This window comes from Streptomyces sp. XY431, from assembly GCF_001279805.1.
GTDB lineage: Bacteria > Actinomycetota > Actinomycetes > Streptomycetales > Streptomycetaceae > Kitasatospora > Kitasatospora purpeofusca.
This window is the reverse complement of record NZ_LGDO01000478.1, coordinates 1-47,627: the sequence shown is the minus strand read 5'-3', so window position 1 is coordinate 47,627 and position 47,627 is coordinate 1. Positions and strand designations below refer to the sequence as shown.

Below are 47,627 nucleotides of genomic sequence, written 5' to 3'. Positions count from 1 at the left end.
GGTGGTGTGTTCGACCTGTGGGAGGAGACCAACGGCGTCCCCGGTCTGCAGGCTTCCGGCGTGAACCCGGACACCCAGGTGGGTGCGGCGTGCACCACCGGTGCGGACGGCCTCTGCCGTCGGACGGTGGAGGTGGGTACCTACTACTGGCGGGAGACCACCGCGCCGACCGGCTACGACCTGCCGGCCGAGCCGGTGTTCGGCCCGCTGGTGCTGACCCCGGCCAACGCCGCGGCCGGCGTCCAGGTGACCGCCAAGGACTGCCCGTCGCCGAAGCCCCCGGCCACCGGCTCGATCCACCTGACCAAGAAGGACGCCTGGTCGGGCAAGCCGCTCAACGGCGCGGTGTTCGAGCTGTGGCGGGAGGCCAACGGCATCCCCGGCCTGCAGACCCTGGGCATCAACCCGGACATCCGGGCGGGTGACTGCACCACCGCGGCCGGCGGCGGCTGCGACTTCACCCACCTGTCGGCCGGTCAGTACTACCTGCGGGAGACCGCCGCGCCCGCCGGCTACCAGCTCCCGCCGGACCCGGTCAGCGGGCCCTACCGGGTGAACGCCGACGACTGCGTCACCGTCGCCCTCACCAACAAGCAGGACGACGACTGCTGATGACGGCTGTTCCCCCGACCGGGTGAACCGGTGGCCGGGACCGTCCGGAGCGGCACCCCCGCTCGGGACGGTCCCGGCCCCGCTGCCGTCCGGCCCGCCGTCCGGTCCGCCGATCCGTCGCGGAGCGATTCGTCCGCGCACGGCTTTGCCGAGCCATGGTCGAACATTGGCGTTCGACTGACCGGTGCGCCCGGGTGCGTTCACCGCCCGTCCGCGTCCGGTCAACACGTGACTGGGAGAGTCCCTGTCCATGGAAACTCCGAACATGGGTGTGCCGGCGAAGCTGGCCGAACGCATGAGCATGGCCGAGCAGCACGAGTACCTGCGGGCCCGTTTCTCCCGCCGCCGGATGCTGCGCGCCGGTGCCGTCTCGGTGGGCGCGCTGGCCGTGGGCGGCGCCCTCGGCGGCACCGCCTCGGCCGCCCCCGTCGCGCCGCAGCTGCTGGCCGGCGGCGCCACCGCGGGCATCGACGGCTCGCTGGTCGCCCCGATCGGGCGTCACCTCGCCTTCGGGCCCGAGCCGGACACCCAGTTCCGGGTCTCCTGGCAGGTACCGGCCCCGGTGAAGCGGCCGTTCCTGCGCTACGGCAAGAACCCGTGGGACCTCAGCCACAAGATCGAGGCGGAGGTGCGCACCCTGCACACCCCGGCGCTCACCCCCACCGGCAAGGCCGTGGACCAGTACTACCTGCACGTGGCGCTGGAGGACCTGCGCCCCGACACCACCTACTACTACGGTGTCGGCCACCAGGGCTTCGACCCGGCCTCGCAGCAGGCGATCTCCACCCTCGGCACCTTCCGCACCGCGCCCTCGCGCGACCACCGCTGGGGCAAGGTGTACGAGCCGTTCACCTTCACCGCCTTCGGCGACCAGGGCGTCAGCGACCACGCCAAGGGCAACGACCACATCATCCTGGCCCAGAACCCGGCCTTCCACCTGCACGCCGGCGACATCTGCTACGCCGACCCGGCGGGCTCCGGCCAGGACTCCGACAAGTCGGTGTTCGACGCCACCACCTGGGACGCCTTCCTGGTGCAGACCGAGACGGTCGCCTCGAAGGTGCCGTGGATGGTCTCCTACGGCAACCACGACATGGAGGCCTGGTACTCGCCGAACGGCTACGGCGGCGAGAACGCCCGCTTCTACCTGCCGGACAACGGCCCGGACAAGCGCAGCGTCCCCGGCGTCTACTCCTTCCGCTACAAGAACGTCGGCGTCGTCTCGCTGGACGCCAACGACATCTCCTACGAGATCCCGGCCAACCTGGGCGTCTCGGCGGGCAAGCAGACCCGCTGGCTGGAGCGCACCCTCAAGGACCTGCGCAACGACGAGACCGTCGACTTCGTCGTGGTCTTCTTCCACCACTGCGCCTTCTCGACCACCCACCAGCACGCCTCCGAGGGCGGCGTGCGCGAGGCCTGGGTGCCGCTGTTCGAGAAGTACCGGGTGGACCTGGTGATCAACGGTCACAACCACGTCTACGAGCGCACCGACGCGATCCTCGGAAACAAGGTCGCGAAGGCCGTGCCGAGCGGCGCCACCGTCGAGCCGGCCACGGACGGCGTGGTCTATGTGACGGCGGGCGCGGCCGGCCGCAGCCTGTACAGGTTCGACGCCCCGGACAGCTACGAGGGCCACGAGAAGCGCGTCGACTCGGTGGACACCTACTACTTCGCCAAGGGCGGCGGCAAGGTGACCGAGACGGTGGAGTGGTCGCGGGTGCGCTACACCGGCTACTCGTTCATCAAGGTGGACGTCAAGCCCGCCCACCTGGGCCAGAAGTCGGAGATGACGGTCACCGCCCTGGCGGAGGACGGCACCCGGGTCGACCACTACACCATCCTGCGCGAGGTCGGCGAGGGCTGGGACAGCGACCGCGACGACGACGGCGAGGGTGGCGGCTGGGGCTGGTAGGCCCGTCCTCGTGACGCACCTGCGGACCCCGGCGCTCGCTCAGCGCCGGGGTCCGTACATGATCACGGCGACTCCGGCCAGGCAGACCAGGGCGCCCAGCACGTCGTAGCGAGTCGGCCGGAAGCCGTCCACGACCACGCCCCACAGCAGCGAGCCGGCCACGAACACCCCGCCGTACGCGGCGAGCACCCGGCCGAAGGCGGCATCCGGCTGGAGCGCCGCCACGAAGCCGTACCCGCCGAGCACGACCACCCCCACCCCGGCGAGCCACCACGGCCGCGCCTCCCGCACGCTCTGCCAGATCAGCCAGCAGCCGCCGATCTCGGCGAGCGCGGCGAGCACGAACAGGGCGACAGAACGCAGAACGGTCATAGCGGCCCAGCCTAGGGTGCGCCCTCACTCGTCCTCCGGCCCGGGCACATGCGTGAAGCCCCCTGCCCATCGTTCGGGAATCCCGAACGGTCGGCAGGGGGCTTCGGACAGGAGCCGGGTCAGGACGCCCGGACGTCGCGCTCCCGGAGTTCGGCGATGACCCGCGCGACAGTGACGAAGTCGTTGTCCACGTGCAGCACCGGATAGTTGTAGTGCGCCGCGACCGAGCAGAGCAGCAGGTCCACCGTGCCGGCCGAGCGGTGCTGCCCCTTCTGCGTGAGCTTGTACTGGGCGTTGAGGGCCCAGTCCTCACCTCCCTTCGGGACGCCGAGCGCGGGACCGAAGAGGTCGTTGAGCTCCTCCTCCAGCTCGTCACGGTGCGCCGGACCGGTGGCCGAGTAGAGGATCTCCGACTTGGTCACCTTGGCGATCCTGATGAGCCCGGACTCCAGCGGCCCTCGCCAGCGGGCGAGCGCCGCCGGATCGCGCATCAGGTGGACGAACCCCGAGGTGTCGATCAGGTAGCCGAGGTCGTTCATGTGTCATTCCTCCCCGCCCGTCTTCCGGGCCTGATGGATCCGCTCCGTCGGGTCGAACTCCCCCCGGGCCGCACGTGCGGACAGCTTCTCCAGTGCCTCGATCCGCTTCAGTCGGTTGACGTAGTCGGCGAGGGCGCCGTTGATGGTGTCCTTCTTGGTGCTGGTCCCCATGAGGCGCATGGCCTCGGCGAGGATCGCGTCGTCGACGTCGACGTTGGTCATACTCATTTTCGCGCCTCCGTTGATGATGTGGCAAATCTATCCACGTCATCCACATTAATCGCCCGGGCGCGATATTGGCAAGTTGAAATGTCCATATTTGTGGCTACATGTCGATTGCTTAACGCAATGAGTTCGACGAAAGTGCGGCAGCCCCCGCGTGGTGACGCGGGGGCTGCCGGGGGGGAAGGCGGGCGGGTCGGGCCTGGCGGTGGGAGGCCGGGGTCAGACCTGGCGGTAGGTGGCGAGGAAGCGGCCGATGCGGTTGATGGCGGTCTCCAGGTCGTCGGCCCGGGGGAGGGTGACGAAGCGGAAGTGGTCGGGGCGGGGCCAGTTGAAGCCGGTGCCCTGGACGACGTGGATCTTCTCGCGGAGCAGCAGGTCCAGGACGAAGCGCTCGTCGTCGACGATCCGGTGGACGGCGGGGTCCAGTCGGGCGAAGGCGTACAGCGCGCCCTTGGGCTTGACGCAGCTGACGCCCGGGATCTCGTTCAGTGCCCGGTACGCGACGTCGCGCTGTTCGGCGAGGCGGCCGCCCGGCAGGACCAGGTCGTTGATCGACTGGTGGCCGCCGAGCGCGGCCTGGACCGCGTACTGGGCGGGCACGTTCGGGCACAGCCGCATGCCGGAGAGCATGGTGAGGCCCTCCAGGTAGTCGCTCGCGTGCTGCTTGGGGCCGGAGACGACCAGCCAGCCGCTGCGGAAGCCGGCCACCCGGTAGGACTTGGACAGTCCGTTGAAGGTGAGGGTGAGGACGTCGTCGGCGAGCGCGGCCAGGCAGTGGTGCTCGACGTCGTCGTAGAGGATCTTGTCGTAGATCTCGTCGGCCAGCACCATCAGCTGGTGCCGGCGGGCGAGGTCGAGGATCCCCTCCAGCAGTTCCTTCGGGTAGACGGCGCCGGTGGGGTTGTTGGGGTTGATGACCACGATCGCCTTGGTGCGGGCGGTGATCTTCGCGGCGATGTCGTCGAGGTCGGGGAACCAGTCGGCCTGCTCGTCGCAGGCGTAGTGCACCGCCTTGCCGCCGGCCAGCCGGACCACCGCCGTCCACAGCGGGTAGTCCGGCATCGGCACGAGCACCTCGTCGCCGTCGTCCACCAGCGCGGTGACGGCCATCTGGATCAGCTCCGAGACGCCGTTGCCGAGGTAGACGTCATTGACGGTCACGCCGTCGACACCGCGCTGCTGGTAGTACTGCACGACCGCGCGGCGGGCCGGCAGGATGCCGCGCGAGTCGCTGTAGCCGTGGGCACGCGGGAGGTTGCGGATGATGTCCTGGAGGATCTCCTCCGGCGCCTCGAAGCCGAACGTGGCCGGGTTCCCGGTGTTCAGCCGGAGCACGCTGTGCCCCGCCTCCTCCAGTGCGTTGGCCTGGTCGACCACCGGCCCCCGGATCTCGTAGCACACGTCATTCAGCTTGCTGGACTGCCGAAACTCCATCTGCGGCCTCCCGACCGTCACCCCACACCGACCCTGGTTGCTTTGTTCTACCAAGTAGGCACTTGGAAAGTCCAACCTTTTGGCTATGCTGATCCACATGTCACGCCGAAGCTACGACCAGTACTGCGCCGTCGCCCGCGCCCTGGACGCGGTGGGGGAGCGCTGGAGCCTCCTGATCGTCCGTGAACTCCTGGCCGGCCCGCGCCGCTACACCGACCTGCACGCCGACCTGCCCGGCGTCTCCACCGACATCCTCGCCGCGCGGCTCAAGCAGCTGGAGAGCGAGGGCGTGGTCGAGCGCCGCCGCCTGGAGCGGCCGGCCAACGCCACCGTCTACGAGCTGACCGGGCGTGGGGCCGCGCTGCGGCCGGTCGTCGAGGCGCTCGGCGGCTGGGGACTCGACGCGCTGGGGGAGCAGCGGCCGACCGACGCGGTGCGGACGCACTGGGTCACCGGCGGGGCGGTCACGGCGGGGGCGGGTCCGTCGGGTGACGCGGGCGCGGTGGGCGTAGTGGGTGCTGCGGACGCGGTGGCCGCGGTGGTCGCCGGCTGAGGTCCGCCGAGCCGCGGGGCGCGGTGGGATGGGGTGGCCGGTCGCGGGGGCGCCCGTGTGGGAGGCGCCGCGCCCGCGACCGGCGGTGGGGAGAGTGGCCGCGGCGTCCGGCACCCCCGAGGCCGGACGCCGCGGAGCCCACGGCCCGCGGTTCCTCCCCCCGGCCGTTCCTCCCGACGTTCCCCACTCTGCCCGCCGCCGATCAACGGGCGATCGGCGTCCGCTTGCCGCGGGCGTTGAGTCGTCACCGATCCGCGCGGGCGGACGGGGTACGCGGGTGGGCCCGGGACGGCGCGCGTACGATCGTCGGGCCATGGAGAACACGGAGAACACGCCCACCGCCTTTCGCAGTTACGTCGCCGTCGGGGACTCCTTCACCGAGGGCATGTGCGACGACCTGCTGCCCGACGGCCACTACCGGGGCTGGGCCGACCGCCTCGCCGCCCGGCTCGCGGCCGAACACGCGGCCGAACACGCGGCCGGACACCCGGCCGACGGCTTCCGGTACGCCAACCTCGCCGTCCGGGGCAAGCTCATCGGCCAGATCCACGACGAGCAGGTCGACCGGGCCGCCGGCCTGGGCGCCGAGCTGGTCACCCTGGCCGGCGGGCTCAATGACGTGCTGCGCCCGCGCTGCGACATCGCCCGGGTCGAGGAACTCCTCGGCTCCGCCGCCACCCGGCTGCGCGCCACCGGCGCCACCGTGGTCATGTTCAGCAGCACCGACCCCACCCGCCGGATGGCCGGCTCGGCCCGGCTGCTGCCCGCGATCCTGCGGATGAAGGACTTCGTCCACGAGCTCGCCCAGGACCCGGGCATCGCGGTGGTCGACCTGTTCTCCGCGCCCTGCTTCGACGACCGCCGGCTCTGGGCCGAGGACCGGCTCCACCTCTCGCCCGAGGGCCACCGCCGGGTCGCCGAGGCGGTGCTGGAGTCGCTCGGCCGACCCGCCGGCTTCGACTGGCGCGCCCCGCTCCCGGCCACCGCCCCGCCGACCCGCGCCGAGAAGCTGGCCGCCGACGCCCGCTGGGTCCGCACCCACCTCGGCCCCTGGATCGGCCGCCGGCTCACCGGCCGCTCCTCCGGCGACGGCCGCGCCCCGAAGCGCGCGGAGCTGGCGCCGTACGAGGGCTGAGCCCGCGCCGCAGAACTGTCGGGACCGGCAGCTTCCGGGCGCGGGCGGGTCAGCCGCGGAACAGGTTGTGGCCGACGTCCGACGGCACCGCGTCCTGGTACGGGACGGCGTCCGGGCCGGGCACCTGCTCGCCCGGGACCGGCTCGGTGCCCTCCCGGTGCAGCAGGTACACGCCGTCCTCCGACCAGACCGTCCGGTACCCGTGTGCGAGCAGCAGCTCGATCCGCTCCGCCTGCTCCCGGTCGGTCCGGAACGGGAAGGACCGCTTGTCCGCGCGGATCAGCACGTACTCGCGCCCGCGCGGCTTCTCGTCCACCAGCACCACGTCCGTCCGCGCGGTCAGCCGGGGCGCCGCCTGGTTGTCGGCCTCCACGGACGCGCCGTCCGGGACCAGGGCCGCGCCGCGCAGCAGTGCCGCCTCGCTCGGCTTCGGCTGCCAGTAGGCCGGGACGAACAGGTTCGCCATCCCCAGCGGCACCGCGGCCGCGACGGTCAGGGCCGCCGCCGCCACCCCGAGCCGCCGGGTGAGCGCCCGGCCGTGGCAGCGGCCCAGCACCTCCAGCGCGGCGACCAGCAGGATCGGCCACAGGAACGCGTCGTAGTGCCGGGCGATCGACCAGTGGTTCGGGTTGCTGGACAGCACCCGCTCGGCCAGCAGCGGGACAGCCAGCAGCACGGTCGCCGAGCGGAGCGGCAGGGCGAACAGGGCGCCGAAGATCCAGAGCAGCAGCAGCGGCTTCAGCGGGGCGTCGAAGGAGGCCGCGATCAGCCGGGTCGGGTCCGCCAGGACATTGGCGACCGCCGAGCCGCCGTCCGCGCCGAGCGCCTGGTAGTTCCAGTAGTAGCCGGGCACGCCGCCCATCGCGGGCACCAGCTTCGCGATGGCGACCGCCGAGGCGAGCGGACCGCCGAGCAGCAGCCCCGCGCCCCAGCGCACGGCCGGACGGCGCCGGGCCGGATCCGGGTCCCGCCGGGCCCGCAGCAGCAGCACCAGGCCGTAGGCGCCCACGGCCAGGCCCATGTCCTCCTTGGTGCAGCACAGCAGCAGGCCGGCCAGCGCCGAGGCCCAGTACTGCCGGGCCATCCCGCGCTCCAGCATCAGCAGTGTGAGCGGCACCGCGAAGGCCACCTCGTGGAACCCGCCGCGCGAGGCCACCAGCAGCGGCCACCCCAGCCCGTACGCGAGCGCGGCCAGGTCGGCGGCACGGCGGGCGGTGCGCGGGTCGGCGTCGGCGAAGCAGCGCCCGGCGATCCGGCGGATCAGCGGCACCCCGGCGGCGAAGCAGAGCGCCTGGCCGAGGAGCAGCGAGCGCGGGTCGTCCCAGAGCCAGTAGAGCGGTGCCATCAGCGCGATCACGGGGGAGAAGTGGTCGCCGAGCAGCGAGAAGCCGGGCGGGAACTCGTGGTGGAAGCTCTTCAGCGTCGAGACCGGCAGACCGAGGTGCGCGTAGCCGCGCACGCCCTGGTCGAAGATCCCGAGGTCGAAGCCGCCGAGCTGGGCGGTGGTCCACTGCTGGAGGCCGATCGCGAGGCAGACCGCGAAGCAGAGCAGGGTGAGGCCCAGCGTGCGGGCGCGCGGCGGGATCCGGAGAGCCGGTTCGGCGGCGGGGTCGGCCGGGTCGGCGTCGGTGCTGGCCGAGATGGCGGTGTTGGCTGAGATGGCGGTGCCGGCTGAGCTGATGGTGCTCGTGGCGTCCTCGGCGCCCTCGGTGTCCGGGTACGGCGTCACGTCGTGCCGGGACATGCCTTGGGTCCTCCGTTGGTGCTGTGGTGCGCTGAGCTGCGGTGCTGAGTTGCGGTGCTGCGGCGCCGGTGCGGTGCTGCCGGTGCTTCGGTGCTGGGGTTCGGCCGACCACACTAACCGACGGCCGTTCGAAGCGGTCGGTACGCTCTACAGCGCACCACTCGTCGTCCTGGAGGAACAACAGCACCGTGAGCGTCCCGAGCCTCAACCTTGTCTCCGACTGCGGTAGCTGCTTCGGGCTGTGCTGTGTGGCACTGCCGTTCGCCGCCGGCACGGACTTCGCCGTCGACAAGGCCGCCGGCACCCCCTGCCGCAACCTCCGGACCGACTTCACCTGCGGGATCCACGAGCGGCTGCGCGAGACCGGCTTCCCCGGCTGCACCGTCTACGACTGCTTCGGCGCCGGTCAGCAGGTCTCCCAGGTGGTCTTCGGCGGGCGCAGCTGGCGGGAGGCGCCGGAGACCGCCCGGACGATGTACGAGGTGTTCCCGGTGGTGCGGCAGCTGCACGAGCTGCTCCAGTACCTCACCGAGGCGCTCACCTTCGCCCCGGCCCGCCCCGTCCACGGGGAGCTGCGCCGGGCCCTGGAGGAGACGGAGCGGCTGGCCGGCGGCACGCCGCAGGAGATCCTGGCGGTCGACGTCCCCGCGCACCGGCAGACGGTGGCCGAGCTGCTGCTCCGGGCCAGCGAACTGGTCCGGGCCGCCGTGCCGCGTCGGCGCGAGCACCGGGGGGCGGACCTCTTCGGCGCCCGCCTGCGGGGAGCGGACCTGCGTGGGGCCAACCTCCGGGGCGCGATGCTGGTCGCGGCCGACCTGTCCGGGGCCGACCTGCGGCTCGCCGACCTCGTCGGCGCGGACCTGAGGGACGCGAACCTGGCCGGCGCCGATCTGACCGAGGCGCTCTTCCTCACCCAGGCCCAGCTGAACGCGGCCCGCGGCGATGCCACCACCCGCCTCCCGGCCGCCCTGAAGCGTCCCGCGCACTGGCCGGAGACGGTCGACGCCGCGGCCCCGGCCGGACGCGCGCCCCGCAGGCAGCAGGCCGGCTCGGGCTCGGGCACCGGTACCCGTTCCGGTTCGGGCTCCGGCTCGGGCACCCGTTCCGGTTCCGGTTCCGGCTCGGGTTCCGGCTCCGGCGGCCGGTCGAAGGGCGGCGGCGGCCGTCAGGGCAGGCCGCGTCGCGGCTGAGCGGGCCGGGGCGGTGGGGTCGGCCGCTCCGACGCGCGGGTCAGCCGGTGAGCAGGCGTGGACCGGTCGTGGGATGTCGGCGGAACAGCGCGCACCCGGACCCGGCGAGGAGCAGCAGGGCGACCGCGGCGAGGGCGTAGGGGGAGCCGGCCGGGTGGAGCGGCCAGGCCCAGGGGCGGGGGCTGCCGTCCGGGTGCCAGCCCGCCGCCGAGCAGACCAGGGGGACGGCGGCGAGCGCGGCCGCGGCCGGGCGGTGGCCGATCAGGGGGTGGAACAGCAGCGCGAGGCCGAGGTAGCCGGCGATGTTGCGGGCGACGACCAGTGCGAGCGCCCCCTGCCCGGCGGCGTACGCGAGGCTGCCGCAGGTGGCTCCGGCGGCGGCCAGGGTGAGCGCGAGGCCGACGTCCAGTCCGCGCAGGAATCGCCCGGCGACGGTCTCGGTCCGCAGATCGCCCCGGCCCAGCCCGTACAGCAGGAACACCGCCGGGAGCAGCGTGATCACGTGCGCGAGCAGGAAGTGCCCGGCCTGGCCGTGCAGCGCCGGCACCGGCAGTTCGCCGTCGCCGAGGAGCAGACCGGCGGCGACCGTCCCGGCGAGGACGGCGACGAGCAGCGGCACCGCGCGTGCCTTGCACCACCAGATCACCGCTCACCCCCGATCGTCGCGCCGCTGTGCGGGACCGGAGGGGGCAGGGTGCCGCAGTCGGCCAGGGCGTCCAGGGTGTTCCGGTACCAGGCGAGCTGGACGGCCTCGGGCAGCTGGAGCAGTTGGGCCGCGCGGGTGCTGTCGGCCGGGGTGAAGCGGCCGTCGGCGGTGCCCCCGGGGGTTCCGGTGGCCCCGGTCGCGGTGGCGGTCGCGGTGGCGGTGAGCCAGGCGGTGGCCGTGCCGGTGGCGGCCGCGGCGGGGTAGGGGTCGCCCCGGCGGGCGCAGTCCGGGGTGCGGGGGAGCAGTCCGCCGACCACGGCGGCGGTGACGTCCGGCGCCCGCGCGTCGGTCGGGACCCCGAGCCCGGCCTCGCCCGGACCGGGCCGGGCGGCCATGGTGAACACCGCCGGGACGGGGACGCCGCGTCCGGCCAGGACCTCGGTCGTCCGCCGGACCTCCTCGCGGACCAGCACCGAGCGGGCGGCGCCGAGCTCGGGCCAGAGGCAGACGCGCGGCTGTCCGGAGTCGCAGCGCAGCGCGGCGGAGGACCGGGGGCGCACCGGTTCGGGGCCGAGGTCGCGGGCGGTCCAGCCGCCCAGCGCGACCCCGCCCGCCGTGACCGCGAGCGCGGCGGCGAGGGCGAGCGGGCTCCCGCGCCGTCGGACCAGCAGGACCGCAGCCGCGCAGACCGCCCCGGAGAAGGCCAGCGAGGCCGCCACCGCCCGCCCGTCCAGCACCTGGTCCACCGCGCAGCAGTCGGACAGTCCGCCGCCGACCAGGTGTCGCGGCCAGTAGGTGTCGAAGGCGACCGGGTAGGCGTTCAGGACGAAGCTGCTGATCAGTGCGAGCGGGACGGCGACCACCGGCGCGAGCACCCGGCCGACGACCGAGCCGACCAGGGTGTTGGCGAGCAGCAGGCCGGCCCAGACGGCGAGGACGCCCGGCTGGGGCACGCCGTCCGCCGTGCCGCCGGCCAGCGCCGCGGTGGTGAGCGCGGCGAGCATGCCGAGCCCGCCCATCAGCGCGACCGGCAGCAGCACCGGGGTGGTGATGGCCAGCGCGGAGCGCACCGGCGAGCGGCTGAACACACCGCCCCGGTGCAGCCGGCCGCCCTCCCAGGCGCCGGCGGCGGCACAGGCCGCGCAGGCGAACGGCAGCGCGAGGCTGGCGTGCCCGGCGGCGGCGAGCCCGTAGGCCGGGGTGACCCAGGCGGTCAGCTCGTCGCCGAGCGCGACCAGGACGAAGCCGAGCAGGAACGGCAGCACCCGGGTGCCCGCCGAGACCCTCAGGACGGTGCGCAGCAGCATGTCAGGTCTCCCGCTCGATCAGGCGCGCGTACGCGGCCTCGGCGCTCGGCGCACCCGCGGCGGTTCCCGTTCCCGTTCCCCGGCCCGGGACGGCCGTCGTCGGACGGCCGGAGCCGTCGGTCCCGTACTCGGTCCCGTTCCCGGAGGACCCCCTCCCGTTCCCGGACCCGGCCGCTGTCCCGCCCTCGGCCGCCAGCGCGTGGAAGTCCTCGGTGGCCCCCTGGAATCTGACCTGCCCCCGGTCCAGCACCACCACCTGCCGGTACGTCCCGATGAGGTCCTCGGTCTGATGGGTGGAGACGATCACGTTCACCTCGCTCGTCAACTCCTCCACCAGGGTGCGGAACACCGCCCGCTGGGTGGGGTCGAGGCCGGCGGTCGGCTCGTCCATCAGGATCAGTTCGCTGTGGTGGGCGAGGCAGCCGGCGATGCCCATCCGGCGCAACTGGCCGCCGGACAGCCGGTGTCCGGCCCGGTCGGCCAGCTCGCCGAGGCCGACCCGGGCGAGCGCCATCGCCGAGGCCCGCCAGGCGGCGGCCCTGGACATGCCCTTCAACCAGCCGCAGTACGCGACCTGTTCGCGCACGCTGAGGCCCGGGACCGGGGTGATCTGCTGCGGCAGCCAGGCCACCGCGCGCCGGTAGGCCGCCCGGTCGCCCGCGCCGGCCGCCGGATTGACGCCGTGCCAGCTGACGGACCCCCGGTGCGGGCTCAACTGCGAGGCGGCGAGGGCCATGAGGGTGGATTTGCCCGCGCCGTTGGGGCCGAGCAGGACGGTGGCCGGATTGTCGATCCGCAGATCGAGGCCGGTGAAGAGACAGGCCTTCCGGCCGTACTGGAATTCGATGCGCTGGAATTCAAGGGCCATGGCAGGGTCGACGCATTTCGCTCGGGAAAGGGGCGCGGGGTGCCGGCGGGCGGGGGCGGCCGCCGGCTCCGCACGTCGAGGGGGTGAGTCGGTGAGGGCGGGCCGTGGAGGCGGGAGAAGAGCGCGGCCCGGGTGGCGGTGCTCAGTACCGGGTGGTCACGGTGTCCACCCAGAGCCTGGAGCCGCTGCGCACGCCCTCCAGCATGAAGTAGTAGTCGCCGGCGCTCTGGTCGCCCCAGCTGGAGGTGTCGCAGTGGTTGGAGCGGTGTCCGTAGGCCTTGTCGGGCCCGAAGACGTCCTTGTAGAGCTGGAGGTCGGCGTCCTTGAAGTCGTTGTTCCCGGTCTGGCAGCCCTGGAAGGTGACGGAGGTGGCGACGTCGTCGCGGTCGCTGTCCGCCCATCGGCGGGACTCCGAGCCGGGGCCCCAACTGCTGATGTAGGACGCCCAGGAGCCCTCGGCGAGGGCAGGGGTGGCGCCGGCGAAGCCGAGCAGCGCGGCGGTCACCAGCAGGCCGCGGAGCATGCGGCCGGAGCGGTTCTCTGCGTCCATGGTCCGTCCGATCAGTCCGGTGGCGCCGCCGGTCGGGCGGCGCCATGCAGGCAGAAGGAAACGAGCGGAGGTTCGACCGTAACGGTCGCGGTCACCCGGTCGGCCGAGCCCCTGCGGAAATGACCTTAGCGTGCACGAACAGGTGGCCAGCACTATTTTTTCCGGCCATTCGGGCAGGCGTGGCCGGAGAGCGGAACTCTGGCAAGCGGATGATCGAGGGTCGTCGAAATCTCCCGGACCGAACGCCTTTCCGGCGAAAATCGATCTGCAATGTTCGCTTTTCTTCTACTGCTCGACCGATTCCTTTTTCATGTGATTGTCGCTCCGGTATCGCCCTGGCTGGTTCCGGCTTACCGCTGGGCGCCCTCGGGCCGGTCCGGAAGCAGCCGCGCGCGCAGCCGGCCGATCAGCGCCTCGTCCACCCCGACCGTGCCGGTGGCATAGGCGTGGACCGAGCCGTGGGTGGCGGTCAGGTCCGCGAGTACGAGCCGGATCACGTCCTCCGGCGCGCGTCCGAAGCCCGGCCAGCGCAGCGTGCGCCCCGGGTTGGCGGCGTGCCAGTCGGCCACCAGCCGCGCGGTGGCGAGTTCGGTGAGCGCGAAGTCGGCAGCCACGTCGTCCTCGCCGACGCCGAGCAGGCTCAGTACCAGTGCGGCGATCAGCCCGGTGCGGTCCTTGCCCGAGGCGCAGTGGAACACGACCGGCCGGTCCGCGTCGGCGATCAGTTCCAGGACGGTGCGGATCTCCGCGACGCCGTCCTCGGCCACCTCGGCGAAACGATCCGCCAGGTAGCGCCACGGGTCGAGGTCCGGGTCGATCTCGGCCTGGTCGTACGGCCGGTGCTCGATCGAGAGGTTGTGGTACGCGACGCCCTCCAGCTCCGGCAGCCGGCCCTTGCGGGCGATCTCCCACGGGTAGCGCAGGTCGATCACGGTGCCGATGTCCAGCGCCCGGAACCGTTCCTGGTCGGCGGGCGAGGTGAGCATGCCGAGCGAGGCCGAGCGGTAGAGCCGCCCCCACCGGACCGTCCGCCCGTCGGCGGTCGGGTAGCCGCCCAGGTCACGGAAGTTGTGCGGTCCCTCGAAGGCGATGTGGCGTGTCATGTTCGCACCCTATCGGGCCGGTCCGCTGCGGCCGACGGTCGCTCAGGGGTGCTCGGGCGCCGCGACCAGCGCCTCCAGCAGGCCAGGGAAGCGCTCCGCGAACTCCTCGCCCCGCAGCGCGTTCATCCGCGAGGTGCCCACGTAGTGCTGGCGGATCAGTCCGGCCTCGCGCAGGACGTGGAAGTGGTGGGTGGCGGTCGACTTGCTGACCGGCAGCTCGATCACCCCGCACGGCAGGTCCTCGCCGGCCGCGTGCAGCGCACGGACGATCTGCCGCCGCACCGGGTCGACGAGGGCCTCCAGTACCTGCTGGAGCGTGATCGTCCGCAGGTCGGGGTGCGGGGGGACGCGGTCCCGGGCGGGGGTGGAGCCGGTGCGCGGTGCGGTTCGGGCCATCGGTGGTCGGCCTCCTGTCCTGTGGTCGGCCATCGTACGACATCGGTCGAAGTACGAGGAGGGTAGAAGTACGATCGGAATCAAAGTTTGACACTCACCGTACTTTGGGCTTGGCTGGGCAGCGCGAGAACGCGTTGATCACCTGCGGCGAAAGGAAGTTGAACCATGGTCAGGACCGTGCTGTTCCACGAGCTGGGCGGGCCCGAGGTGCTGCGGCTGGAGGAGGCGCCGATCGCCGATCCCGGCCCCGGTGACCTGCTGGTCCGCATCGACGCGATCGGCCTCAACCGCGCCGAGGTGCTGTACCGCACCGGCCAGTACATCGAGGACGTCCGGGAGTTCCCCGGCCGCCTCGGCAGCGAGGCCGCGGGTGTCGTCGAGGCGGTCGGCCCGGCCGTGACCGGGTTCGCCGTCGGCGACGCGATCAGCGTGGTGCCGGCCTTCTCCATGAACGACTACGCCGTCTACGCGGAGCGGGCGGTCGTCCCGGCGAACGCGGTGGTGCACCGGCCCGAAGGGCTCGACGCGGTCGGCGGCGCGGCGGTCTGGATGCCCTATGTCACCGCGTACGGCGCCATGGTGGAGGCCGGCGGCCTGCGGGCCGGCGACACCGTGGTCATCACGGCGGCCTCCAGCAGTGTGGGTCTGGCGGCGATCCGGACCGCCAGCCGGGTCGGCGCCGTCCCGATCGCCACCACCCGCACCCCGGCCAAGCGCGAGGCCCTGCTGAAGGCCGGTGCCGCCGAGGTCGTCGTCACCGAGGAGGAGGACCTCGCCGCCCGCGTCCTGGAGCTGACCGGCGGCCGGGGTGCGGACCTCGCCTTCGACGCCGTCGCCGGGCCCGGTGTCGTCGACCTCGCCCGCGCCCTCGCCCAGGGCGGCACCCTTCTCCTCTACGGAGCCCTCAGCGGCGAGGACACCCCGTTCCCACCGATGCCGGTGATGAAGGGCAAGTCCATGCGCAGCTACACCCTGCACGAGATCACCACCGACCCCGAGGGCCTGCGCCGCGCCGAGGCCTTCGTCGCCTCCGGTCTGCGCACCGGTTCCTTCGAGCCCACGGTGGACCGGGTCTTCCCCTTCGAGGAGATCGCCGACGCCCATCGGTACCTGGAGGGCGGCAGCCAGATCGGCAAGATCGTCGTGAGGGTCGACCACTGACGGTCTATGGGTGGCAGGGTCGTGATGCCGGTCGTCATCTACGACCGCGCCGACCGGGCGGCCTCGACGGAGACGATCGGCGACAAGGTCGGGCGGTCCCGAAGACCGTCGTCGAGTACGATCCGGCGCACGACAGAACGGGGGCGGACCATGCAGAAGAGGCGCACTCCGTGGGCGATCGCCTACTTGCTGGTCGGACTCGTCTGCTTGCTGACGGCCGTGGCCGTGGCCGCGTCGAGCACCAGGGTCGACGACCTCGTCCCCATCGCCGTATTCGGAGTTCCGGGCCTGGTGCTGACGCTCCGCGCCCCGATGTTCGGCGTGTCCTTCGGCGCCTCCGGTGTGAAGTACTCCGGACTGCTCAACTCGCGCTCCTACCCGTGGTCCGAGGTCCAGGAGGTGAAGTCCGCCGTTGTGACCGGGACGGTGTTCTCCTCCAACGTTCCGGAGCTGGTGCTGGCCTCCGGCAAGGTCGACCAGCTGTCGATCCTGGCGGGCTACGGGGCGGGGGGAAACACGCAGAACGAGCGGGTCGAGCAACTGGTGACCGAACTGGAGACGACCCGTACCGCCGCCCTCCCCGCGTGACGCCGATGTTCCCGGGCCGCGCAGCCGGCCGATTCTCGAGGAGCACGGAATGGCGTCGATGTACGGACCACTGCGGTACGGGCCGGACTGCGCCCGGCTGGGGCACCGGGAACGCCGGGCCGGGGAGCCGGTGTTCGACCGGGAGGCGCTGCACCGGATCCCGCACGTCCCGCCGTGGACGCGGGACCGTGCGGTCGACCGGATCGTCGACGCGCTGCCGGGCCCGAACGCGGCCCTGAACGCGGCCCCGAACGCGGACCTGAATGCGGCCCTGAATGCGGCCCCGAACGTGGCCCCGAACGCGGACCCCGATGCGACAACGGATCAGGCTCCCGCTCCGGATTGGGATCGGCGATGATGGGGAGGATGTGACGGGTCGTGGGGACGGTCGTCCGGGGCGGCCCGTGCCGGACGAGCGCGCGGAGGCCCGATGGAGCACGGTATCGACCGCAACCTCGCCACGTCCGCGGACCGGGCGGACTACCTGGTCGAGCTCTCCAACATCGTCCGCCGCACCGACTTCGGCGGGCCCGCGCCGAGGTCGCTGCACCGGCTGGGCCTGGTGGTGGACGCGCTGGTGCGGCTCACCGGGGACCGGCGGGTGGCCGTCTACTGCGTCGCCGACCGCAGCCTGCTGGGCGGGCGGCGGGAGTTCACCGAGCCCGGGGACGCGCCGACGCTGGCTCGCTGGGTCGCGGAGGGGCTGGTCGAGGAGGTGCCGGACGCCGACGAGCGGGTGCTGGAGATCGCCGGCATGACCGGGATCCAGGTGGTGACCGGCGACTACTACGACGACCACCGGATCGAGCACCCGTGGATCCAGGGCAACACCTGGCAGTTCCTGCGGCCGGAGGCGGCCGGGCGGGGCGCGGTCCGGCTGGCGCCGCTGGACATGGGGCACCGGACCGGCGCGGAGATCTCCAAGAAGATGGAGCTGTCCGCGCTCAAGAAGCAGGGGCTGCTGACCGCCGCCCGCAAACCGCTGGTCGAGGTGGTCGGGCGGGCCTGGCGCTGCCCGGACGCGCGGTGCAGCCTCTACAGCGTGCACCGCGGCGGGCGGGTGATGCTGCCGCGGATGCGCGGCGGCGTGCCGACCTGCGAGCTGCACGGCACCCCGCTGCTCGACGACGGGGCCCGGCCGGGTGCCGCCCAGGTGAAGCTGGTGCTGGACGGGGAGTGCGTGGGCCGGTTCACCCTCGACGAGGGCGCGCGCACCGAGGTCGGCCGCGCCCCCGGGACGGCGGACGGCATCGCGCTGGCCGGGCTGCTGCCCGCCGAGCGCGCCGCCCGGGTCAGCCGCCGGCACCTGCTGGTCGCGGTGCAGGGCGGCGCCGTGGTGGTGCGGGACACCAGCACGTACGGCAGCCGGATCCGGGTGGCCGGGCGGCGCGGGCACCTTGGCCCGTGGGAGCCGTTCGCGGCGGGGGCCGACCGGCCGTTCCGCCCGGGCGACGAGGTCGAACTCACCCCCGGCCTGGTGCTGACCCGCAGCGGGCGCCGCTTCCCGGCCGAACTGGCCGGGGCCTGGCGGGCGGAGGGGGCCCGTACCCCGCTGCCGCCGGGCGCGGCGGAGCCGACCCGCTTCGTCTGAGGCAGCCCCCCGGCCCCTTGGACGCTGCGGTCCGTCAGACGCTGTGGTCCGTCAGACGCTGCGGTCCGTCAGGACCTCGCGGACGACGTGGCGGGCGTTGGCGGCCAGCGGGGGGTTGGTGGTGCGGTAGTAGGGCAGTTGGACGAGGGCGATGGAGAGTGCCCAGGCGCGGCCGCGTTCCCAGGTGGCGTCGTCGACCGCCAGGGCGGAACGGAAGGCCGGGCGGGCGGACGCCGGGAGCACGTTCCAGGCGGCGATCAGGTCGACCGTCGGGTCGCCCGCCCCGAGCAGGCCGAAGTCCAGGACGGCGCCGAGGCGTTGGCCGGCGACCAGGAGGTTCCCGGCGGTGAGGTCGCCGTGCACCCAGGCGGCCGGTCCGGTGGGCTCGGGCAGCCGCAGCGCCTTGTCCCAGAGCGCGGTGGCCGCCCCGGTGTCGATCACGCCGCGCAGCCGTCCGACCGCCGCGCGGGTGGCGGCGTCGCGGCCGGACAGCGGTCCGCCGCGGGAGGCCGGCGGGGCGTCCGGCTCCGGCTCGACGGAGCGCAGCGCGCCGAGGAACCCGGCCAGGTCCCGGGCGAGTTGTCCGGGGTCGGCGAGCGCCCCGGGGGCCGGGTTGACGCCACCCAGCCAGCGCAGCACCGACCACTCCCACGGGTAGGCGGCGGTCGGCCGGCCGTGGGCGACCGGTATCGGCACCGGTACGGGCAGCCGCGGCGCGAGGCGGGGCAGCCAGTGCTGCTCGCGCGCGATGTTCCCGGCGGCCCAGGCGGCCCGGGGCAGCCGCACGGCGAGGTCGGCGCCGAGCCGGAACATCGCGTTGTCCGTGGCGGTGATGCCGACCGGGGTCAGCGGCAGGCCCGTCCACTGCGGGAACTGGGCCGCGATCAGCCGTCTCACCAAGCCGGTGTCGATGACGGGTTCTTCGTCGTGCAGACGGTCGTGCAGGAAGTCGTCGTCGTGCATGCGGTCGGGCGTCCGGGCGGCTGCGCACATGCCCGGCACTGTACGCCGGGACGGGCCCCGCGATCAGGCGGATTTCGAACACCAGGGTGAGAACATGAGGATTTCACAGGGGCGTTGGGTTTCGCGGGGGGCGCTCGGGGACTCGGTGGTGCTGCCGGGAGCCGCCGGTCCTGGCCCGGCCGGGGCCGCCGCCGCGCCACGCCCGGGGTGGTGGGGGCGGGGCGGGGCGTCGGTGGCGGCTGTCAGAATGCGGGGGTACGGACAGCAACTCTGAAGAAGGTGACCGGCTTCGTGACCACGCCAGTCGAACAGGCGGCCCAGCAGGCCCAGCAGGCGATCGGGCGGAAGATCGCCGAGGAACTGGGCGTCCGCGAGGGGCAGGTGAAGGCGGCGGTCGAGCTGCTGGACGGCGGCGCGACCGTGCCGTTCGTGGCCCGTTACCGCAAGGAGGCCACCGACTCGCTGGACGACGCGCAGCTGCGCACCCTGGAGGAGCGGCTGCGCTACCTGCGGGAGCTGGAGGAGCGCCGCGCCGCCGTCCTGGAGTCGGTCGAGGCGCAGGGCAAGCTGGACGACGAGCTGCGGGCGCGGATCCTCGCCGCCGACTCCAAGGCGCGGCTGGAGGACATCTACCTCCCGTTCAAGCCGAAGCGGCGCACCAAGGCCCAGATCGCCCGCGAGGCCGGTCTGGAGCCGCTGGCGGACACCCTGCTCGCCGACCCGACGCAGGACCCGGCGGCGCTGGCCGCGGGGTACCTCAACGAGTCGGTCGCGGACGGCGCCGCCGCACTGGAGGGCGCCCGGGCGATCCTGGTCGAGCGGTTCGGTGAGGACGCCGACCTGGTCGGCTCGCTGCGCGAGCGGATGTGGACCAGGGGCCGGCTGGTCGCCACCGTCCGCGAGGGCAAGGAGCAGGAGGGCGCGAAGTTCGCCGACTACTTCGACTTCGCGGAGCCGTACACCAAGCTCCCCTCGCACCGGATCCTGGCGATGCTGCGCGGCGAGAAGGAGGAGGTGCTGGACCTCGACCTGTCCCCGTACGACGGCGACGAGGGCGGTGACCTGCCCGGCGCGAGCGACTACGAGCAGCGGATCGCCGCCCGCTTCGGCATCGCCGACCACGGCCGCCCGGCCGACAAGTGGCTCGGCGACACCGTCCGCTGGGCCTGGCGCACCCGGGTCCTGGTCCGGCTCGGCATCGACCTGCGCGGCCGGCTGCGCGCCGAGGCCGAGGACGAGGCGGTCCGGGTGTTCGCGGCGAACCTGCGGGACCTGCTGCTGGCCGCCCCGGCCGGCACCCGCGCCACCATGGGCCTGGACCCGGGCTTCCGGACCGGCGTGAAGGTCGCCGTGGTGGACGCCACCGGCAAGGTGCTCGGCCACGACACGATCTACCCGCACCAGCCGGCCAACAAGTGGGACGCCGCGCTGGCGACCCTGGCCGCGCTGGCGAAGAAGCACGGCGTGGACCTGGTCGCCATCGGCAACGGCACCGCCTCGCGGGAGACCGACAAGCTCGCCGAGGACCTCCTCAAGCGGCACCCGGAGCTGGGTGTGACCAAGGCGATGGTCAGCGAGGCCGGCGCCTCGGTGTACTCGGCCTCCGCGTTCGCCTCGCAGGAGCTGCCGGACCTCGATGTGTCGATCCGCGGCGCGGTGTCGATCGCCCGCCGGCTCCAGGATCCGCTGGCCGAGCTGGTCAAGATCGACCCCAAGTCGATCGGCGTCGGCCAGTACCAGCACGACCTGAGCGAGGTGAAGCTCTCGCGCTCGCTGGACGCCGTGGTCGAGGACTGCGTCAACGCGGTGGGCGTGGACGTCAACACCGCCTCCGCGCCGCTGCTGACCAGGGTCTCCGGCATCACCGGCACGCTCGCGGACAACATCGTCGCGCACCGGGACGCCAACGGCCCGTTCCGCACCCGCAAGGAGCTCAAGAACGTCGCCCGGCTCGGCCCGAAGGCCTTCGAGCAGTGCGCGGGCTTCCTGCGGATCCCGGACGGCGACGACCCGCTGGACGCCTCCGGCGTGCACCCGGAGGCGTACCCGGTGGTGCGCCGGATCCTGGCCGCGACCGGCGGGGAGCTGCGCGAGCTGATCGGCAACGGCAGCCGGCTGCGCGCGCTGCGGCCGGGCGACTTCGCGGACGGCACCTTCGGCGTCCCGACCGTGACCGACATCCTGGGCGAGCTGGACAAGCCGGGCCGCGACCCGCGTCCGGCGTTCCGCACCGCCACCTTCAAGGAGGGTGTCGACAAGATCGGCGACCTGGAGGTCGGCATGGTGCTGGAGGGCGTGGTGACCAATGTGGCCGCGTTCGGCGCCTTCGTCGACGTGGGTGTGCACCAGGACGGCCTGGTGCACGTCTCGGCGCTGTCGAAGAACTTCGTCAAGGACCCGCGCGAGGTGGTCAAGCCGGGCGACATCGTGACCGTCCGGGTCACCACGGTGGACGTGCCGCGCAAGCGGATCGGGCTCACCCTGCGGCTGGACGACGAGGTCGGTCGCGGTGGCGGCGAGGGCGGGCGGGGCGAGGGCGGGCGCGGCGGCGACCGGCAGGCGCGCCCGCCGCGCCAGGAGCGGCGCGGCGGCCAGAGCGGTCAGGGTGGCGGTCAGAGCGGCCAGGGCGGTCGTGGTCAGGGCGGCGGCGGTCAGGAGCGCCGGGACCGGGGCGGTTCCGGCGGCTCGGGCGGCTCTGGGGCGCTGGGCAACAGCGCCATGGCGGACGCGCTGCGCCGGGCCGGTCTGGCCGGCGGGGGCGGTTCGGACGACCGCCGCTCCGGGCGGCGCTGACACACGGCGTGGTGGCCGGGGGACGCGCGTCCACCGGCCACCACGCGGGCCGTACCGGGCTCAGACCAGCAGCTTGTCCTTGGCCCGCTGGTACTCCTCCTCGGAGATGGACCCGTTGGCCTTGAGTTCGGCGAGCTTCGCCAGGTCGTCGACGTGGCTGCGGCCCGTGCCCGCGTCCCCGGTGCCGCCCTCGCCCGGGGTGCCAGCTGCGTCCCGGATGTACGCCTTGAACGCGGCGTCGGCCTTCTGGGCCTGGGCGACATCGCGTTCCCCCATGCTCTTGCCGCGCACGATCACGTACACCAGCACGCCGATCAGTGGCAGCAGGATCACCAGGATCATCCAGCCGGCCTTGGCCCAGCCGCCCATGTCGTGGCTGCGGAAGATGTCCGTGATGATCTTGAACAGCAGGAAGAACCAGAGGATCCAGAGGAACAGCTCCAGCATCGTCCAGAAGATGTTGAGCAGCGGGTAGTTGTCCATGACGGCTCCCGTCGGTGCGGGCCCGATAAGGACCCGAGTCCCTTCGAGTCATATCACCGCGAATCGGGCGCCGTGCTGCCGTACTGAGCCATTCCGGTGAGCTTCGGGACGCCGCCCGGCGAGCCTACGGGCTCGGCTCAGCGCGGTCGCGACCGCAGCTCCACCGCCAGCGCGATCAGCTCGCCCCACCAGGCGTCGTGGCCGTCCAGCAGCAGCCGCCGGGCCTCGTCCGGCTCCACCGCCCGCACCTCGACGACCTGCTCGCCGTCGTCCGGGTTGGTCGGCACCGAGTCCACCGCCACGTCGGCCCAGCCCCAGAGCCACGCCTTCTCCGGGTGCGGCTGCCACGGCCGGTAGGGCACCGGGTCGTCGGTCACGCAGCGGTGCGCCCCCAGCCAGACCGGGTCGCCGAGCAGCCGGGCGCCGGCCTCCTCGCGCAGCTCGCGGACCAGGCAGGAGTCCACGGACTCGTTGTGCTCGCGGGTGCCGCCGGGCAGGAACCAGTGGTTCCGGTCGTCGCGGCAGAGCACCACCCGGTCGCCCTCGGTGAAGCCCACCAGGTGGATGTTGGTGACCAGCTCGTCCGGCGGCAGGACGGTCGAGAACTGCGCGTCGTAGCGACCCCAGGCCCAGTACTGCGGGGCGTGCAGGGCGGGGAAGAGCGCGGCCAGCTCGGTGGCCCGGGACGCGTCACCGGGCCGGGGCGGTCTGGGGATCAACGGCGCCCCGGCCGCCCCGCCCGCCCCGGGCGTATCGGTGGCAGCGGTGACATCGGTGGCAGCGGCGACATCAGTGGCGTCGGTGGCATCGGCCGCCCCGGCCGCATCGGTGGCATGGCTGGCATCGGTGGTATCGGTCATTCGGTGATCGTAGTCCCGGCCGGACGCAGCAGGGGGGTGGTCTGGTGAGCCAGGGTCAGCTCCGCGGCGTCGATCGCCCGGGGCCGGCGCGGGACCTTCGCCTCCAGTGGCTGCCGCACCCAACTGCCCAGCGAGATCTCGGCGGTGATGCCCGGACCGAAGCCCGCGATCAACCCCTGGGTGCCGTCCTCGACCCCGCCCTCCTCGAACATCCGGGCCAGCGCGTCGAAGACCACGGCGCTGGCGATGTTGCCGCGTTCGGTGAGCGTGGCCCGGGAGAACCGGAACGCGGCCGGCTCCAGGTTGAGGAAGCGGCAGAGGTCGTCGAGGATCCGTGGACCGCCCGCGTGCACGATGTAGAAGCCGAGGCCGGAGACGTCCCAGGCGTGGTCGGTGGCCAGGGCGCGCAGGGCGGGCGCGAGCATCTCCATGGTGCCGGGCACGCGCTTGTCGAGCTGGAAGTGGAAGCCGGTGTCCTTGACCCCGTAGGAGATCCAGTGCTCGGTGTCGGGGACGAGGTGCGAGCCGTTCCGCTCCAGGTGGACGCCGGTGCCGCCGTGGCCGCGCAGCACGACGGCGGCGATCGCGTCGCCGAACAGCCCGTTGGAGAGCAGCGAGCCGACGCCGAGGTCGGTGGGCTGGTAGCAGAGCGAGCAGAACTCGCAGGCGACGATGAGCACATTGGCGCCGGGGTAGGCGCGGCAGAAGTCGTGCGCCCGGTTGACGGCGGCGCCGCCGGCCGCGCAGCCGAGCTGGGCGATCGGCAGTTGGCGGGTGTCGGAGCGGAACCCCATGCTGTTGATCAGCCAGGCGGTCAGCGAGGGCATCATGAAGCCGGTGCAGGACACGTAGAGGATGAGGTCGATGTCCTGGGCGGTGAGGTCGGCGTGGCCGAGGGCGCGCTCGACCACCTCGGGGACGCGGCGTTTGGCCTCCCGCTCGTAGACGGCGTTGCGCGTGGTGAAACCGGGGTGCCGGAGGGTCTCCTCGATGGGCTGGACCAGGTGCCTGGTTTGCACTCCGGTGTTCTCGATCAGCCGTAGGGCGAGCCCGAGTTGCGGGTGGTCGGCGTGCAGGGTGCGCGCCAGGTCGAGGGTCTCGTCGAGCGTGATGACGTGCTCGGGGACGGCGACGGCGGGGCGGCAGAGAGTTGGCATGGCGGGGTTCTCCGATGGGCAGGTGGCCTGTGGGCAGGGCTCCTGCGGGCAGGTGGCCTGCGGCTGGGGGCGGTCGTCACCAGGCGACGGGCAGGGTCCGCGGGTAGCGCCAGATCGAGCCGGTCCGCCAGTCCAGCGCCTCCGGCGGCACGGCGAGCCGGAGCCCCGGGAAACGGTTCAGCAGGGTGCCGATGGCCACCTGGAGCTCCATCCGGGCCAGATGGGAGCCGAGGCAGTGGTGGGTGCCGTAGCCGAAGGTCATATGGGTGGGGGCGCCCCGGTCGAGGTCGAGCTCGTCGGGCCGCTCGTACACCGCGGGGTCGCGGTTGGCGGCCAGGTAGGAGACGTGCACCGGCTCGCCGGCCCGGATCAGCACGCCGCCGAGCTCGACGTCCTCGGTGGCGACCCGGGCGATTCCCACGCCCTGGCGGAACGGGATGAAGCGGAGCAGCTCCTCCAGGGCGCGCGGCAGCATCTCGGGCTGGGCGCGGAGCTTGGCGAGCTGCTCGGGGTGGGTGAGCAGGGTGTAGGTGATGTTGGACAGCTCGTAGGTACTGGTGTCGTGGCCGGTGACCAGCAGGACCATGGCCATCACGGCGAGTTCGTCGTCGTCCAGCAGCTCCTCGCCGTCGCGGGCGGTGGCGAGGGCGCTGATGAGGTCCTCGCCGGGATCGTGGCGGCGGGCGGCGGTGAGCTCGGCGAAGTAGGCGCGCAGCGCGGTCTTGGCGTTGACCTGGCCGGCGCCGCTGTTCGGCCCCATCGCCATCATCGCGACGGCGTGGCCGCGGAGTTCGGTGCGGTCCTCGGCGGGGATGTCGAGCAGCTCGCAGATGGTGGTGAGCGGGAGCCGGGCGGAGAGGTGGGCGACGAGGTCGGCGGGCGCACCGTGCTCGGTCATCTCGTCGAGGTAGCCGTCGACGACGCGCTGGGTGTGCGCGCGCATCCGCTCGACCTGGCGGTTGGTGAACCCCTGGGCGACGAGGCGGCGCAGCCGGTTGTGGGCCGGCGGGTCCATGAGGTTGATCGACTCGACCTGGGCGATCGGGGCGGGCGTCATCCGGGGCAGGTCCCGGCCGATGCCCGCGGCGCGGCTGAACCGGCGGTCGGTGGTGACCACGCGGACGTCCTCGTAGCGGGTGGCCAGCCAGGCCTCGCCCTCGCCGTGCGGCAGGCGGATTCTGGCGATCGGCTCCTCGGTGAGCAGTCGCTTGAGGAGGGGGTCGAACTCCAGGCCGTCGGTGTGGTTGAAGGGGCAGTCCCACACGGATGCGGAGGAGGGAGTCACGGGCTGATCCAGGGGCCGGTTCTGCCGCCCGACCGGGGTCGTTCGGGCGCGGACGTGCTGATGTTCCCCCATCCGGCGGCGAATATGGCGTCATGGGCGATCTTTCCCTCGATCGAGGGAGATAGACGATTGTCATGCGATATGGGCGAGTTGGGGGCGCCGGGGCGGCGTTCGGACCGTCTGCGAGAAGGCCGGGCCGGACAGCGGTGACGACGCCCCGAAGGCCGCGGCCCGCGTCCGTCAGCGCGCCGGGCGCGGCCCGACGCCGTGGAGCACGGTGTCGACGATCAGGGTGGCCAGGGTGTCGGGGTCGGGGGCGGTGGCCGTTTCCGCGGTCGCGGTGCGGCCTGCCCCCGCGATGGCCGGCTCCCCGTGCAGGACCTCGCCGATGAGCGCGTAGTAGACCCGCCGCACCCACTCCAGGTCGGCGTCCGCGGCGATCACGCCCTGATCCTGGATCCGGCCGAGCAGTTCGACGCAGCGGCGGGCGATCTCCTCGTGGATCCGGGCGGCCGCCTCGCTCCCGGCGGCCGCCGGTCCGAGGGCGAAGCCCCAGGCCGCCTTCACTCGCAGCACATTGGCCGTCGCCCGGTGCAGGGCGACCAGCGGCGGCGCGGTCTCCGGATGCCCGTCCTCGATCGCCTCGGCGAGCTTGGCCGCCGCCTCCACCGCCAGCGCGTCGACCAGGGCCTGCCGGTTGGCGAAGCGGCGGTGGACGGTGGTGCGGGTGACGCCGGCGGCCTCCGCGATCTGCTCCATGGTCGCGCCCGGGTGCTCGGCCAGGACGCGTTCGGCCGCCGCGAGGATCGCGCGGACGCTGCGTTCGGCGTCGGCGCGCAGCGGGCGCCCGGGGGTGCGGTTCATCTGTGTGCCTCCAGCTCTGCCGTACCCGGGAACGGTACAGCGGGGGATCGGCTTGCCCAGTAACTGAAACATGAGTGTTGCAGATCATCGATTATTCGATACTCTCGTGTCACAGATAGCGAGACAAGGGAGCACCCCCCGTGCGCACTGCCAGCACTGCCACCACTGCTCTGATCACCGGCGCGTCCTCCGGCCTCGGTGCCGAGTTCGCCGCCCAGCTCGCGGCGCGCGGCCACGACCTCGTCCTGGTCGCCCGCTCCGCCGACCGCCTGCACGACCTCGCCAAGCGCCTCGGCGAGGCCCACGGCGTCACCGCCCACGTCCTGGTCCAGGACCTCTCCGCCCCCGACGCCGCCCGCCGCGTCGGCGCCGAACTCGCCGACCGGGGCCTCACCGTCGACCTGCTGGTCAACAACGCCGGCTTCGGAACCTGCGGCCCGTTCGAGACCATCGACGGGCAGCGCGACCACGACCAGCTGATGGTCAACGTGGTCGCGCTCGTCGACCTCACCCACGAACTGCTGCCCGGCATGCTCGCGCGCGGCGGCGGCGCGGTGGTCAATGTGTCCTCCACGGCGAGCTTCCAGCCCACCCCGTACCTCGCCGTCTACGGCGCCTCGAAGACCTTCGTGCTCAACTTCAGCCTCGCGCTGCGCCAGGAGTACCGGCGGCGCGGCATCCGCGTCCTGGCGTTCTGCCCCGGGCCGGTGGAGACCGAGTTCTTCAACGTCATCGGCACCCGGAAGGCCGCCGTCACGGGCAGCTTCGCCACCCCCGGGCCGGTCGTCCGGGCGGCGCTCCGGGCCCTCGACGCCGACCGCGCCTACGTCGTCCCGGGTTTCGCCAACCAGCTCAGCGCCCACCTCACCCCGCGCCGCCCGCGCACCATGGTCGCCGCGATAGCCGAACGCCTCACGCGTGGCGTCCGCGATGCCATGGCCGGCGGCAGCCGTAACCCGAGCGGCGAGCGGGTGGCCTGAACGGGTGATCTTCCACCTCGATCGAGTGCACAGCGCGTGCAAGGGCGTGCAGTTGGGGAATCGACGCCGCGTCGGACGTTCCGGCACCGTTGAATACAAGGAACCACCATGCGCCTTCGCAACTCCCTGGTCGCCGCCGCCGGGGCCCTGCTGATCACCCTTGCCGTACCGAACTCCGCCCACGCCGCCACCGGTGACTTCCTCTACAAGGTCGGCCCCGGAGTCCCGGCCGGGATCGCCGACCCCGAGAGCCGCCAGTGCATCAACCTGTTCGGTGCCACCGAGGACCACCCGGCCTTCGCGCCGGAGAACTTCACCACCTCCACGGCCACGGTCTTCCTCGACTTCAACTGCGACGGCGACACCTACTACGTCATGAACCCGGGCAAGAAGCTCGGCAACCGTCTGAAGCTCCGCTCGGTGATCTTCAGCTGACCGACCCGCCCCACCCCTCGGCCCGCCCACCCCCGGCGGGCCGAGGGCTCCAGCACGGACCCTGGCACCCACCCCTCCCGACCCGTACAACTCCCGGCAGTACGGGTCACGGTGGGTCCGCATGCAAGGAAGCTGTTCATTGACGGTTGTTCGGTAGCGGCCGGACCGGGGAGGTGGGGGATGCCGAGGGGGTAATTCGCTTGACCTGGGGTGTTGGGGCGGATGCACTGTGGCTGGGCGCGCCGCGGGAGGTGGTGCGGACGAACCGGGGAGGCCGCAGTACCGATGGAGATTCGTGCCACGACCGAGCAGGACCGCGAGGCGTTCGTCGCCACCATGCACTCGGCGTTCGGGCTGTTCCCCGGCACCACCACCGAGGACGGCGGCGGGGCCTGGTGGTCGGCGTTCGAGCTGGACCGGGGGCTGGTCGCCGTGGCGGACGACGGGCGGCCCGTCGGTACCGCCGCCGCTTACACCTTCGAGCTCACCCTGCCCGGGGGCGCCGTCGTCCCGGTCTCCGGAGTCACCGCCGTCGGCGTCGCGCCCACGCACCGGCGTCGGGGTGCGCTGACCGCGATGATGCGGCGCCAGCTCGCGGACGTCCGGGAGCGCGGCGAGTTCCTCTCGGTGCTGCTGGCCTCGGAGGCCGTGATCTACCGCCGCTTCGGCTACGGGCCGGCGACCTGGACCAACCGGCTGACCGTGCCGCGCCGGCGGGCCGACCTCATCACCCCGAGGACGGGCGGCGAGGACACCGGCACGGTCGAGCTGCTGCGGAGCGACGACTGCCAGGAGATCCTGGAGGACGTCTACGACCGCTACCGCCGCGCCCAGCCCGGGGCCCTCTCCCGCCCGCACCGCTGGTGGGCCCTGCGGGCCGGTCAGCCCCCCATCTCCCCGGCACCGCGCTACGTCGTGCTGCACCGCGACGCCGCCGGCGTCCCGGACGGCTATGCCAGCTACGCGCTGGGCGACCTCGACCGCGTGAGCAAGACGAGCGTCCTGACCGTGGACGAGGTCATCGCCGTCGACGACGAGGTGTTCACGACGCTGGCCCGGACCGTACTCGGCCACGACCTGATCGGCCAGGTCGTGTTCAAGCACGTCCCGGCCTGGCACCCGCTGCGGTGGCAGCTGGAGGACATCCGCAGCGGCGAGACCGGCGTCGAGGAGGACTGGCTCTGGGTGCGGCTGCTGGACGTGCCGCGCGCCCTGGCCGCACGCGGCTGGATCGCGGACGGGGAGCTGGTGCTCGACGTCGACGATGTCTTCCTGGGCGAGCGCAACCGCTACCTGCTGACCGTCCGGGACGGCAAGGCGGAGTGCGAGGCGACCGATCGGGAGCCGGACCTGAGCCTGGGCGTGTCCGACCTGGGCTCGATCTACCTCGGCGGCACCACCCCGAGCACCCTGGTCCGCGCCGGCCGCATCCAGGCCCACCGGGCGGGCGCGGCGGCTGCGGCCGACACCCTCTTCCGGACGGAGCAGCCTCCGCACTGCCTGCACTGGTTCTGATCGGGGGGCGAGGAACGCCGACCGCCCGCCGCTCCGCAGTCGGAGCGGCGGGCCGTCAGGTGGGGCTCAACCCTGCTGGGCCGTCTCCGCCCGCACCCACTCCAGGTATGCGGCGCTGCCCGCCACCACCGGCACGGCGACCACCTCGGGGGTTTCGTAGTCGTGCCGTTCGCCGATGAACTCCACCAGGACGTCCGCCAGTTCGGCGCGCGTCTTGAAGTCGGTCCGCCACTCGGCCGCGTCCTGGACCTCGCCGTCCCACCAGTACACGGACTGGATCCGGTACACCTGCGCGCACGCCGCGAGCCGCGCCCGGACGACGTCCGCCGCCAGGGTGCGGGCCTTCGCCTCCTCGTCGTGGGTGGTGGTCACCACGAGAAGCTCACTGTCGTTCATTGCCATGAGGGGAGAGCCTAACCACGGAGCGGTGCGCCGGGGGGCACCGGAGCCTCGCACTCGATAGGCTTCTCGACCGAGATATCCCTTCTTCACGACGCGACGACGGGGTGAACGCGATGCCTCTTGAGGGCGAGTACGGGCCGAGTCCGGCGCAGTGGATCCGTGACCAGGTCGAGCTGTACGAGAGTTCGGGCGGCACCCAGGGAACGACGCTCTGGGACACCGGCCTGCCGGTCGTCATCGTCACGATGCGCGGCGCGAAGAGCGGCAAGATCCGCAAGATCCCGGTGATGCGCGTGGAGCACGAGGGGCGGTACGCGGCCGTGGCCTCGAAGGGCGGCTTCCCGGAGCACCCGGTCTGGTACTTCAACCTCAAGTCCGACCCGCACGTGGAGCTCCAGGACGGGCCCGTGCGCCAGGAAATGACGGCCCGCGAGGTCACCGGGGACGAGAAGGCCGAGTGGTGGGCGCGCGCGGTTGCCGCGTACCCGGCGTACGCCGAGTACCAGGAGAAGACCGACCGCGTGATTCCGGTCTTCGTGCTGGAGCCCGGGCGCGGGTAGGGCCCGGGGCCGGCTCACCCCAGGCGGCGCGCTTCGAGGAGGTAGGTGAAGGGGGTCGGCTGCTTGGCCGGGCGGGCGAAGCCCGCCGCCGCTCCCGAGATCGCGACGAGCGCCCCCACGGGATCGGCCTGGTGCAGGGTCCAGGCGGCGCCCGCGCCCGCCAGGGCCAGGGACGCAAGTGGGCGGCCCCAGCCGCGACGGGCCCGGCGGAGCGCGGAAGCCCGGTCGGCGAGCGACTCGGAGCGGTCGAGCAACAGCCGCTCACGCTCGGCGGGGTGGCTGGTTCCTTCGAGCTCGCGGACGAAGGCCCGCAGCTCACGGGCGTACGTCTTGTAGTCGTCGCCGTGTTCGCGGCGGAAGTCGAGGATCTCGTCGAGCGGAACCGAAGAGAGGTCGACGCCCACGTCCTCCAGGTCGCGGTGCAGAGTGAAGGCGGCCGCGCCGTCCGAGGCCGGCAGATCGCCCACCAGGTGGAGCCGTCGGTCGAGGACGCGCCGCTGTGCGACGAGGGCCAAGGCCATGAGGGCGGCGCCGCGGGCCTCCGGCGGCATCTCGACCATGTCCGGGCCCAGGTCCGGGCGTCGCCGGGTCACCGCGCCCGTCTGCAGGAGTTCGTCGATCCGCGGGGCCCGCACTTCGACGGGGCCGAAGTGGCCGCCGGTGATCGAGCCGCCGAACTCGCCCGCTCGCGGGGATCGCACGCTGTGAGGGGGCTCGTGGACCGCGTTCTGCCGGGTTTCCTGGGCGGCCTCCTGGACGAGCAGCGCGCTGTCCGCGTCGAGCCAGCTGTCGGGCTCCAGGTTGTGCAGCAGCCCGGCGGCGTACAGGGGGCCGGCGAGCCGCGCCTCGCGGGCGACCGTCGTCTCGAAGTGGTGCTCGGGCAGCAGTAGCGCGAAGCCGTCGAAGTAGAGCAGCAGGCTCTTCATCCGCCCCACGGAGGCGTCGTCCCAGATCCAGCCCGGGTAGTAGTGCGCCAGCTCCAGCGGTGCGCCCTCGGTGCTCATCCGCCCAGTCTGGCAGCGGGCCGTGATCGGGCGGAGGCGATCGGTGGATTTGCCCGCGCCGATCCGAACGACAGAGTCCGCGTACGGCGGTAACCTACTCACTTACCCAGCGGGGGATGTGCCCAAGCCGTCCTGAAGTCGCCATTTCTGACACGCACCTGACGAGACGTCAGCCATGTGCGTTCGAGGGAGTACCTATGTCCCGGAGCCGCAAGCTCCACCGTCTCAGCAATCCCGACGCCAACGAGCGCCGCGCCCAGCGGATGCTGTTCCGGCACCTCCGCGACGACACCAACGCGAACCGCGGCCGGATGGCGCGGCGGGTGCGCGAGCTCCAACTCCTGCTGGAGATGGACCCGATCGAGTTCGAGCAGCTGATAGCCCGGCTGATGGAGTCGATGGGCATGAAGGTCGAGCTGACCGCCCGGTCGAAGGACGGCGGGGTGGACGTGCGCGGCATCGACAGCGACCCGTTCCGGGGCGGGAACGTGATCGTGCAGGTCAAGCGCTACCGGGACACGGTGACCCCGTCGGTCGTGCGGGACCTCTTCGGCACGCTCCAGCACGACCGCGCGGCCACCAAGGCGGTGCTCGTCACCACCAGCAAGTTCGGGCCCAGCTCGCACCAGTTCGTCTCCGGCAAGCCGATCACGCTGATCAATGGCTCCGAGCTGGTCGGCCTGCTCAAGCACCACGGCTTCCACGAGATGTTCGCGCCTGCCTACGCGAGTGCCGTGGACGATCCGGCCGGCGGGTCGGCCGCGGGTGCGCCCGCGATCGAGGTGGCGGCCGAGCCCGCGCGGCTCCTGCTGCACTGGACGGGGGAGGAGGAGTACGACATCGCCGCCCTGGTCTGCCAGGGCAATCGCGCGCTCTCCGACGACCACCTCGTCTTCTACAACAACGCCTCCACGCCGGACGGTTCGGTCCGCCTCGTCACCGGCTACGACGACGCCAACGCCTGCCTGATGGTCGACTTCGAGGCACTGCCCGCCGAGGCCGACCGGCTGGTCGTCATCGCCGCCGCCGACACCGAGAACCACCCCTCGGCCACCATGGCCGGGTTCGCCGGACCGGCGCTGATCCTTGAAGCGGGCGCCGACCAGGACGCGGCCGTCGTCCACCTCGCGGACGGGGCGGAGACCAACATCGCCATGCGCCTCGGCCGCTTCGACCGCGACGCCGCCGGGGACTGGGACTTCACCCCGGCGCTGGCGGGCTACCCGGGCGGCCTGCGGCAGGCGGTCGTGGCGTACGGCCTGGAGGTCACGGACGAGGAAGCGGTGGCCGCGGGGTAGTGGCCGTGGCGGCGCCCGCCGCGCAGGAAGTCGGGCGGATCGACCTCCTGCGCGGCGGGCATCGGAACGATCGTGCGTGACCCGGTCGTTCGAACAGGCATGACGGTGGTGGTGGCAGTGGTCATGGCGGCGGCGGTCCTGGTGACCGGGCTGGTCGCCCTGGCGGCGGTGGTGAGCAACCGCCGCAACGGCGGGCCGGAGGCCGGATCGGGATCCTCCGGCGGGCTCGGCATGTCGGTGTTCGAGGAGCTGCACGCCCTCTTCCACGCGGGCAAGCGCGTCCAGATCGAGCAGCGCCAGGCGCGGCTCGTCCTGCGCGACGACGACCACGCGACCGCCCCGCCCGGCCACGGCATCGACCTGGACGCGGGCACCGCGGTGGTGATCCGCAAGCGGGAGCGGGCGGAGGGGGAGTAGGGCGGCGGCCCGTCGGGCGGTCGCGCTCGGCACTGACGTCCGGCGCCGTGCTCCGGCTCTGCTCGCAGGGGCGAAAGAACTTTCGGCGGGGCTGTCACATCCGCCGGGGGCGGTGGGTCAGTGGAGTGTTCGAGCATGTGCGGCGGCGCCGGTCGGAGCCGGTCCTCCCCGCCGCAGGCTTCCTTCACACGAGATCCGGGGTACCTGTCATGTCTGTCGCCCACGTCGTCCTCGCCGTTGTCAGTGCTCTGTGGGTCGGGTTCTCGGGTGTCTCGCTCGCGCGGCGGGCGGAGTTCGTGACCCAGCCGCTGGTGGAGTACGGGGTGCCGCGCTCGTGGTGGGGCCCGCTGGCGCTGGCGAAGCTGGCGGGCGCGGCCGGTCTGCTGGTCGGCCTCGTGGTTCCGGCTCTCGGCGTCGCGGCCGCTGTCGGCCTGATCCTGTACTTCTTCGGCGCGGTGATCACCTGCCTGCGGGCCCGCTCGTACAAGACCGTGCCTTTTCCGCTCCTCTACCTCGTCCCGGTGGCGGTGACCCTGGGTCTGGGCCTCGCGGCCTGACCGGGCGGGTGCGGAAGGCGTCGCGGTCGGACGCAACCGGTGGCCGTTCGGCGCAGCCACTGGTGCGGGCCGGTCACCAGGCCGCCTCGCGGTAGTCCTTGAGGAAGACGCCGGAGACCGGCGAGCCCGCCTCGCCGCGGACGACGGGGTCGTAGACGCGGGCGGCGCCGTCGACGATGTCGAGCGGGGTGCGGAAGCCGGTGGCGGCGATCCGGGCCTTCCTGGGGGCCGGGTTCTCGTCGGTGATCCAGCCGGTGTCCACGGCGCACATGTGCACGCCCCGGGTGGCGAGTTCCTCCGCGCTGGTGCGGGTGAGCATGTTGAGCGCGGCCTTGGCCATATTGGTGTGCGGGTGGCCGGCGGTCTTGTTGCGGACGGCGAACCGGCCCTCCACCGCCGTCACGTTGACGATGTAGCGGCGCGGGTGCGGGGAGGCGAGCAGCAGCGGCAGCAGCCGGTCGCAGAGCAGGGCCGGGGCGAGCGCGTTGACGAGCTGGACCTCCAGCACCTCGGTGGGGTCGAGCGAACCGAGGCGTGCGGACCAGGAGTTGGTGTCCGCGAGGTCCGGCAGCAGGCCGGCTTCGTCGGCCCCGAGCGGGACCGGGACCGGGAGCGGTGAGGGTGGCGGGGCCAGGGCGGTCGTCGGCCGGAAGCCGGGCGCATGCGTGACGGTCGCGGCGTCGCCCGCGGGCAGGGCGGACCGCTCGCCGGCGGTCAGCAGCGCGTAGGACTCGGGCGGGCGGCGCAGGGTCTGCGCGGCGTTGTTGACCAGGATGTCCAACGGCCGCTCTTCGGCGCGCAGTTGCTCGGTGAGGCCGAGGACCTGTCGCGGGTCGCGCAGGTCGATGCCGATGACGGTGAGCCGGTCCCACCAGGCGGCGCTGCCCTCGGCGGCTCGGAAGCGGCGCACGGTGTCGTGCGGGAAGCGGCTGGTGACGAGCAGCTCGGCGCCGTCGCGCAGCATCATCAGGGCCAGCTGGAAGCCGATCTTCACCCGGCCGCCGGTGAGCAGCGCTCGGCGGCCCCGGAGATCGGTGGAGAGCGCGCGGCGGGCGGTGTTGTCGGCCGCGCAGGGGCGGCAGAGCATGTGGTAGAACGCGTCCACCTCGCGGTAGCGCTGCTTGCAGACGTAGCAGCGGCGGCCGCCGCGGAGTTCGCCGAGCGGCGCGGAGCGGACGGGCGCGGGGGCGAGCGGGGCGTCCTCGCGGCGGTCGGGGGCACCGGTGGCGGTGGCGGCGAGCAACTCGGCGTCGGCGGCCAGGATCTTGGCGCGCTCCTCCTGGCGGCGCTGCTTGCGGCTCTCGCGGTGGAAGGAGCTGAGCTGTCGCTCGGCGTGCAGCCGGGTGCGGTCGCCGGTGGGCAGTGCGCGCAGGCGGCCGAGGGTGCGGCTGAACGCGGCCAGCTCCTCGGGGGTGATGTCCTCGCTCGTGGCGCCCGTGTCGTCCCGGACTGTCATGTCCGCCCCCTCGTATGCCTGTTCACCTGCGTCGGAACCGCTCGCGGGCGGCTCCGGTGATGGGGGGACTGTAGTGGACCGTTCGCGAACGCGCGCTCGAATAACGCCGAGCCGGCGGCCCCTGGGGTGGGGCCGCCGGCGCGGGTGCGGGTGGGGCTGTTCGGCAGGGGCTGCTCAGCCGGTGTACTGGGCGAAGATCTTGGCGAACTCGTAGGGCTGCTGCGGGATGTTGGTGCACTTGAAAAGGCCGCCGGTGCAGGCGTTGGCGTCCCGGGTGGCGTCCCAGAAGGCCAGTTCGCCGAGGTGGTGCTGGCGGGCGAAGGCGACCAGCTGCTGGGCGTCGGCCTGGTTGTAGACCTGGTGGTCGTCGTTCTCGCCGATCATCGGGGTGACGCCGACCGCCGACCACAGCTGGGCGTCGCTCTTGGCCGGGTACAGGGCCTTGAGCTGGCCGTACAGGGACTGTGCGGCCTGGACGGCGGCATCGCCGTAGTCCGCGCCGGAGCGGTAGTAGTCCATCGCCATGATGTTGACGAGGTCGACGTCCACGCCCGCGTCGCGGGCCGAGCGGACGATGGCGACGCCCTCGGTGGTGAGGCCCTCCGGGAGGACCGGCAGGGTGAAGGAGACCTTCAGCCCCGGGTTGGCCTTCTGCAGCTTGGCGAGTGCGGCGGAGCGGCGCTCGTTGGCGGCGGTGTCGGCGATCGCGGCGCCCTCGATGTCGAAGTCCACGTAGCGCAGGTTGTAGGCCTTCACGACGGCGTCGTACTCGGCGAACAGCGAGTCGACGGTGGTGCAGGCCGCGGCGAGTTCGGAACCGCTGGCGCCGCCGAAGGAGAGCTTGACGTCGCCGCCGGCCGCGCGCAGCGCGTCGATCTGGTCCTTGGCCCAGCCGGTGCGCGGGTCGTAGGCGTTGAACCAGCTGGCCTTGCAGCCGACGGCGGTGACGAAGCCCATGGTGAAGGCCTTGAGGTTGCCGGACTTGGCCATCGCGGGCAGCGAGGGGGTCGGCCAGGCGCCCATGTCGATGTACGGGGCCACCGGGAGCGCGACGTTGGGCGCGGGGGTGGTGGGCGGCGTGCTCGTGGGCGGGGTGGTGGTCGGGGGCGTCGTGGTCGGCGGGGTTGTGGTGGGCGGCGGGGTGCTCGGATTGCCGCCGGGGCCGGACAGGGTGACGTCGTCGGCGAGGTAGCCGCCCTGGCCGTACCAGCCGTGCAGGTAGACGTTGACGCTGGTGGTGGCCGCGCCGGTGGTGAAGGTGGCGGTCAGCTGCTGCCAGCCGCTGCCGCCGGGGGTCCAGACGGCCGGATCGGTGACCCCGCTGCCGGTCGCGCCGAGGTACACGTACTGGCCCTTGACCCAGGCGCTCAGCGTGTAGGTGGTGTTGGGCTTCACGGCGACGCTCTGGCCGCACTGGGCGGTGTCGGAGCTGCCGACGGCGCCGTTCAGCGCGTAGGAGCCGCCGTGCGCACCGGAGTCGACCACACTTCCGGTGGTGCCGGAACAGCTCCACGGGCCGAGCGAGCCGCTCTCGAACCCGGGGTTGGCGAGCAGGTTGCCGTCGGCGGCGCCGGCGTTCCCGGCGACCGTGGCCAGGCCGCCGCCGGCGAGGACGACGGCGGCGGTGAGGCCGAGCAGCTTGGTGCGGACCGCAGGGCGGCGGTGCCGGGCAGGGGTGTCGTGGGGCGCGCGTGGCATGGGGGTGCCTCTCGGGAACGAGGCCTGCCACCGGCCTCGCGCGGTGGGGAGGGGGCGCGGGGGCGGGTGACGGCGGAAGGTGGTCCGGGTGGGGGAGGTGCGCGGTGCTGAGGACCAAGCTGGACTAGACCACCTGGGCACGTCAAGAACCTTCGGGGCATCAAAGCAGCCTCCCGGCATGCCTTACGCGGACGTTAAGGTTCCGGCGGAAGGATGCGGGCGGATGCCGGGCGCGGCTCGCTCGCTCGCTCGGTCGGCCCGAGGACGGGGAGGGTTCGTGCTGCTGACACTGACCGGTGGTGCGGGGGCGGGAAAGACGACGCTGGCCGGGGCGCTCGTGGCGGCCGCGGCGGAGGGGCCGGTCCGGGTCCTGCACGGCGACGACTACTGGTACGCCGAACCGGGGCGGGGCGTGTGGGCGCCCGACGAGAACGGGACGCCCCGGCTGGACGTCGGCGATCCGCGCTCGATCGACGGTGAGCGGCTGGACGCCGACCTCGGGACCGCGCTCGCCGCCGCCCCGGTCGTGGTCGTCGAGGGCCTCTTCGCCCGCCGGGTGGCCTCGCCGCGCTCCCGGCCCCGCCTGGACGTCTTCGTGGACGTGGCGGCGGACCTCCGGCTGGCCCGCAAGATCGAACGCAAGTGCGTCGCGGGCGACTTCCCGCTCGCGGTGCTGCTGCGGAACTACGTCGAGCACCGGCGGGATGCCCATGAGCGCCACATCGAGCCGCTGCGGGCCGACTGCGGCCTGACCGTCGACGGCACCCTGGCGCCGGAGGTGCTGGCTCGGCGGATCTGGACGGCAGCCGCCGCCGAGGCGCTCGCGCGGCGGGGTTGAGGTGCGGCGCCGCCCGGCCGGGGATCCCGGCCGGGCGGCGGTCGTGCCTGTAGTGCCTAGTGCCTTTTGGCCTAGCGGCAGTTGGTGGAGCTGTTGTAGTCGGCGTTGACGAAGCCGCGGGTGTAGGCGGTGTCGAAGAAGTAGCGGCCCGTGTACTTGTCACGGCCGATGTACTTCGAGTGGTACTGGATGCTGAAGCCGTTGTCGGTCGACATCAGGTTCTGGCTGGCCCGGCCGAAGGTCTTCGGCCCGACGACGCCGTCGGCCTCGGAGGCTCCGAGGTAGCGGGCCTGCCAGGCCTTGGTGGCGGCCTGGGTCTTCGGGCCGAACTGGCAGTCGACGTCGGACTCGGCGAGGTAGCCGTCCAGCCAGAGGACCATCTGCCACAGGCCGGCCGCACCGCTGCGCGAGTGCTGGGTGGTGGAGATCAGGCCCTCGTCCGCCCAGTCGGTGTGGTAGTCGCCCCAGCTGGTGTTGACGTAGCCGACCGAGGTGCTGGCCTGGGCGCCCGTGGCGCTGGTGGCGATGGCGCCGACTGCCAGGGCCACCGCGGCGAAGGCGCGGGCGCCGTGGCGGGCGGTGCGCGTGATGGTGTTGCTCATGATTTCTGTTCCCCCGTGTGACTTTCGTGGTTCGTGTGGTTCGTGCGCCGTAGCAAACCGGGAGAGTACAGGCTGTTCGCGTTCTGCGCTGTGTCCTACGCCACTTGACGGGGTGTCGGGAAGATCGGGGCGAGTCCGGCCGGCGGCAGCTTGACCTTGAGTGCACTCCAAGGGGCAGGCTGGTGCCCGTTGATCCGACCGCACGTCGGCGCCACGGGGCCGGCACCAGTGAGGAGTACGTCATGCGCAACGCCACGCTCGGCAGCGAGGGCCCCGAGGTCGGGGTCGTCGGCCTCGGCTGCATGGGGATGACCTGGGCCTACGACGTCCACAACCGGGACGACGAGACCTCGGTCCGGGTGATCCGGCAGGCGCTCGACCTCGGGGTCACGCTGATCGACACCTCCGACATCTACGGCCCGTACAGCAACGAGGAGGTGGTCGGCACCGCCCTGGCCGGTCCGTACCGGGAGCGGGCGGTGCTCGCCACCAAGGTCGGCCTGGTGCCGGGCACCGGTGAGGAGCGGGTGCTGCGCAACGGCCGGCCCGAGCACATCCGGCGGGCGATCGACGACAGCCTGCACCGGCTCGGCACCGACCACGTCGACCTGTACCAGCTGCACCGGGTCGACCCTGAGGTGCCGATCGAGGAGTCCTGGGGCGCGCTCGCCGAGGTGGTGGCGGCCGGCAAGGCGCGCCGGATCGGGCTGTCCGAGGTGGGCGTCGAGGAGATCGAGCGCGCCCGGGCCGTCCACCCGGTGGCCTCGGTGCAGAACGAACTGTCGCTGTGGACCAGGGACTCGCTGGCCGAGGTGCTGCCGTACACCGAGGAGCACGGGATCGCGTTCCTGCCGTTCTCGCCGCTCGGCCGGGGCTTCCTGACCGGCGGCATCGCCTCCTTCGACGAGCTGCCGGCTGACGACTTCCGCCGCCAGCTGCCGCGTTTCCAGCAGGACGCGCTGAAGGCGAACCTGGCGCTGGTGGAGCGGGTGCGGGAGGTCGCGGCGCGGGTCGGCGCGACGCCCGCGCAGGTGGCGCTCGCCTGGGTGGTCGCGCAGGGGCGGTACGTGCTGCCGATCCCGGGCACCAAGACGCCCAAGTACCTGGTGGAGAACGCGGCGGCGGCCGAGCTGGTGCTGTCGCCGGCGGACCTCGCCGAGCTGGACGCGCTGCCGGCGCCGTCGGGCGAGCGGTACTGAGCGGGACGGTACTGGGCGGGAGGGTACTGGGCGGGACGGTACTGAGCGGGGCACGACTGGGTGAGAGCTACGGAGTGGGACGGCGCTCCTGGACCCAGATCTGCTTGCGCCCGGTCTCGCCCGGCGCCCGCACCGGTGCGTCGACCTCGCGGTCGAGGCGGAAGCCGAGCCGTCGGGCGACCGCGGCGCTGGCGGTGTTCGCCGGGTCGCAGTGGATCTCGACCCGGTGGACGCCGGGCAGGGCGAAGGCCGCCGCGGTGAGGGCCCGGGCGGCGGTGGTGGCGATGCCCCGGCCGACGTGGTCGGTGCCGACCCAGTAGCCGATCTCCAGCGCGCCCGGGCCGATCCGGCGGTGCAGGCCGAACGAGCCGATCACCCGGCCGGGTTCGGCGTCCAGGCCGACCAGGTAGATGAAGTCGGTGCCGGCGTCCCAGGCGGCCGCGCCGGCCTCGGTCAGCTCGGCGGTGCGGGCGACGGTGGGGGCCTCGGCGGCCCACTCCAGCCAGGGGCGCAGGTGGTCCAGGTTGGCCCGGACGGCGGCGTTGAGGGCGAGGCTCTGGGCGGGGGAGCGGCGGCGCAGGGTGATCCCCGAGTCCCCGGCCGGGCGCAGCAGCTCGGGCGGCCGGCCGGGGGTGGGCGTGCTGGGGGTGGATGTGCCGAGGGCGGGCGTGCTGAGGGCGGGCGCGCCGGACGCGGGCACGGATGGGGGAAGGGAGCCGGACGCGCCCCCGCACGGCGGTGGCATGACGTGATTCATGACAGCGATTATGTCGACGTCCTGTACCTGTCACCACCGCCCGGCGCCGCTTACCCGGACCGTCCGGGGGCGCGTCAGAGGCGGATCAGCACCTCGTCGAGCTCCTTGCGCCGCAGGTCCGGTACGCGCGCCCCCTCCGCGGGGTACCCCACCGGGATGACGTACGCGGCCCGTTCCTCCTGCGGTCGTTCGCACACCTCGTTGAGGAACTTCATCGGGCTCGGCGTGTGGGTGAGCGTGGCCAGCCCCGCCTGGTGCAGCGTGGCCAGCAGCAGGCCGACCGCGATGCCCACCGACTCCTTGGTGTAGTACGGGCGCGGCGAGTGCGGGCCCTTGTGCACCTCGAAGACCACGATCACGGCCGGGGCGTCCTCCAGGAAGGGCTTCTCCCAGTCGGTGCCGATCGGCGCCAGCGCGGCCAGCCACTCCTCGGAGGCCCGGTGCGCGTAGAACTCGCGCTCCTCGGCCTCGGCGGCCTCCCGCAGCCGGCGCTTGCGGTCCGGATCGGTGATCACCACGAAGCGCCAGGGCTGGACGTGCGCGCCGCTCGGCGCGGTGTTGGCGGTGCGGACCGCCCACTCGACCACACCGTCCGGGAGCGGCCGGGTCGAGTAGTCGCGGACGGTCCGGCGCTGCGCCATCACGTCGTGGAAGGACCTGCTGCGTGCCTCCGCCTCGTGGGCGGGCACGGTCATGGGGGTGAGCGGGACACTCGGGTAGGGCGTTCCCGCCACCGCGCTGTCGAGCGCTGTGCTGTCAACCATGGGCGACAGCACAGCACATGACGGCGGGCCGGGGAAGAGGTCTGGACCTCCTCCCCGGCCCGCAATGCCCACGGGATCGGGGCTACAGCTCGGCGACCCGCCCGCCGCCGACCTCGATCCGCCGGTTCACCGCCACCGTGTCCAGCATCCGCCGGTCGTGCGTGACCAGCAGCAGCGTGCCGGTGTACGAGGCGAGCGCCGACTCCAACTGCTCGATGGCGGCCAGGTCCAGGTGGTTGGTGGGCTCGTCCAGCACCAGCAGGTTCACCCCGCGCGCCTGGAGCAGCGCGAGCGCCGCCCTGGTCCGCTCACCGGGGGAGAGGGTGTCCGCGGGACGCAGCACGTGCACCGCCTTCAGCCCGAACTTCGCCAGTAGGGTGCGGACCTCGTCCGGCGCGAGCTCCGGGACGGCGGCGGCGAACGCCTCCAGCAGCGGCTCCCCGCCGAGGAACAGCCCGCGCGCCTGGTCGACCTCGCCGACCACCACGCCGGAGCCCAGCACCGAGCTGCCGGAGTCGAGTTCGAGCCGGCCCAGCAGGGCGGCCAGCAGCGTGGACTTGCCCGCGCCGTTGGCACCGGTGATGGCGACCCGGTCCGCCCAGTCGATCTGCAGGTCCACCGGGCCGAGCGCGAAGTCGCCGCGCCGGGCGGTGGCCCCGCGCAGGGTGGCGACCACCGAGCCGGAGCGCGGCGCGGCGGCGATCTCCATCCGCAGCTCCCACTCCTTGCGGGGCTCGTCGACCACGTCCAGCCGCTCGATCATCCGCTGGGTCTGCCGGGCCTTGGCGGCCTGCTTCTCGGTGGACTCGGTGCGCATCGCGCGCCCGATCTTGTCGTTGTCGCTCGACTTGCGGCGGGCGTTGCGGACGCCGTTCTCCATCCAGCCGCGCTGCATCCGGGCCCGGGCCTCCAGGCCCGCCTTGGTGTCGGCGTACTCCTCGTAGTCCTCGCGGGCGTGCCGGCGGGCCGTCTCGCGCTCCTCCAGGTACGCGTCGTAGCCGCCGCCGTACAGGTTGACCTGCTGCTGGTGCAGGTCGAGCTCCAGCACCTTGGTGACGGTGCGGGCCAGGAACTCGCGGTCGTGGCTGATCACCACGGTGCCGGCGCGCAGGCCCTTGACGAAGGACTCCAGCCGCTCCAGGCCGTCCAGGTCGAGGTCGTTGGTGGGCTCGTCGAGCAGGAAGACGTCGTAGCGGGAGAGCAGCAGTGAGGCGAGGCCGGCCCGGGCCGCCTGGCCGCCCGAGAGCGCGGTCATCGGCAGGTCCAGGGAGATCTTGAGGCCGAGCGAGTCGGCGACCTCCTCGGCCCGGTCCTCCAGGTCGGCGCCGCCCAGCTCCAGCCAGCGGTCGAGGTTCTCCGCGTAGGCGTCGTCGGCACCGGGCACGCCGTCCACCAGGCCCTGGGTGGCCTCGTCCAGCGCGGCCTGTGCGGCGGACACACCGGTGCGGCGGGCCAGGAAGTCGCGGACCGACTCGTCGGCGCGGCGCTCCGGCTCCTGCGGGAGGTGGCCGACGTTGGCGGAGGAGGGGCTGAGCCGCCGCGAACCGCCTTCGGGGGTGTCCAGGCCGGCCAGCAGGCGCAGCAGGGTCGACTTGCCGGCCCCGTTCACGCCGACCAGGCCGATCACGTCGCCGGGGGCGACGACCAGGTCCAGGCCGGAGAAGAGGGTGCGCTCGCCGTGGCCGGCGGCGAGGTCCTTGACGACGAGTGTGGCGCTCATGATGTCGTCGATTCTAGGCGGGCCGGGGAGTGGGCGGGGCGCGGGCAGGGGCGCGGGCAGGGGCGCGGACCGGGCCGGCCGGGAAGCGGGCCGGGCGGGTGCGGTCGGAAGTGCCGTCGCAAACGCCGCCGGGGGCGGCGGCACACGGGGTGCCACCGCCCCCGGCGGGGGAGTTCAGCGGGTGACCGGGGTCACTTGCTCTTCTTGGAGAAGTACTCCAGCGCGTGCTGGGCGACGTCGTCCAGGTACGGGCCGGCCTCCCAGGTGTTGTCGGAGCCGCCGATGGAGGTGTCCGACACCAGCACCTGCTTGCCGTCCTTGGTGGTGAACCAGCCGCCGCCGCTGTCGCCGCCGCTGCCGTTGCAGCCGGTCATCAGCATGGTCGGGCGGGACGCGTCCATCGAGCGGCGGGCCGGCTTGCCGGCCTCGCAGTGCTCCAGTTCCATGCCGTCGAACGGCTTGGCGGCCGGGTAGCCGTAGGTGCTGACCGAGGCGATCTGCTCACGCGGGGCGTTGAACCAGACCGGCACGGAGCCGCCGACGACCTCCTCCAGGGACTTGGCGCTGCCGTCCGGGTTGGCGACCTTGAGGATGCCGAAGTCGTACTGGCTCCACGGGCCGCCGTTCTCCGGGTCGGCCTCGGCCGTCCACTGCGGGGAGACCATGCCGGAGACGGCGCCCCACTCGCCGTACGGCTCGGCGTCGGCCAGCGTGCCCTGCTTGCCGGCGCTCACCGCGCCGCTGCTGTTGAAGGCCGGGGCGAAGGTGATGTTGGTGTGGTACTTGCCGCCCTTGCCGCCGTGCAGGCAGTGGCTGGCGGTCCAGACGAGGTTGCTCTTCCCCGGGTTGGCGGGGTCGGAGACGACCGTGCCGGAGCAGACGTAGTCCTGCTTGCCGTCCTGGAAGAACAGCTTGCCGTTGACGTGGGCCGGCTTGGCGAACGGGTGCGGGAGGGGCTTCATCTCGACCAGCTTCGGCTGCGGGTCGTTCTGGCTGCCGCCGCCGTTGCCACCGGTACCGCCACCGGTACCGCCGCTGCCGCCCGGCTGGGTGGGGGCGGCGCTGGTGGGCTGGGCCGCCGTCGGCTGCGCGGTGGGCTGCGCCGGCGGCTGGGTGGTCGGCTGGGCCGGCGCCGCGGTGGTCGGCTGCGCGGTGGGCTGGCTGCCCGGGCCCGGCTTGTAGGGCTTGGCCTTGAGGATCTTCTGCAGGTCCCAGAAGCCCTTCACGGCCGGGGAGACGACGTTCTGCTGGGCCCACTTGTCCCAGTCGTCGAAGTTCCACTTCTTCAGCTCGTCGGCCGTCGGCAGCTTGATCGGCGGCAGACCGCCCGGCTTGTCGGTGGCGCCCGCGGTGGCCGCGGCGGTCGTCCCGCCGGTCGGGGCGGCGGCCGGGTCGTTGTTGTCCGGGCCGCACGCGGTCGCGACGACCATCGTCAGAGCGACGACGGAGGCGCCCAGCGCGGCACGCGTCGCCCGGGATATCGATGACATGATGTTCGGTTCCCCCTGTGAATGCACGCCACGGATGTGAGTGACCGCCACCGGCCCTGCGGCGGACGGGCCGCGGGTGTGGCGGGAGTGGCAGGGGAGGAGTCTGCCATGTGCGGCGGACGGCTTCCGGCCGTCGGCCGTTCCGGGGCGGGGCTGTCACCGGATCGGCACGCGATCGGCACCGAAATAACCGGTTGCACACTACCGGGAGCCTCCGTAGCGTGATCCTTGCCACCCGCCAGAACAGGAGAAGGCCGTTGCTCTACTGAGGTCCCGAGACACCGCCCCCGCCGCGCCGCAGCGTCTTCGCTGCCCTGCCGCAGCCCCAGTGCTGCCCGCGCGGTCCGTGGGTGTGCGAGTGCCCGACCTCAGTGGTGAGCCGGCCCGGCGTCCCCCGTCGCTCTGACGACCCGAGCCCCGTCCCGGCCCCCTTCCCGGTCCCGCCCGCACCCGCGGTGTCTCCCCGTGTCGTCCCACGACCACGTCCGGTGACCGGCCGCGTCCGGCAGACCCTCGGGAGGCCTCCATGGCACAACCCACCACCTCGCTCCTCTGTACCGACCTCTCCTTCGACTGGCCGGACGGCAGGCCCGTCCTCGACGGCTTCCACCTCGCCGTCGGCCCCGGCCGCACCGGGCTGATCGGGCTCAACGGCGCGGGCAAGTCCACCCTGCTCCGCCTGCTCACGGGCGAACTCACGCCCACCTCCGGCACCGTGAAGGTGGCCGGCGAGCTCGGCTACCTCCCGCAGGGGCTCACCCTGGACACCGGCCTGCGGGTCGACGAGGCGCTCGGCGTCCGGGCCGCGCGGGAGGCCCTGCACGCCGTCGAGGCCGGATCCACCGACCAGCGCCACTTCGACGCGATCGGCGACGACTGGGACGTCGAGGAGCGCGCCCGCGCCCTGCTCGACCGGCTCGGCCTGCGCCGGCTCGGCCTCGACCGCACCACCGGCGAACTCTCCGGCGGCGAGGCCGTGCTGCTGCGGCTGGCCGCCCTGCTGCTGCGCCGCCCCGACGTCCTGCTGCTCGACGAGCCGACCAACAACCTCGACCGGGCCGCCCGCGAGCGGCTCTACGAGACGGTGGCCGGCTGGGGCGGGGTGATGGTGATCGTCAGCCACGACCGCGAGCTGCTCCAGCACGTCGACCAGATCGCCGAGCTGAGGGAGGGACAGGTCACCTGGTACGGGGGCAACTTCGTCGAGTACGAGCGCACCGTCGCCGCCCAGCAGGAGACCGCCGAGCGGCTGCTGCGCCATGCCGAGGCCGATGTCCAGCGCCAGAAAAGGGACTTGGTCGATGCCAGGACGCGGCTGGAGCGCAGCGCCAGCTACGGGAAGAAGCGCTCGGTCACCCGCAACGATCCGCACATCTTCGCCGGCAAGCTCAAACGCCAGGGCCAGGAGACCGCCGGCCGCCTCCAGGGCATGCACACCGAGCGACTGGAGGAGGCCAGGCGCAAGCTCACCGCGGCCGAGGAGGCCGTGCGGGACGACGCCGAGATCCGGATCGACCTGCCCCGCACCGCCGTCCCGGCCGGGCGCACCGTGCTCACCCTGGAGCGGGTGCGGCTGCCGCACGGCATCACGGCGGAGCTCGACCTGCGCGGGCCCGAGCGGATCGCCCTGGTCGGCCGCAACGGCGCGGGCAAGACCACTCTGCTGCGCACCATCGCCGGTGAACTCGCCCCGCTCTCCGGGGTGATCACCGCCCCGGTGTCGCTGCGGCACCTGCCGCAGCGGCTGGACCTGCTGGACGACAAGCTGACCGTCGCGGGCAACGTCAAGCTGTTCGCGCCGAACGCGGGGGACAACGCGATCCGGGCCCGGCTGGCCCGGTTCCTGTTCCGCGGCGGGCGGGCCGACCAGCCGGCCGGCACGCTCTCCGGCGGCGAGCGCTTCCGGGCCACCCTGGCGGCGCTGCTGCTGGCCGACCCGCCGCCGCAGCTGTTGCTGCTCGACGAGCCGACCAACAACCTCGACCTGGCCAGCGTGCGCCAGCTCACCCAGGCGCTCGCCGCCTACCAGGGCGCGCTGGTCGTGGCCAGCCACGACCTGCCGTTCCTGCGCGGTCTCGGCATCACCCGCTGGCTGGAGCTGGACGGCGAGTTGAGGACGGTGGATCCGATGTGACGGTCAGCGGGGGCCGGCCCCCGCGGCGGCGGTGCTGACGGCGGCTCCGGTCGCTCCGGCGGCTTCGACGGCGCCGTCGGCGTCGGCCGCCCCGGTGCTTCCGGCGACGAGGAGCCTGCGGGCCTCGGTCAGGGCGGAGTCGCGGCCCTGGCTCAGCTCCTCCGGGGTGAACACCGGGGTGCGGACGTTCGGCGGGATGCCCGGTCCGTCGAAGGTGCTGCCGGAGCGGGTGAGGAACTTCTCGTTCGGCAGGACGGCCACGAAATCGGCCGAGACCGGCTTGAACATGATGTCGGAGAACACGCCCTGGGTGTTCTCGCCGATCCGCACGGGTGCCGGCCGCCGCTCCGCCATCGCCTGGGTGAAGGTCTCGCCCGCGCTGACCGTCGAGCCGGCGGTCAGCAGGGCGACCGGTCCGGTGTACCGGGTCGTGCCGACGGCCGGGCGGACCACGCTCGGCTGGGGCCGGGTGAACCGGCTCGGGTCGGCCGGGTCGTTGCGGGCCACCTTGCGGTAGGCCAGGAAGGGCCGGTCGGTGAGCCGGGAGGCGATCCGCAGCCCCAGCTCGTCCGAGCCGCCGCCGTTCAGCCGCAGGTCGACCACCACGCCGTTCAGTCGCTCGGGGTGCGCCAGCAGGAGGTCCAGCGCCTTGTCCAGCTCGGCGGCGTGGTCCTGGTAGGGGCCGTCCTCGACATAGCCGTCGAAGGCGCTGACCCGCAGGTAGCCGATGCCGCGCGGGAGTTCGCCGACCCCGAGCAGGCCCCGGCCGAAGGACTGCTCGGGGCCGAGGAGCTGGGCCGCGACCGCTCGGGCCGCCTGCTCCCGGACTTCGTCGGTGGGCTCCGCGGTGCCCGGGCGCAGCCCGCCGAAGACGCCGTCGTACCCACCGTCGGGGCGCTTGCGGCCCAGCGCGGTGTGCGCGTCGCCGAGCGGTTCCAGCAGGCCCACGAGGATCTTCTGCAGGTCGTCGGGGCTGGTCTGCGGGGTGATGCCCGCCCGTGCCTGCGCGCCCTTCGCGTGCCAGTCGATGCCCTTGGTGGCGAAGAAGGGGTAGTTCTCCTCGAAGGTCGCCCAGAACCGGTCGAAGGTCGCGAGCGCGTCCTGCGGGGCGGGCTGCCGGCACTGGGCCGGGAGGCCACCGGGCAGCCGGGTGAGGTCCCTGGCGGAGGCGGCGCCGTCCTCCTTGTACACGGCCCGGTCGTGACCCCGGGGCGTGACCGAGGACGAGGCGTACGCCTTTCCGGCTTGGCCGTACCGGACGGTGCCGTCGCGTCCGGGCACACCGACCTGTGTGCCGGAGTAGAAGCCCGGGGTGCAGCTGATCCGGGTCACGTCGTAGGTGGTGAAGGCCGTTCCGTGGATCTCGACGACGATGCCGTAACCGTCCGTCTGCCAGACGCCCTCCAGCCGGTTGACGCCCGGCCGCCGCGCGTCGCCGTCCCCGTCCGGTGCGGCGCCGACGGCGCC

45 protein-coding genes and 2 pseudogenes are annotated in these 47,627 nt (G+C 73.1%); 20 read left to right on the top strand and 27 right to left on the bottom strand.

Annotated elements, in window-relative coordinates:
* Both ADK60_RS30840 and ADK60_RS30835 read left to right on the top strand, forming a co-directional pair.
* Positions 1-612, top strand: a 612-nt coding sequence (locus tag ADK60_RS30840; RefSeq protein ID WP_286185313.1) for an MSCRAMM family protein, incomplete at its 5' end; no start/stop codon positions are given.
* 250 nt (positions 613-862) lie between these two features.
* Positions 863-2,527 (top strand): purple acid phosphatase family protein, encoded by a 1,665-nt coding sequence (locus ADK60_RS30835; protein WP_079008819.1) that lies wholly within the window; start codon positions 863-865, stop codon positions 2,525-2,527.
* A gap of 39 nt (positions 2,528-2,566) precedes the next feature.
* On the opposite strand, the gene ADK60_RS30830 is transcribed toward ADK60_RS30835, so the two are convergent.
* The 4 genes from ADK60_RS30830 to ADK60_RS30815 form a co-directional block, all read right to left on the bottom strand.
* A complete protein-coding gene (locus tag ADK60_RS30830) occupies positions 2,567-2,899 on the bottom strand; it encodes a YnfA family protein (RefSeq protein ID WP_030391222.1) in 333 nt (110 codons plus the stop codon).
* Between the two features lie 119 nt (positions 2,900-3,018).
* A complete protein-coding gene (locus ADK60_RS30825) occupies positions 3,019-3,438 on the bottom strand; it encodes a PIN domain-containing protein (RefSeq protein WP_053650306.1) in 420 nt (139 codons plus the stop codon).
* Between the two features lie 3 nt (positions 3,439-3,441).
* Positions 3,442-3,666, bottom strand: coding sequence for a type II toxin-antitoxin system VapB family antitoxin (locus ADK60_RS30820; RefSeq protein WP_053650305.1), 225 nt, complete (start codon positions 3,664-3,666; stop codon positions 3,442-3,444).
* A gap of 216 nt (positions 3,667-3,882) precedes the next feature.
* Positions 3,883-5,097 (bottom strand): pyridoxal phosphate-dependent aminotransferase, encoded by a 1,215-nt coding sequence (locus ADK60_RS30815; RefSeq protein ID WP_030391220.1) that lies wholly within the window; start codon positions 5,095-5,097, stop codon positions 3,883-3,885.
* Between the two features lie 97 nt (positions 5,098-5,194).
* Between ADK60_RS30815 and ADK60_RS30810 the strand changes: the two are divergent.
* Positions 5,195-5,545, top strand: a pseudogene (locus ADK60_RS30810) (winged helix-turn-helix transcriptional regulator); the annotation flags it as partial.
* Positions 5,546-5,963: 418 nt separating this feature from the next.
* Positions 5,964-6,785: an SGNH/GDSL hydrolase family protein gene (locus ADK60_RS30805; protein ID WP_053650304.1), complete on the top strand. Its 822-nt coding sequence runs from the start codon at positions 5,964-5,966 to the stop codon at positions 6,783-6,785.
* Between the two features lie 49 nt (positions 6,786-6,834).
* Here the strand turns inward: ADK60_RS30805 and ADK60_RS30800 are convergent, their stop codons facing one another.
* Positions 6,835-8,529, bottom strand: a complete 1,695-nt coding sequence (locus ADK60_RS30800) for a DUF2079 domain-containing protein (protein ID WP_079008818.1) — start codon at positions 8,527-8,529, stop codon at positions 6,835-6,837.
* Between the two features lie 188 nt (positions 8,530-8,717).
* Between ADK60_RS30800 and ADK60_RS30795 the strand changes: the two are divergent.
* A pseudogene (locus ADK60_RS30795) lies at positions 8,718-9,518 on the top strand (pentapeptide repeat-containing protein); the annotation flags it as partial.
* A 241-nt stretch (positions 9,519-9,759) separates the two neighbouring features.
* Here ADK60_RS30795 and ADK60_RS30790 read toward each other — a convergent pair.
* The 6 genes from ADK60_RS30790 to ADK60_RS30765 all read right to left on the bottom strand — a co-directional run bounded on the left by ADK60_RS30790 (position 9,760) and on the right by ADK60_RS30765 (position 14,589).
* Complete coding sequence (locus tag ADK60_RS30790; RefSeq protein ID WP_234371352.1) at positions 9,760-10,338, bottom strand: hypothetical protein; 579 nt, start codon at positions 10,336-10,338, stop codon at positions 9,760-9,762.
* Between the two features lie 23 nt (positions 10,339-10,361).
* Positions 10,362-11,672 (bottom strand): DUF7224 domain-containing protein, encoded by a 1,311-nt coding sequence (locus ADK60_RS30785; RefSeq protein ID WP_053650302.1) that lies wholly within the window; start codon positions 11,670-11,672, stop codon positions 10,362-10,364.
* Position 11,673: 1 nt separating this feature from the next.
* The gene (locus tag ADK60_RS30780; protein WP_063783306.1) at positions 11,674-12,540 is read right to left on the bottom strand and encodes an ATP-binding cassette domain-containing protein; all 867 of its coding nucleotides are present in this window, start codon (positions 12,538-12,540) and stop codon (positions 11,674-11,676) included.
* Between the two features lie 142 nt (positions 12,541-12,682).
* Positions 12,683-13,090, bottom strand: a complete 408-nt coding sequence (locus tag ADK60_RS30775; protein ID WP_045944216.1) for a hypothetical protein — start codon at positions 13,088-13,090, stop codon at positions 12,683-12,685.
* 350 nt (positions 13,091-13,440) lie between these two features.
* Positions 13,441-14,193 carry a tyrosine-protein phosphatase gene (locus ADK60_RS30770; protein ID WP_053650301.1) on the bottom strand — a complete coding sequence of 251 codons (753 nt, stop codon included), beginning with the start codon at positions 14,191-14,193 and terminating at the stop codon, positions 13,441-13,443.
* Positions 14,194-14,235: 42 nt separating this feature from the next.
* Entirely contained in the window at positions 14,236-14,589 is a 354-nt protein-coding gene (locus ADK60_RS30765) for an ArsR/SmtB family transcription factor (protein ID WP_045944218.1), read from the bottom strand.
* 165 nt (positions 14,590-14,754) lie between these two features.
* On the opposite strand from ADK60_RS30765, the gene ADK60_RS30760 reads away from it, so the two are divergent.
* The 4 genes from ADK60_RS30760 to ADK60_RS30745 all read left to right on the top strand — a co-directional run bounded on the left by ADK60_RS30760 (position 14,755) and on the right by ADK60_RS30745 (position 17,929).
* Entirely contained in the window at positions 14,755-15,750 is a 996-nt protein-coding gene (locus ADK60_RS30760; RefSeq protein WP_053650300.1) for a zinc-dependent alcohol dehydrogenase family protein, read from the top strand.
* 150 nt (positions 15,751-15,900) lie between these two features.
* Positions 15,901-16,338: a hypothetical protein gene (locus tag ADK60_RS30755; protein ID WP_159400663.1), complete on the top strand. Its 438-nt coding sequence runs from the start codon at positions 15,901-15,903 to the stop codon at positions 16,336-16,338.
* Between the two features lie 130 nt (positions 16,339-16,468).
* Positions 16,469-16,696: a hypothetical protein gene (locus ADK60_RS44010; protein ID WP_159400662.1), complete on the top strand. Its 228-nt coding sequence runs from the start codon at positions 16,469-16,471 to the stop codon at positions 16,694-16,696.
* Positions 16,697-16,768: 72 nt separating this feature from the next.
* Entirely contained in the window at positions 16,769-17,929 is a 1,161-nt protein-coding gene (locus tag ADK60_RS30745) for a hypothetical protein (RefSeq protein ID WP_053650297.1), read from the top strand.
* A gap of 51 nt (positions 17,930-17,980) precedes the next feature.
* Here ADK60_RS30745 and ADK60_RS30740 read toward each other — a convergent pair whose 3' ends face one another.
* Complete coding sequence (locus ADK60_RS30740) at positions 17,981-18,922, bottom strand: aminoglycoside phosphotransferase family protein (RefSeq protein ID WP_234371351.1); 942 nt, start codon at positions 18,920-18,922, stop codon at positions 17,981-17,983.
* Positions 18,923-19,183: 261 nt separating this feature from the next.
* Between ADK60_RS30740 and ADK60_RS30735 the strand changes: the two genes are divergently transcribed.
* Positions 19,184-21,685 carry a Tex family protein gene (locus tag ADK60_RS30735; RefSeq protein ID WP_079008822.1) on the top strand — a complete coding sequence of 834 codons (2,502 nt, stop codon included), beginning with the start codon at positions 19,184-19,186 and terminating at the stop codon, positions 21,683-21,685.
* 60 nt (positions 21,686-21,745) lie between these two features.
* On the opposite strand, the gene ADK60_RS30730 is transcribed toward ADK60_RS30735, so the two are convergent.
* From ADK60_RS30730 to ADK60_RS30710, 5 genes are all read right to left on the bottom strand, one after another.
* Positions 21,746-22,168, bottom strand: coding sequence for an SHOCT domain-containing protein (locus ADK60_RS30730; RefSeq protein WP_045943981.1), 423 nt, complete (start codon positions 22,166-22,168; stop codon positions 21,746-21,748).
* Positions 22,169-22,305: 137 nt separating this feature from the next.
* A complete protein-coding gene (locus ADK60_RS30725; protein WP_079008821.1) occupies positions 22,306-23,028 on the bottom strand; it encodes an NUDIX hydrolase in 723 nt (240 codons plus the stop codon).
* Entirely contained in the window at positions 23,025-24,185 is a 1,161-nt protein-coding gene (locus ADK60_RS30720; protein WP_107084368.1) for a type III polyketide synthase, read from the bottom strand. Before ADK60_RS30720 ends, ADK60_RS30725 begins: the two co-directional genes overlap by 4 nt.
* Positions 24,186-24,261: 76 nt before the next feature.
* Positions 24,262-25,482 carry a cytochrome P450 gene (locus ADK60_RS30715; protein ID WP_053650309.1) on the bottom strand — a complete coding sequence of 407 codons (1,221 nt, stop codon included), beginning with the start codon at positions 25,480-25,482 and terminating at the stop codon, positions 24,262-24,264.
* A 228-nt stretch (positions 25,483-25,710) separates the two neighbouring features.
* Complete coding sequence (locus ADK60_RS30710; RefSeq protein ID WP_053650294.1) at positions 25,711-26,334, bottom strand: TetR/AcrR family transcriptional regulator; 624 nt, start codon at positions 26,332-26,334, stop codon at positions 25,711-25,713.
* Positions 26,335-26,474: 140 nt separating this feature from the next.
* On the opposite strand from ADK60_RS30710, the gene ADK60_RS30705 reads away from it, so the two are divergent.
* The 3 genes from ADK60_RS30705 (at position 26,475) to ADK60_RS30695 (ending at position 29,264) form a co-directional block, all read left to right on the top strand.
* Positions 26,475-27,314 carry an SDR family NAD(P)-dependent oxidoreductase gene (locus tag ADK60_RS30705; protein WP_053650293.1) on the top strand — a complete coding sequence of 280 codons (840 nt, stop codon included), beginning with the start codon at positions 26,475-26,477 and terminating at the stop codon, positions 27,312-27,314.
* A 108-nt stretch (positions 27,315-27,422) separates the two neighbouring features.
* On the top strand, positions 27,423-27,749 hold the full coding sequence (locus ADK60_RS30700) for a hypothetical protein (protein WP_045943984.1): 327 nt from the start codon (positions 27,423-27,425) through the stop codon (positions 27,747-27,749).
* A 285-nt stretch (positions 27,750-28,034) separates the two neighbouring features.
* A complete protein-coding gene (locus tag ADK60_RS30695; RefSeq protein ID WP_053650292.1) occupies positions 28,035-29,264 on the top strand; it encodes a GNAT family N-acetyltransferase in 1,230 nt (409 codons plus the stop codon).
* A 66-nt stretch (positions 29,265-29,330) separates the two neighbouring features.
* Here the strand turns inward: ADK60_RS30695 and cutA are convergent, their stop codons facing one another.
* Positions 29,331-29,660 carry a divalent-cation tolerance protein CutA gene (cutA, locus tag ADK60_RS30690; RefSeq protein WP_079008816.1) on the bottom strand — a complete coding sequence of 110 codons (330 nt, stop codon included), beginning with the start codon at positions 29,658-29,660 and terminating at the stop codon, positions 29,331-29,333.
* 119 nt (positions 29,661-29,779) lie between these two features.
* On the opposite strand from cutA, the gene ADK60_RS30685 reads away from it, so the two are divergent.
* Positions 29,780-30,226 carry a nitroreductase family deazaflavin-dependent oxidoreductase gene (locus ADK60_RS30685; RefSeq protein ID WP_053650308.1) on the top strand — a complete coding sequence of 149 codons (447 nt, stop codon included), beginning with the start codon at positions 29,780-29,782 and terminating at the stop codon, positions 30,224-30,226.
* A gap of 14 nt (positions 30,227-30,240) precedes the next feature.
* Here the strand turns inward: ADK60_RS30685 and ADK60_RS30680 are convergent, their stop codons facing one another.
* Positions 30,241-31,230: a hypothetical protein gene (locus ADK60_RS30680; protein ID WP_053650290.1), complete on the bottom strand. Its 990-nt coding sequence runs from the start codon at positions 31,228-31,230 to the stop codon at positions 30,241-30,243.
* Positions 31,231-31,427: 197 nt separating this feature from the next.
* Between ADK60_RS30680 and ADK60_RS30675 the strand changes: the two genes are divergently transcribed.
* The 3 genes from ADK60_RS30675 to ADK60_RS30665 all read left to right on the top strand — a co-directional run bounded on the left by ADK60_RS30675 (position 31,428) and on the right by ADK60_RS30665 (position 33,502).
* Entirely contained in the window at positions 31,428-32,528 is a 1,101-nt protein-coding gene (locus tag ADK60_RS30675; RefSeq protein ID WP_053650289.1) for a restriction endonuclease, read from the top strand.
* A 72-nt stretch (positions 32,529-32,600) separates the two neighbouring features.
* Positions 32,601-32,945, top strand: a complete 345-nt coding sequence (locus tag ADK60_RS30670; RefSeq protein WP_159400661.1) for a DUF6191 domain-containing protein — start codon at positions 32,601-32,603, stop codon at positions 32,943-32,945.
* A 209-nt stretch (positions 32,946-33,154) separates the two neighbouring features.
* Positions 33,155-33,502, top strand: a complete 348-nt coding sequence (locus ADK60_RS30665) for a DoxX family protein (RefSeq protein WP_053650286.1) — start codon at positions 33,155-33,157, stop codon at positions 33,500-33,502.
* Positions 33,503-33,575: 73 nt separating this feature from the next.
* On the opposite strand, the gene ADK60_RS30660 is transcribed toward ADK60_RS30665, so the two are convergent.
* Together ADK60_RS30660 and ADK60_RS41245 are read right to left on the bottom strand one after the other, a co-directional pair.
* Complete coding sequence (locus ADK60_RS30660; protein ID WP_053650284.1) at positions 33,576-34,958, bottom strand: SDR family NAD(P)-dependent oxidoreductase; 1,383 nt, start codon at positions 34,956-34,958, stop codon at positions 33,576-33,578.
* A gap of 174 nt (positions 34,959-35,132) precedes the next feature.
* Positions 35,133-36,656, bottom strand: coding sequence for a carbohydrate binding domain-containing protein (locus ADK60_RS41245; protein ID WP_063783305.1), 1,524 nt, complete (start codon positions 36,654-36,656; stop codon positions 35,133-35,135).
* Positions 36,657-36,933: 277 nt separating this feature from the next.
* Here ADK60_RS41245 and ADK60_RS30650 point away from each other — a divergent pair, with 277 nt between their 5' ends.
* A complete protein-coding gene (locus tag ADK60_RS30650; protein WP_053650282.1) occupies positions 36,934-37,494 on the top strand; it encodes a hypothetical protein in 561 nt (186 codons plus the stop codon).
* A 71-nt stretch (positions 37,495-37,565) separates the two neighbouring features.
* Here the strand turns inward: ADK60_RS30650 and ADK60_RS30645 are convergent, their stop codons facing one another.
* The gene (locus ADK60_RS30645; protein WP_053650280.1) at positions 37,566-38,096 is read right to left on the bottom strand and encodes a peptidoglycan-binding domain-containing protein; all 531 of its coding nucleotides are present in this window, start codon (positions 38,094-38,096) and stop codon (positions 37,566-37,568) included.
* Positions 38,097-38,338: 242 nt separating this feature from the next.
* On the opposite strand from ADK60_RS30645, the gene ADK60_RS30640 reads away from it, so the two are divergent.
* On the top strand, positions 38,339-39,295 hold the full coding sequence (locus tag ADK60_RS30640) for an aldo/keto reductase (protein ID WP_053650278.1): 957 nt from the start codon (positions 38,339-38,341) through the stop codon (positions 39,293-39,295).
* Positions 39,296-39,362: 67 nt separating this feature from the next.
* Here ADK60_RS30640 and ADK60_RS47880 read toward each other — a convergent pair whose 3' ends face one another.
* The 4 genes from ADK60_RS47880 to ADK60_RS44005 all read right to left on the bottom strand — a co-directional run bounded on the left by ADK60_RS47880 (position 39,363) and on the right by ADK60_RS44005 (position 44,026).
* A complete protein-coding gene (locus ADK60_RS47880; RefSeq protein ID WP_107094755.1) occupies positions 39,363-40,052 on the bottom strand; it encodes a GNAT family N-acetyltransferase in 690 nt (229 codons plus the stop codon).
* 74 nt (positions 40,053-40,126) lie between these two features.
* A complete protein-coding gene (locus ADK60_RS30630; protein ID WP_045942100.1) occupies positions 40,127-40,816 on the bottom strand; it encodes a nitroreductase family protein in 690 nt (229 codons plus the stop codon).
* An 82-nt stretch (positions 40,817-40,898) separates the two neighbouring features.
* Positions 40,899-42,536, bottom strand: coding sequence for an ABC-F family ATP-binding cassette domain-containing protein (locus ADK60_RS30625; protein WP_053650275.1), 1,638 nt, complete (start codon positions 42,534-42,536; stop codon positions 40,899-40,901).
* Positions 42,537-42,727: 191 nt separating this feature from the next.
* Positions 42,728-44,026: a hypothetical protein gene (locus tag ADK60_RS44005; protein ID WP_053650273.1), complete on the bottom strand. Its 1,299-nt coding sequence runs from the start codon at positions 44,024-44,026 to the stop codon at positions 42,728-42,730.
* A 526-nt stretch (positions 44,027-44,552) separates the two neighbouring features.
* On the opposite strand from ADK60_RS44005, the gene ADK60_RS30615 reads away from it, so the two are divergent.
* The gene (locus ADK60_RS30615) at positions 44,553-46,160 is read left to right on the top strand and encodes an ABC-F family ATP-binding cassette domain-containing protein (protein ID WP_053650271.1); all 1,608 of its coding nucleotides are present in this window, start codon (positions 44,553-44,555) and stop codon (positions 46,158-46,160) included.
* Between the two features lie 3 nt (positions 46,161-46,163).
* Here the strand turns inward: ADK60_RS30615 and ADK60_RS30610 are convergent.
* Positions 46,164-47,627: S41 family peptidase (locus ADK60_RS30610; RefSeq protein WP_053650268.1), on the bottom strand; the 1,464-nt coding region annotated here is incomplete at its 5' end.

Coding starts and splice junctions, on each gene's coding strand:
- ADK60_RS30760 (WP_053650300.1), top strand. CDS start 14,755: ATGGTCAGGACCGTGCTGTTCCACGAGCTGGGCGGGCCCGAGGTGCTG.
- ADK60_RS30800 (WP_079008818.1), bottom strand. CDS start 8,529: ATGTCCCGGCACGACGTGACGCCGTACCCGGACACCGAGGGCGCCGAG.
- ADK60_RS44005 (WP_053650273.1), bottom strand. CDS start 44,026: ATGTCATCGATATCCCGGGCGACGCGTGCCGCGCTGGGCGCCTCCGTC.
- ADK60_RS30680 (WP_053650290.1), bottom strand. CDS start 31,230: ATGAGCACCGAGGGCGCACCGCTGGAGCTGGCGCACTACTACCCGGGC.
- ADK60_RS30830 (WP_030391222.1), bottom strand. CDS start 2,899: ATGACCGTTCTGCGTTCTGTCGCCCTGTTCGTGCTCGCCGCGCTCGCC.
- ADK60_RS30640 (WP_053650278.1), top strand. CDS start 38,339: ATGCGCAACGCCACGCTCGGCAGCGAGGGCCCCGAGGTCGGGGTCGTC.
- ADK60_RS30820 (WP_053650305.1), bottom strand. CDS start 3,666: ATGAGTATGACCAACGTCGACGTCGACGACGCGATCCTCGCCGAGGCC.
- cutA (WP_079008816.1), bottom strand. CDS start 29,660: ATGAACGACAGTGAGCTTCTCGTGGTGACCACCACCCACGACGAGGAG.
- ADK60_RS30730 (WP_045943981.1), bottom strand. CDS start 22,168: ATGGACAACTACCCGCTGCTCAACATCTTCTGGACGATGCTGGAGCTG.
- ADK60_RS30765 (WP_045944218.1), bottom strand. CDS start 14,589: ATGGCCCGAACCGCACCGCGCACCGGCTCCACCCCCGCCCGGGACCGC.
- ADK60_RS30685 (WP_053650308.1), top strand. CDS start 29,780: ATGCCTCTTGAGGGCGAGTACGGGCCGAGTCCGGCGCAGTGGATCCGT.
- ADK60_RS30805 (WP_053650304.1), top strand. CDS start 5,964: ATGGAGAACACGGAGAACACGCCCACCGCCTTTCGCAGTTACGTCGCC.
- ADK60_RS30755 (WP_159400663.1), top strand. CDS start 15,901: ATGCAGAAGAGGCGCACTCCGTGGGCGATCGCCTACTTGCTGGTCGGA.
- ADK60_RS30645 (WP_053650280.1), bottom strand. CDS start 38,096: ATGAGCAACACCATCACGCGCACCGCCCGCCACGGCGCCCGCGCCTTC.
- ADK60_RS30630 (WP_045942100.1), bottom strand. CDS start 40,816: ATGGTTGACAGCACAGCGCTCGACAGCGCGGTGGCGGGAACGCCCTAC.
- ADK60_RS30815 (WP_030391220.1), bottom strand. CDS start 5,097: ATGGAGTTTCGGCAGTCCAGCAAGCTGAATGACGTGTGCTACGAGATC.
- ADK60_RS30710 (WP_053650294.1), bottom strand. CDS start 26,334: ATGAACCGCACCCCCGGGCGCCCGCTGCGCGCCGACGCCGAACGCAGC.
- ADK60_RS47880 (WP_107094755.1), bottom strand. CDS start 40,052: ATGAATCACGTCATGCCACCGCCGTGCGGGGGCGCGTCCGGCTCCCTT.
- ADK60_RS30775 (WP_045944216.1), bottom strand. CDS start 13,090: ATGGACGCAGAGAACCGCTCCGGCCGCATGCTCCGCGGCCTGCTGGTG.
- ADK60_RS30725 (WP_079008821.1), bottom strand. CDS start 23,028: ATGACCGATACCACCGATGCCAGCCATGCCACCGATGCGGCCGGGGCG.
- ADK60_RS30660 (WP_053650284.1), bottom strand. CDS start 34,958: ATGACAGTCCGGGACGACACGGGCGCCACGAGCGAGGACATCACCCCC.
- ADK60_RS30740 (WP_234371351.1), bottom strand. CDS start 18,922: ATGTGCGCAGCCGCCCGGACGCCCGACCGCATGCACGACGACGACTTC.
- ADK60_RS30625 (WP_053650275.1), bottom strand. CDS start 42,536: ATGAGCGCCACACTCGTCGTCAAGGACCTCGCCGCCGGCCACGGCGAG.
- ADK60_RS30665 (WP_053650286.1), top strand. CDS start 33,155: ATGTCTGTCGCCCACGTCGTCCTCGCCGTTGTCAGTGCTCTGTGGGTC.
- ADK60_RS30785 (WP_053650302.1), bottom strand. CDS start 11,672: ATGCTGCTGCGCACCGTCCTGAGGGTCTCGGCGGGCACCCGGGTGCTG.
- ADK60_RS41245 (WP_063783305.1), bottom strand. CDS start 36,656: ATGCCACGCGCGCCCCACGACACCCCTGCCCGGCACCGCCGCCCTGCG.
- ADK60_RS30780 (WP_063783306.1), bottom strand. CDS start 12,540: ATGGCCCTTGAATTCCAGCGCATCGAATTCCAGTACGGCCGGAAGGCC.
- ADK60_RS30720 (WP_107084368.1), bottom strand. CDS start 24,185: ATGCCAACTCTCTGCCGCCCCGCCGTCGCCGTCCCCGAGCACGTCATC.
- ADK60_RS30695 (WP_053650292.1), top strand. CDS start 28,035: ATGGAGATTCGTGCCACGACCGAGCAGGACCGCGAGGCGTTCGTCGCC.
- ADK60_RS30835 (WP_079008819.1), top strand. CDS start 863: ATGGAAACTCCGAACATGGGTGTGCCGGCGAAGCTGGCCGAACGCATG.
- ADK60_RS30615 (WP_053650271.1), top strand. CDS start 44,553: ATGGCACAACCCACCACCTCGCTCCTCTGTACCGACCTCTCCTTCGAC.
- ADK60_RS30675 (WP_053650289.1), top strand. CDS start 31,428: ATGTCCCGGAGCCGCAAGCTCCACCGTCTCAGCAATCCCGACGCCAAC.
- ADK60_RS30745 (WP_053650297.1), top strand. CDS start 16,769: ATGGAGCACGGTATCGACCGCAACCTCGCCACGTCCGCGGACCGGGCG.
- ADK60_RS30770 (WP_053650301.1), bottom strand. CDS start 14,193: ATGACACGCCACATCGCCTTCGAGGGACCGCACAACTTCCGTGACCTG.
- ADK60_RS30700 (WP_045943984.1), top strand. CDS start 27,423: ATGCGCCTTCGCAACTCCCTGGTCGCCGCCGCCGGGGCCCTGCTGATC.
- ADK60_RS30825 (WP_053650306.1), bottom strand. CDS start 3,438: ATGAACGACCTCGGCTACCTGATCGACACCTCGGGGTTCGTCCACCTG.